Source organism: Microbacterium sp. LWH12-1.2 (assembly GCF_040675825.1).
Taxonomy (GTDB): domain Bacteria; phylum Actinomycetota; class Actinomycetes; order Actinomycetales; family Microbacteriaceae; genus Microbacterium.
The window spans coordinates 230,687-286,443 of the sequence record NZ_JBEGIJ010000001.1 but is presented as its reverse complement, the minus strand read 5'-3'; the positions used below and the strand labels follow the sequence as shown (position 1 = coordinate 286,443).

The following is a 55,757-nucleotide window of genomic DNA, read 5'->3' as shown; positions in this document are numbered from 1 at the left end:
TCTCCGAGTGCCGTCTCGAGGATCTCCTCCTTGGAGGAGAAGTGGTGGTACAGCGCCGCCTTCGACAGTCCCAGACGGGCGGCGAGAGCGGCGACCGACGTCGCGTCGTAGCCGGATTCGTTGAAAACGGTGACCGCGGCATCGAGCAGCCCGCGCCGGTCGTAGCCGGGGCGGCCGCGCTTCACGGCATCTGTCACGTCGACCAGTGTCCCACGGCGCCGATGGACACGCGCGGAGATCAGTTCCTCGAGAAGTCCTCGAAGATCAGCGTGGTGCGGGTGGAGCGAATCGAGGGGATCGCCTGGATGTCCTCCAGCACGATCCGGCGGAGGTCGCGGGCATCGCGGGCGCGCACCAGCAGGATGACATCGAAGTCGCCGCCGACGAGCGCCATGTGCTCCACCTCGGGGATCGCCTGCAGGCGATCGCGGACGTCCTGCCACGTCGCCTGCTCGATCGCGAGGGTCACGTACGCCGAGGCGTGATGCCCGAGCAGCACAGGATCGGTGCGCACCGTGTACCCGGTGATGATGCCGGCATCGGTGAGTCGCTTGATGCGCGCATGCGCCCCCGCACGTGAGACATGCACGGCGTCGGCGATGGCCGTCATCGACGCACGCGCGTCGCGCTGCAGCATCCGCAGGATCGAGTGATCGGTGTCATCAAGCTCAGTCATGGCCGCCCTTCGAAACGACATCGGATGCTGACAGTCTGCACCAGGTGCGCACTGTTATCGAGCAATCGTCCAGAACTAGCTCAACATGGCTGGACGACTGCATCCGTTCGGCGCATGCTGGGCGTATCACGTTCGGCAAGGAAGGCGACCGATGAACGACGAAGCCCTGCTCCCCCGGGACACCCCGGTGCAGCTCATCGATCCCGATGGCCGCCCCGTCGAGGATGCGCAGTACTCCGTGTCGAGCACGGACGTGCTGCTGCGCGCCTACCGCGGACTCGTCGAGGCGCGGCGCATCAACGACCAGTGCACGGCGCTGGTACGACAGGGCCGTCTCGCGGTGTATCCGTCGTCGCACGGCCAGGAGGCCTGCCAGGTCGGTGCGTCCCTCCTGCTCGGCGAGCACGACTGGCTCTTCCCGACGTATCGGGACTCCGTCGCGATCATCGCCCGCGGGGTGGAGCCCGCCGACGCCATGGTGCTCCTCAAGGGAGACTGGCACTCCGGCTACGACCCGCGGCAGTATCGGGTCGCTCCGCAGGCGACTCCCCTCGCCACCCAGCTCCTGCATGCTGTCGGATTCGCGCACGCGGCGAAGATGCGCGGTGAGGACACGGTCGTCATGGCCCTGTGCGGCGACGGCGCCACGAGCGAAGGCGATTTCCACGAGGCGATGAACTTCGCTGCCGTCTTCCAGGTGCCGGTGGTGTTCTTCGTGCAGAACAACGAGTTCGCGATCTCGGTGCCGCTCTCGCGCCAGACCGCCGCGCCCTCGCTCGCGCACAAGGCGATCGGCTACGGGATGCCGGGGCAACGCGTCGACGGCAACGACACGGCCGCCGTGCTCGCGGTGCTCGGCGAGGCGGTCTCCCGAGCGCGATCGGGTGGCGGGCCGTCGCTCGTCGAGGCGCACACCTATCGCATGCAGGCGCACACCAACGCCGACGATGACACCCGCTACCGGGAACGCGAGGAGGTGCAGGCGTGGGTCGCCCGCGATCCGCTGGTGCGGTTGCAGACATACCTGCGCGCGCAGGGAGTCCTCGACGAGGCCGCCGAAGACACACTCGCCGCCGGTGCCGAGGAGATCGCCGCCGAGCTTCGTCGTGTGATGAACGCCGACGCCGACCTCGACCCCGAAGACCTCTTCCGGTTCGTGCGAGCGGAACGCTCGCCGCAGCTCGACGAGCAGTGGAACCTGCTGAAGGGCGAGATCGACCGCGACCAGTTGACCGACGCCGGAGGTGCGCGATGACCATCACCCATGACGACACGCGCGTGGAGGATGCCGTGACGACCGCGACGACGCAGACGATGACGATGGCCGCCGCCCTGAATCAGGCGCTCGCCGACGCGCTGGCCGAGGATCCTTCTGTTCTGGTCTTCGGCGAAGACGTCGGCGCGCTCGGCGGAGTCTTCCGGATCACCGACGGACTCACCGCTCGCTTCGGCGAGGAACGCTGCTTCGACACCCCGCTCGCCGAGGCCGGCATCGTGGGCACCGCCGTCGGAATGGCGATGAACGGGATGCGCCCGGTCGTCGAGATGCAGTTCGACGCGTTCGCCTACCCCGCCTTCGAGCAGATCGTCAGCCACGTCGCCAAACTCGGCAACCGCACCAGGGGTGCGATCCGGATGCCGATGGTCATCCGCATCCCGTTCGGTGGCGGCATCGGCGGTGTGGAGCATCACTGCGACTCCTCCGAGGCGTACTACGCGCACACGCCCGGTCTCACCGTCGTCGCACCCTCGACTCCGCAGGACGCGTACTCGCTGCTGCGCGCCGCGATCGCCTCGGCCGATCCGGTCGTCTTCCTCGAGCCGAAGAAGCTGTACTGGTCCAAAGGCGAGGTGGACACCAGCATCCGCACCTCGCTCGACACGGCGCAGGTCGTGCGAGACGGCACCGACGTCACGCTTCTCGCCTACGGCGCGGCGGTCCCACTCGCGCTGGAGGCGGCCGCGGCGGCAGCCGAAGACGGACGCAGCGTGCAGGTCGTCGATGTGCGCTCGCTGTCACCCTTCGACGACGCGACGGTGACGGCGGCGGTGCGCTCGACCGGTCGCGCCGTCGTGATCGCCGAGGCCCCCGGGTACGTCTCGGTGGCATCCGAGATCCAGGCGCGGGTGTTCGAGCGCTGCTTCGAATACCTCGCGGCTCCCGTGCGCAAGGTCACCGGCTTCGACGTGCCGTTCGCGCCGCCGAAGCTCGAACACTGGTACCTGCCCGATGTCGATCGGGTGCTGGATGCCATCGACTCGCTGCACTGGGATGAGGACGCATGAGCACGCTCACGACGCACGTGTTCCGCCTGCCGGATCTCGGCGAAGGTCTCACCGAGGCCGGCCTCGTGCAGTGGCTCGTCGCCGTCGGCGACACGATCGCCACGGACCAGCCGATCGCCGAAGTGGAGACGGCCAAGAGCGTGGTGGAGTTGCCGTCCCCGTTCGCCGGTGTCGTGACCGCGCTGCACGGCGAGGCCGGCGACACGATCGACGTCGGTGCGCCGGTGCTGGAAGTGGCGGATGCCGCGCCCGCCGCCGCCTCCCGGTCGTTGAGCGAGCGAAGCGAGACGAAACGCGCCGATCCGGCGCATGAGCATGGCGAGCACGAGGCCTACCGCGAAGAGGAGCGCGCCGGCTCCGGCAACGTCCTCATCGGGTACGGGACCTCTGAACGCTCGGCGAAGGGCCGACGTCGTCGTGTCTCGGCCGCCGCTGCCGTACCCCCCGAGGTCGTCGAGCCGGCCGTCGTCGAGACCCAACAGGTCGATCCCGACGCATCCGCTCTCGATGCCCGCCGCCCGGTGGCCGTCCGTTCCCCCCTGGTCCGGCGCCTCGCCCGCGATCTCGGCCTCGACGTACACGCAATCGCTCCCACCGGCCCCGACGGGGCGATCACCCGTGCCGACGTTCTGCGCGCAGCCGTCGACCATGCTGTGGACGGCGTCGCCACGCACCACCGCGTCGCAGACCCCGCATCCCTCGGCGAAGTCGATGGCCTTCCGATCCGTTCCCGCGAGCGGATGTCGCCGCTGCGCAAGGCGGTGAGCGCCAAGCTCACCCGAAGCCGTTCGGAGATCCCGGAGGCGACCGTCTGGGTCGACGTCGACGCCACCGCTCTCTGGGAACTGCGCGCCCAGATGGCCCCCGAGGGCGGAAAGGCGCCGTCGATCACGGCGCTCATCGCCCGCTTCGTGCTGCTCGCGCTCGAGGATTACCCGGTGCTGGCATCTCGCCTGAGCGAAACCGGCGAAGAACTGATCTCCTTCGACGGCGTGAACCTCGGCGTCGCCGCCGACACCGAACGGGGCCTGATGGTTCCCGTCATCCCGCGGGCGCACGCCCTGAGCGTCGAACAGCTCGACGCGGCGCTGCGGGAACTCAGCGCGACCGCGCGCGCGGGTGCGATGCCGTCGGATCGCCTGCGCGGCTCGACGTTCACCCTGAACAACTACGGCGGTCTCGGCGTCGACGGTTCGGCCGCGATCATCAACCATCCCGACGTCGCGATCCTCGGGATCGGTCGGATCATGGAGCGGCCCTGGGTCGTCGAGGGACAGATCGTCGCCCGCCGCATCGCCCAGCTCTCGCTGGTGTTCGACCACCGCGTCTGCGACGGCGGTTACGCGGCCGGGTTCCTGCGCCGCGTCACCGAGCTCATCGAGCATCCGCTCCGCGCCTTCGGGAGGGTCTGATGCCCGGTCAGCGGGATGCGCCGACCGACGTGTTCCTGGTCGGCGGAGTGCGCACCCCGATCGGACGATACGGCGGAGCGCTGGCTGCGGTGCGGGCGGATGATCTGGCCGCGCTGGTCGTGCGGGAAGCCGTCGTCCGTGCGGGCATCCCCGACACCGCGATCGACGAGGTGATCCTCGGAGCCGCGAACCAGGCCGGCGAGGACAACCGCAACGTCGCCCGGATGGCCGTGCTGCTCGCGGGACTGCCGGACACGATCCCCGGGATCACCGTCAACCGCCTCTGCGCATCGGGAATGTCGGCGATCGCGATGGCTGCGCAGGCGATCCGTGCCGGCGATGCCGACATCATGGTCGCCGGCGGCGTCGAATCGATGACACGTGCGCCCTGGGTGCAGGCAAAGCCGGATCGCGCCTGGGCGAAACCCGGCGAGGCCTTCGACACATCCATCGGTTGGCGATTCACCAACCCGCGGCTCGCCGCGCGCGACAAGGCGACGTTCTCGATGCCGGAGACCGCCGAGGAAGTGGCTCGCCGCGACGGGATCAGTCGGGCGGATGCAGATGCCTTCGCCCTGCAGAGTCAGCAGCGCGCCGTCGCCGCGATCGATGCGGGCCGCTTCGAGGCCGAGATCGTCGCGGTCCCGACTCGCACCGGAGAGGTGCGAATCGATGAAGGCCCCCGCCGCGACACGAGCCTTGAGGCGCTGGCCGCGCTGCGCCCGGTGGTTGCGGGTGGCGAAGTCGTCACGGCCGGCAACTCGAGCTCCCTCAACGACGGCGCCTCGGCGATCGTCGTCGCCAGCGCGGACGCCGTCCGCCGCCACGGCCTCGTCCCGCGCGCCCGCATCGTGACCGCGACGTCCGCGGCTCTGGCACCGGAGATCATGGGGCTGGGACCGGTGCCAGCGACGGAGAAGGCATTGCGGCGCTCCGGCATTCAGATCGCTGACATCGGTGCCGTCGAACTCAATGAGGCCTTCGCGACGCAGTCGCTCGCCTCGATGCGCCGTCTCGGTCTGGACCCGGCGATCGTCAACCCCGATGGCGGCGCGATCGCGCTCGGTCACCCCCTCGGCTCGAGCGGATGCCGGATCGTCGTGACACTCCTCGGTCGGATGGAGCGCGAGGATGCCGGAATCGGACTCGCCACGATGTGCGTCGGCGTCGGCCAGGGCACCGCGATGATCGTGGAGCGCGTCCGATGAGCCTGCATATCGACGAGCGCGAAGACCGCGTCATCGCCACGCTGGATCGCCCGGAGAAGCGGAACGCGATCGATCAGGACATGATCGACGCACTGCACGCGCTGTGCGCGACTCTCGAGGAGAACCCGCGCACGCTGATCCTCACCGGGTCGAACGGTGTCTTCGCCGCCGGCGCCGATATCGCTCAACTCCGCGACCGCACCGCCGCCGACGCCCGGAAGGGCATCAACGCGATGGCGTTCATCCGCATCCGCGAACTGCCGATGCCGGTGATCGCGGCGATCGACGGCTACGCGCTCGGCGGCGGCGCCGAGCTCGCCTACGCCGCCGACATCCGCATCGCCACCCCCACACTGAAGATCGGCAACCCGGAGACCGGCCTCGGGATCATCGCCGCAGCCGGCGCGACGTGGCGACTGCCCGAGATCGTCGGCGAGGCCAGGGCGAGCGAGCTGCTGCTCACCGGCCGCACCCTCGGCGCGGATGAGGCACTGGCCTGGGGGCTCGTCTCGGCGGTCCACCCGGCAGACGAGATCCTCGACGCCGCGAACACCATCGCCGACCGCGTCGCCGCGAACGACCCCCTGGCCACGCAGCACACGAAGCGCGCGCTGCGCGCTGCGCCCGCCGAGCATCCGGCGATCGAGTTCGAACTGCAAGCCGAGCTGTTCGAGTCCGCGTCGAAGTACCAGCGGATGACCGACTTCCTGGAAAGGCGAGCACGACGATGACCACCGAAAAGCCGGCAGCCCCTTCCCACGTCGGCGTCCTCGGCGGCGGGCGGATGGGCGCGGGCATCGCCCACGCCTTCCTGCTCGCCGGCGCTCGTGTACGTGTCGTCGAGCGGGACGCGGCAAGCGCGGAAGCCGCCTCCGAGCGCATCGTCGAAAGCATCGGCCGCTCTGTGGAACGCGATAGCGCCCTCGACGCTTCGGAGATCCTCGGACGCCTGGAGTGCGGCGCGGACTACGCCGCATTCGGCGCCTGCGACCTCGTGGTCGAGGCGGTACCGGAGGACCGTGCGCTGAAGGAGGCGTCGCTGGCCAACGTCGAGGCGGCGATGCCCGAGACCGCGGTGCTCGCATCCAACACCTCCTCCATATCCATCGACGACCTCGCCGCAGGCCGCGGAAAGCCTGAGCGCTTTCTCGGGCTGCACTTCTTCAACCCCGTCCCGGCCTCGCGCCTGGTCGAGATCGTTCAGGGCGCGACGACGGATCCGGCCATCGTGGAAGCGGCCAGGGACTGGGTGCGCGCCCTCGGCAAGACGCCGATCGTGGTGCGGGACTCCCCCGGCTTCGCATCCTCCCGCCTGGGCGTGATGCTCGGACTGGAGGCGATCCGGATGCTCGAGGAGGGCGTCGCGAGCGCGGAGGACATCGATGCGGCGATGACGCTCGGGTACCGGCATCCGATGGGCCCGCTGCGCACGACCGACATCGTCGGGCTGGACGTGCGGCTCGGCATCGCCGAAGAGTTGGCCGCCACGCTGGGACCGCGCTTCGAGCCACCGCCCCTGCTGCGCACGATGGTCGCCGATGGCCGACTCGGCCGCAAGAGCGGTGAAGGCTTCTACACATGGACTTCTGCTCCGGCAGAGAATGGAAACGGACGATGAGCGACATCCTGCCCAGCTACGTCGAGGGAAGCTGGTGGACCCCCACCTCACCGCAGAAGACGACGGAGGTGCGCGACGCGTCGACCGGCGAGATCGTCACCCGCGTGAGCACCGAGGGCCTTGATCTCGGCGCCGCCCTGGAGCATGCTCGCACCGTCGGGCAGGCGAGTCTCGGAGCACTCACATTCCACCAGCGCGCCGTGCTGCTCAAGCAGTTCGCGCTGGCGCTGACCGAACGCAAGTCCGAGCTCTACGCGATCTCCGCGCGCACCGGAGCCACCAAGACCGACTCCTGGGTCGACATCGACGGCGGCATCGGTGTGCTCTTCTCCTACTCCGGAAAGGGGAGGCGCGAGCTGCCGAACGCCCAGGTCTACGTCGACGGACCGGTGGAGCCGCTGTCCAAGGACGGCTCATTCCTCGGTCGGCATATCTACACCCGGCTCACCGGCACGGCGGTGCAGATCAACGCCTTCAACTTCCCGGTGTGGGGGTCGCTGGAGAAGTTCGCCCCCGCCTTCCTCGCCGGCATGCCGACGCTCGTGAAGCCGGCGACGCCGACCGGCTACCTGGCCGAGGCGTTCGTGCGGATCCTCGTCGAGTCCGGCCTGCTGCCCGATGGTTCGCTGCAGCTCGTGAGCGGCAGCGTGCCCGATCTCTTCGACCACCTGCGCCTCGGCGACATCGTCGGCTTCACCGGCAGCGCCTCGACGGCCGAATCGCTGCGCGCGCACCGTGCGGTGCAGACCGGCGGCGTCCGGTTCACCGCCGAGACCGACTCGATCAACGCCTCGGTGCTCGGCACCGATGCCGTCGACGGCACACCCGAATTCGATGCCTATGTGCGCCAGCTCGTCACGGAGATGACGACGAAGGCCGGGCAGAAATGCACCGCGATCCGGCGGGCGATCGTCCCGACGGCATCGGCGGATGCGGTGATCGAAGCCGTACGCGCACGCATCGCCGAGAAGGTCGTGCTGGGCGACCCGCGCGCAGAGGGCGTCACGATGGGACCGCTGGCGTCGACGGCGCAGCGCGATGAAGTGCTGCGCCAGGTGCGGAAGCTGGCGGATGCCGGCGGACGCGTCGTGGTGGGCACCACGGAGGCTCCGGACGTGCGTCGCGAAGACGGCACCTCCGGTCCGGCCGCCGGCGGCGCCTTCGTCTCGCCCGTCCTGCTGCGGTTCGACGATGCATCTGCGGAGGCCGTGCACACGGTCGAGGCTTTCGGCCCGGTGTCGTCGCTGCTCACCTACGACACCACCGCCGAAGCCGCGGCTCTCGTCGCCCGCGGCGGTGGTTCGCTGGTGACCAGCATCGCGACGCACGACCCGCTGCAAGCGGTGCAACTCGCGAGCGCGATCGCGCCGTTCAACGGCCGGATGCTCCTGCTCGACCGCGATGACGCCCGCTCGTCCACCGGTCACGGATCCCCGCTGCCGAACCTCGTGCACGGCGGCCCAGGGCGGGCCGGCGGCGGCGAGGAGCTGGGCGGCATCCGCGCGGTGCTGCACCACATGCAGCGCACCGCCGTGCAGGGTTCCCCGGAGATGCTCACCGCGCTCACGGGGGTCTGGCATGCCGGCGCCGCCGCCCACAGCGAGGGACGGCATCCGTTCCGCAAGTCGCTCGCGGAACTCCGCATCGGCGACCAGATCGTCTCGGCATCGCGTGAGGTGACGCTCGACGACATCGAGACGTTCGCGCATTTCACCGGCGACACGTTCTACGCGCACATGGACGAAGAAGCGGCCGCGGCGAACCCCTTCTTCCCCGGACGGGTCGCGCACGGCTACCTGCTCGTGTCCTGGGCTGCGGGCCTCTTCGTCGATCCCGAACCCGGCCCGGTGCTCGCGAACTACGGCCTGGAGAATCTGCGCTTCCTCACTCCGGTGTCGCCGGGCGACAGCATCCGCGTCGATCTGACCGCCAAGCAGATCACCCCGCGCGAGACCGACGAATACGGCGAGGTGCGCTGGGATGCCGTCATCCGCAACCAGGAGGACGAGACCGTCGCGACGTACGACGTGCTGACGCTGGTATCGAAGGAGTAGCAGACCGAGCGGAGATCAACCGCGAAGCGCGAGGACGAACGGCAGGACCTCGGTCGCGCCGGCCTGCCGGAGGATGCGGGCGGCGACGGTCAACGTCCATCTGCTGTCGGCCTGGTCGTCCACGAGCAGCACCGGCCCCGGCGGTATGTCGAGCCCCTCCGCGGTGAAGCGATCCCAGAGTCCGGCGAGCCGGAACGCGCTGTTGCCTCCTGGCTGACCCGTCGGGCCGCCGGCCACCGGTTGGAGCGCGCCGATGAACGGAAGGCGCCCGACCTCGGCGAGCCCGCGAGCGAGGGAGTCGACCAGCAGCGGGCGCGACCTCGACGGCATGGCGACGACGGCGACCGGGCGCTCGGCCCAGCCCCACTCGGCGAGCACCCGCACGCACCCGGCGAGCACCTGCGGCGACACGGGCGCATCGGCGACTCCTGCCGCGAACAGCTCGCGCAGGGTGCCGCCCCAGCCGAGATCGGTGAGGCGCGCCAGCGCCCGGCCCTCGCCGGCCTGCTCGGCGGGGCCGATCCGCCCCTTGACCGGCGCTCCGAGCCGATCGGCGCCGGTCGGCCACTGACGACGCGGGTCGATGGCGACGCCGACCCGGTCGAGCGATTCGGCGGCCGTCGCGTTCGCCGTCGCCTCGATGTCGGTGGGGAACCAGGTTCCGGCGCAGTTGTCGCACCGCCCGCAGGGTACGGCAGTGTCATCGTCGAGGGAACGCTGGAGGAACTCCATGCGGCATCCGTTGGTCTGCTCGTAATCGATCATGTGCTGCTGCTCCGCCACGCGCTCGGCCGCGATGCGCGCGTAGCGTTCGGCGTCGTAGGCCCAGGGCTCACCGGTGGCCACCCAACCGCCCTGCACCCGGCGCACGGCACCATCGACATCGAGCACCTTCAGCAGCAGTTCCAGCGGCGTCCGCCGGATGTCGACCATCGCCTCGAGCGCCGGTGTCGAGACCGGAGCGTCGCCGAGCGCGGCGATCACTCGCTCGGCGCGCTCCTGGTCGGGCATCGACGCGGTCGCGAAGTAGTGCCAGATGTCGCGGTCCTCGGTGCCGGGAAGCAGGAGCACGTCGGCGCTGTCGCTCGCACGCCCGGCACGGCCGACCTGCTGGTAGTACGCGACAGGTGACGACGGGGCTCCGAGATGCAGCACGAACCCGAGGTCGGGCTTGTCGAAGCCCATGCCGAGCGCGCTCGTGGCGACGAGAGCCTTCACCTCGTTGCGCTTCAGCATCCCCTCGGACACCTCGCGCTCGTCGGTGTCGGTCTGCCCCGTGTAAGCGCGGACCTCGTGGCCGCGTTCGCGCAGAAGACGCGCGGTGTCGACGGCCGCCGCCACGGTGAGCGTGTAGATGATCCCGGAACCGGGCAGGTCATCGAGATGACTGAGCAGCCATGCCAGTCGGCTCGGAGAGTTCGGCAGGCGCAGCACCCCCAGGCGCAGGGATGCCCTGGCGAGCGGACCGCGGATGGTGAGCACGTCGGCGTCTTCTCCGGTGCCGGTACCGAGCTGCTCCGCGACATCGGCCACGACGCGGCTGTTCGCCGTCGCCGTGGTGGCGAGCACCGGCACCTCGGCCGGCATCTGCGCGATGAGGTCGCGGAGTCGCCGGTAGTCGGGACGGAAGTCGTGCCCCCAGTCGCTGATGCAGTGCGCCTCGTCGACGACGAGCATGCCGATGCGCCTCACGAGGGCGGGCAGCTGCTGCTCACGGAACGCGGGATTGTTGAGCCGCTCCGGCGACACCAGCAGCACGTCGACCTCGTCGCGGTCGAGCTGCGCGAGCACGTCGGCCCACTCATGGGCATTCGTCGAGTTGATCGCCACCGCTCGCACCCCGGCCCGCTCGGCGGCGGCGATCTGGTCGCGCATGAGCGCGAGCAGGGGCGAGACGAGCACGGTGGGGCCGGCCCCCTGCCGGCGCAGCAGCAGGGTCGCGACGAAGTACACCGCGGACTTGCCCCAGCCGGTGCGCTGCACGACGAGCGCACGGCGGCGTCCCTCGACCAGCGCCTCGATCGCCTCGTACTGCCCGTCGTGGAAGTCGGCGTCAGGGCGTCCGACGAGTTCACGCAGCGCGGCGAGAGCAGCGCTGCGTGTGTCAGCGGGAGGCAAGGGGGAGGTCATGTCCCCACTCTGCCTCACGCGACCGACATGTCCCTCCGGCTCGGAGTTGCGGAGATGCCCGGCTCAGCCCGCGAGGGGACGCAGATGGCCGCATCCGGCCCATCGAGGCGACAAACTGCGACCCCGCCCCACAGCGAGGGGTCGCAGTTGGTCGCATCCCGCGTATCGACGCGGCAAACTGCCTCCCCTCGTGCAGATGGCCCTCCATGAAGATCGCGTGCCGAGGCCAAGTTCCGCTCGCCGGGACCACCCCGAAGTCAGCCGCGCTGCGTCGCCTCGGCCAGCACTGCGGATGCGGCGGAGCGAGCATCCGCCGCCGAGGACGCCGCGAGAACGGCGTCGGCGGCCCTGCGGCAGGCCTCTTCCGTCGCATCGGCGAGTGCTGCGGCGACGCGACCCAGAGCCCGCGGGGTCATCGACAGGCTCGTCGCGCCGAGGCCGACCAGTACCGGTGCGAGTGCGGGGTCTCCCCCGGCCTCGCCGCACACGCCGACGGGCTTCCCGGCCGCGCGACCCGCGGCCCCCACGGCTCCGATGAGGCGCAGCACCGCCGGCTGCCACGGGTCGTTGAGATCGCCCAGATCGCTGAGCAGGCGATCGGCGGCCATCGTGTACTGGGCTAGATCATTGGTGCCGATGCTCACGAAGTCGACGACCTCGAAGAGCTCGGCCGCCAACAGCGCGGCCGAGGGCGTCTCGATCATGATGCCGACCCGTTCGAGGCCGGCTTCCCGGCACCGGGCGGCGAAGTCGCGCGCCTCGTCGACTGTCGACACCATCGGCGCCATCACCTCGACCTGCGCCGACTCCGACGATGCGGCGAGCGCCAGGGCACGCAGCTGATCGTCGAGCAGCGCCGGCGAACGGCGGGCGATGCGCAGCCCGCGAACGCCCAGCGCCGGGTTGTCCTCGTGGTCGGCGTTCGCGAACGGCAGCGGCTTGTCGCTGCCGGCGTCGAGCGTGCGCACGACGACCTTGCGCCCCCCGAACGCGGCGAGTACTCCACGATATGCGGCGACCTGCTCATCGACCGTCGGGGCATCGTTGCGGTCGAGGAAGCAGAACTCCGTGCGGAAGAGTCCGACGCCCTCGGCGTGCGCGGTGGCGGCCGCCTCGGCATCCGTCGCCCCTCCGACGTTGGCGAGCAGGGGGATCGCCCGGCCGTCGGCCAGCGCCCCGGCGCCGTCGAACGCGACGACCACGGACGCCGCTCTGGCATCTTCGATGCGCGATTCCGCGGGATCGATCTCGACGGTGCCGCGGTCTCCGTCGACGAGGACGGTCATCCCCGCCGGGATCCCGGCGGCTTCGGCCACCCCGACCACGGCCGGCAGTCCGAGGGAGCGCGCGATGATCGCGGTGTGCGAGGTCGGGCCGCCCTGCTCCGTCACCAGGGCGACGCAGCGACCACCCTCGAGCGCAGCGGTGTCGGCCGGCGCGAGGTCTGCGGCGACGAGCACGAAGGGCTCATCGCGCACGGGAATCCCTGGCATCTCGAGGTCGAGGATCTCGGCGACGATGCGGTCGCGCACGTCGCGGATGTCGGCCGCGCGCTCCGCCATCCGTCCGCCGAGCTCCGCGAGTCCGCGTTCGTGCGCAGCCGCGGTCTCCCAGACGGCTCGCGCGGCGGTCAGCCCCTTCGTGCGCACGAGTGCGGTCGCCTCCGAGACCAGCTCGGGATCGGATGCCAGCAGCCGGGACGCGTCGAGGATCGCCCGCGCTTCACCCGAGGCATCCGCGGTGCGAGAGCGCAGCTCGTCGGCGACGGCCACCGCCGCCCACTCGATGCTCATCGCCTCGGCGGCGCGCTCGGCGGCCGCGATGACGACACCGCTCTCGGGCTCGGGGATGGAGGGCGCAAGATGCACGACAGATGCCGCGACCACCCCCGCACTCACGCCGCGCCCGCGCAGCACCGTGCCAGAGACGATCGGGGCCGACTGCTTCGGCGCCGTCGGCGCCGATGGGGCCGACACGCGCTCCGGCATGTCTGTCCCCTCCCCGAAGCCATCGTCGAAGAGCGCGGCGAGGCGGTCGAGCGCCGCTTCACCCGCGGGGCCGGTCGCACGGAGCTCCAGGCGCTCGCCCTGCCTGGCGCCGAGCATGAGCAGCCGAGAGAGGCTCGCGGCAGATGCTTCCGGCCCGTCGGGCAGCCGGCGCAATCGCACCCGGGCCCCCGCGGTCGCCTCCGCGATGAGTGCAGCAGGACGCGCGTGGATGCCGAGAGGATTGCGCACCCTGACGATCCGCGACACCGCATCCGGCCCGGTGAAATTGTCAGAACCCGGGGGTTCGGCTGCCTCGATGGCTGGCGCGTCAGGAACCGGGTCCCCGAGCTGACCTGTTTTCGCTCCGAGCGCTGCTGTCGCCTCCTCGGCGACCGCGTCGAGCGCCGACCCGGCCGCAGCCGACACGACGGCCGCCAGCAGTCCTTCGACGAACGGTGCCGGCACGAGCCGCACCGGTACGTCGCTGGCTCGCAGCTCCAGGGCGAACTCGGCACTGAGCACCGCCGAACCGAGATCCATCAGCACCAGGACGCCGTCGCAATCGTCCGCGAGCTCGTCGATCGCCGCCGCCACCGCGACCGCGTCGGTCCCGAGGATCGGAGTGCCGTCGGCATCCATCCCCGCCCCCGCAGCGACCTGCACGCGCACGCCACCGCCCGGCACCATCTGCAGGGCGAGCTCGAGAGCCGCCTCTCCGAGCCGAGCACTGTGGGAGACGGCGACGATGCCGATCATCAGGACGCGATCGCCGCGGCGAGGGTCTCGAACAGGATCGCCGTGGATGCGGCGCCCGGGTCGAGGTGCCCGGTGCTGCGCTCTCCGAGATAGCTCGCCCTGCCCTTGCGGGCCACGAGCGGGAGGGTCGCATCACGGCCGGCGGCGGCCGCATCCGCCGCGGCACGCACGCCGTCGGCGAGACTCGCGCCACCTGCGATCGCCGCGTCGAGTGCATCGACCGCCGGGGCCATCGCGTCGAACATCGTCTTGTCGCCGGCTTCGGCCTTGCCGCGGGCGACGATGCCGTCGAGTCCGGCGCGCAGGGACGCGGCGAGCGCCGCAGCATCCAGCTCGGTCACCGGCCCTGCCGCCATGCCCATCCGCAGGAACAGCGTGCCGTAGAGCGGACCGCTGGCGCCGCCCACCGAGCTGACGAGGGTCATGCCGACGGTCTTGAGCAGCTCATCGACGGTGGCGGGCGCTCCGGCATCGAGCTTCTCCACCACCGCGTTCATGCCCCGCGTCATGTTCGCTCCGTGGTCGGCGTCGCCGATGGCAGAGTCGAGTTCGGTGAGCCATTCGCGCTTCTCGGTCACGGCCTCGCGGTAGCGCGAGATCCAGTCGAGAAGCGTCTTCGTGTCGATCGTGTCAGTCATGTTTTTCTTTCACAGGTCGTGCGGTCACGGCTCCCGTCGCAAGAACGCCCGGAATCCGACGCCCTTTCCGGGCTTTTCGCGACGGGAAAGGTTCGGTCAGATGCCCCAGCGGAGTCCTGGGGTGTTCACGGGCGCGTCCCAGAGGCGCAGCAGTTCGTCATCGACCTTCAGGACCGTGACCGAGCATCCGGCCATGTCGAGGGAGGTGATGTAGTTGCCGACCAGGTTGCGCACGATCTGCACCCCCGCCTCCTCGAGCAGAGCGGCGACCTCGGCGTACATCAGATACAGCTCGATCTGCGGCGTGCCGCCCAACCCGTTGAGCATCACGATCGCGGGTCCGGCGAAATCGAGATCGGCGAGGATCGGCTCGACGAGCTGGCGGGCGATGTCGGATGCCGGAGCCAGGGGCTCACGGTGACGACCGGGTTCGCCGTGGATGCCGATGCCGATCTCCATCTGATCCTCGGGCAGGTCGAAGGTGGGCTTGCCTGCGGCCGGCACGGTGCAGCTGGTGAGGGCCATCCCGATCGAGCGTCCCTGGCCGTTGATCCGCTTCGCGAGTTCCACGACGGATGCCAGGTCCTGCCCCTCTTCGGCGGCGGCACCCACGAGCTTCTCCAGCAGCACGGTGAGTCCGACCCCGCGGCGACCAGCCGTGTAGAGCGAGTCCTGTACGGCGACGTCGTCGTCGACGATGACCGTACCGACCTCGATGCCCTCCATCGAGGCGAGCTCGGCGGCCATCTCGAAGTTCAGCACGTCACCGGTGTAGTTCTTCACGATGTGCAGCACACCGGCTCCCCGGTCGACCGCCTTCGTGGCGGCCTGTACCTTGTCCGGTGTCGGAGAGGTGAACACCTCGCCGGCGACGGCGGCATCCAGCATCCCGACCCCGACGAAACCGCCATGCAGCGGCTCATGCCCGGAGCCGCCGCCGGAGAGCACCGCAACCTTGCCCTGGGCCTTGGGCGTCGCGCGCGTGATGACGTGGTTCTCGAAGTCGACCGCGAGTTCCGGGTGAGCCAGGCTCACGCCCCTCAGCGACTCGACGAGCACATCTTCCGGCGCGTTGATGAGCTTCTTCATCGTGCGATCTCCCTTGATCTCGATTCCGAAGAAATCGGAACGCTTTTCGTTAATGTCGAATATGCTCGGGCTGAGTCGGGTTGTCAAGACCATCCTGAGAACCGACGCGAATACCCGGTTCGATGACGAACCGGAGGGAGGATGGATCCGTGATCCAAGCCATCGACCGCGCCGCGAAGGTGCTCGAGCTGCTGCAGGGCGCCCGCCATCTCGGCATCACCGACCTCGCGACCGCATTGAAACTGCCGCCCTCCACCGTTCACGGCATCGTGAAGTCGCTCCGCGAGCACGGTCTCGTCGCCAAGGAGCGCGGCGGACAGCGATACATGCTCGGCCCGACGCTCCTCCGGCTGAGCAATGTGTACCTGGACACCCTCGATGTGCGTGCGCGGGCGATGCGATGGACGCAGGAGCTCGCCAGACGCACCAATCTGTCCGTACGCCTCGGCGCTCCGCACTTCCATGAGGTGCTCGTCATCCACCACAACCTGCGCCCCGACGACAGCCAGCAGATGCTCGAGACCGGCGTCGCCATCCCCGCACACGCTTCCGCGATGGGAAAGGTCCTGCTGGCCTACGACGTCGGCTTCCAGCACACGGTCTTCGAGCAGCCGCTGCGCAGCCTCACCGGCGACACGATCACCGACATCGCGCGATTGACCCTCGATCTGCCCGCGATCGCCGAGCGGGGCACGGCGACCGAAGTCGACGAGGCCGTGCTCGGCGAGTCATCCGTCGCCGCTCCGATCGCCGATGCGTCGAATGACATCGTCGCCGCCGTCGCCGTGGTGATGCCGTCGACCCAGCTGCCGGCACCGGATGCCGTGCTCGATGCGCTGCGCGAGACCGCCCGCAACATCTCGCGCGAGCTCGGGGCCACGACCTGGCCGCCGCGCATCGCACCGCCCGAGGATTCTTAGCGAAGGAACCGGCGGGAGCACCCGTCGCGTGACGCGAATCGGCAGGTGCCCGGACGATCGCGGCCCGCTATACTGCTCGCAATCTGTCCTGCCGACTCCCGTGTGCCATGGACAGCTGCCTTCACGAAAGGCACCGATGCCTTATGCCCGATCTGGTCACCGCGCGTCCGCGCCATGCCGTGGATGAAGACGGGAACATGCGGGTTTCCGCTGACATCGACGGCGCCGCCCCATTGTGGTTCTCGGTCGCGGCGGATGCCGAGGAATTGCTCGCCGACCGGGCAGACCATGTGGCCGTGGCTCTGCTGCTGCCGGCGATGCGTTACGGACGTGATCTCCGCGTCGGTGGCGTGGTGACAGACAGTCTGCTGCACAGGCTGAACCATGACCTCCAGGCGCTGGTGCGAGCCGTGCACTCGAATTACCAGACGATTGCCGTCACAGCTGACGAGACGATTCCCGCCGGCGAGGCCCCGACCGGAGTCGCGACGGGCTTTTCGGGCGGTGTCGACAGCTTCGCCACGCTGACGGAGTACGCATCCGCCGCAGGGGTGCCGGAAGCGTTGCGGGTGACGCATCTTCTGAACAACAACGTCGGGGCGCACGGCGAGGGGGGCGAGAGTCTGTGGCGAAGGCGATTCGAGGCGCTGCGGCCCGTCGCCGCGGAGCTCGGCCTGCCGTTCATTCGTGTCGACAGCAACATCGATGTCCACTATCCACGGATGGGCTTCATGCAGACAGCGACATTCCGCAATGCCGCGGTCATGCATCTTCTCGGGGGCGGCATCGGACGCTGCTACCACGCATCCGAAGGGGCGTACCGGAATCTGCGGATGCCACCACCGCACGGCGATATCGGCCTGGTGGGGGCGATGACGTTTCCACTGCTGTCGACGGCGGCGCTGACGGTGGAGTCCACGAGTTCGGGCATGTCCAGGATCGAACGAACGCTGGCGCTCGTCGGCAGCCCGTACGCGCGCTATCTGGATGTCTGCATCGACGCGGACCCGAATCGGACAACCAACTGCTCCCGATGCTGGAAATGCATGCGCACGATGCTCACGCTGGAGATCGCCGGACGTCTTGACGAGTTCGTTCCCGTGGTCTTCGTCCGTGCGCCGTATGAGCGACGGCGCTGGCAGTACTACGCCGAACTGTTGTCATCGAGTGAGCCGAACGATAGAGAACTCGTCGAGTACGGCGACAGAAACGGCTGGCGCTGGGGTGCGGCCGCCCGCGGCCGGGCTACAGCTCGCCGCGCCAAGCGCTGGGCACACGACCTGGCGCGGGCGACCCGATGACGTCGCCGAGGCGGCGATTCCCCGCCGCCTCTCCGACGTAGAGGCGCAGGTCGGCACCCGCGCGGCGTCTTCGGCGGCCGACCGCCACCACCACGACGATCTGCCGTACGGCGCCGAAGCCCTCCGCCGAACCGCGCCCCTGTGGCGCGACGCTCCGCCTCGACTAGCGTGGAAACGTGATCACCCGCGAACTGGCCAAGGCAGTGCGAGCGGAAGCAGACGCCCTGCTGCCCGAGCTGATCGCGCTCCGCCGCCGACTGCACGCGACGCCGGAGATCGGATTCCACCTTCCGCAGACGCAGACTGCCGTCCTGGAAGCGCTCGAACCCCTCGGCCTGGAGATCACGACGGGCACGGATCTGAGCTCGGTGACAGCCGTGCTGCACGGATCCTCGGCCGGCCCTTCCGTTCTGCTGCGCGCCGACATGGATGCCCTGTCGATCACGGAAGCGACCGGACTGCCGTATGCCTCGACCAACGGGGCCATGCACGCATGCGGTCACGACATGCACACCGCCGGACTCATCGGCGCCGCCCGACTCTTGACGGCGAGACGGGCTGAGATCGCCGGCTCGGTCGTCTTCATGTTCCAACCCGCCGAAGAAGCCGGCGGCGGAGCGCCCCTGATGATCCGAGACGGTGTGCTGCATGCCGCTGGAGTCCGCGTCGATGCCGCCTACGGCATGCATGTCGGACCCGGGGTTCGCGGACTCTTCCAGACGAGGCCGGGCCCGATCATGGCCGGCTCGAACGCGGTCAAGGTCCGCATCCGTGGCCGGGGCGGTCATGGCGCCCGCCCGCACCTCTCGGTGGATCCCGTGCCGGCGGTCGCCGAACTCGTCCTGGCGCTCCAGAATTGGGTGACCCGCCGCTTCGACGTCTTCGACCCCGTGGTGCTCACCGTGACGAAGCTGTTCGCCGGCGAAGTCCTCAACGTGATCCCAGACGAAGCCGGTTTCGCGGCGACCCTGCGCACCCTTTCGACCGCCTCGATCGAGACGGTCCGGAACGAGCTTCCCGCCTTCGTCGAGCGCATCGCCGCCGCCCACGGGTGCACGGCCGAGGTGGAGGTGATCGTCGGATACCCGGTGACGGTGAACAGCCACGCCGAAACCGCCTCCGCGATCGGGACTCTGCGAGGGATGTTCGGCGACGAACGCGTCGAGGAGCTCGCCTCGCCTTTCATGGCATCCGAGGACTTCTCTTACGTGCTCAACGAGGTTCCGGGAGCATTCATCTTCTTCCGAACGACACCGGCCGACCTCGACCCCGCCGAGGCGGAGGCGAATCACTCTCCGCGCGCGGTCTTCGACGATGGCCTGCTCGCGGATCAGGCTGCCGCGATGGCAGCGCTCGCCCTGAGCCATGTCGGCCGAGCGGCGGTGCCGGCATGATCACCCGTGACCTCGCCATCGCGCTGCGAGATGCCGGCCTGACCTGGCTTCCCGACAGCGGCGACCGTTTCCAGCTCGATCTCCCGGACGATGTCGAGCACGAAGCCGAGGCCGAGATCTTCACGGTCAGCGAGATGACGATCGAGGCGCGGCGGACGCCGAGCGGCACCGACCTCGCCTTCAACGGCACGACGGAGTGGGCACTGGACGCGGTCACGCTCGAGGATGCCGTGTGGCTGCCTCGCGAGGATCAGCTCCGCGAGCTCCTCCGCGGAACATTCCGCCGCCTCGTCCGCCTCGAAGACACTTTCCTCGTAGAGATCGAGATCGCCGGTGAGTCGCTGGAGTTCGAGCATCCGGACCCCTCGGAGGCCTACGGGAACGCGCTCCTAGAACTCATATCACGCTCACTATGAGCCGTTCTTCGTGAAAGACCGGCCGCGGACCTCGGCGACCGTCGCGCCGGTCTCGTCGACGACGGTGATGTCGTAGAGGCCCGTGCGCCCGCGCCGGACTCGGCGTTCCGCGGTCGCGGTCAGCCGCTGGCCTGGCCGCGTGGATGCGAGGAAGGAGATGTCGGCGCCCTGCGCCACCGTCGTGTTCTCGTCCTCATTGCAGGCGATCGCGAACGCCGTATCGGCGAGAGCGAAGACGAGACCGCCGTGCGTGATCCCGAATCCGTTCACCATGTCGGCGCGCACGATCATCGACACCACCGCACGCCCCGGCTCATCGAGGTGCACCACCATGCCGAGCGCCGCGGATGCGACATCCCGGCGCAGCATCGGGCGCAACGCCTCAGATGCCGTCCCGATTCCTGCCGGCAATTCGTCAGCCGCCATCGTGCACCTCCCGAAGGCTCGCATCTTGAAGGGCGAATCCTTCTATGCAAGAATAACCTAACGATCGGTCAGTAAAGAAGCACCGAAGCTCAGGAGTCGATGATGACCAGCCCCGCAGACCTCTCCGTCGTCGAAGACGAGACGTCGGAGCAGCAGCGCCTGTTCGACGACCTCATCGCGCACGAGCAGCGCATCGAGCCCCGCGACTGGATGCCGGACGCCTACCGCAAGACGCTGATCCGCCAGATCTCGCAGCACGCGCACTCCGAGATCATCGGCATGCAGCCGGAAGGCAACTGGATCACCCGCGCGCCGAGCCTGAAGCGCAAGGCGATCCTGATGGCAAAAGTCCAGGACGAGGCCGGCCACGGCCTCTACCTCTACTCCGCAGCGCAGACGCTCGGCATCACCCGCGACGAGATGATGGACCAGCTCATCTCCGGCAAGGCGAAGTACTCCTCGATCTTCAACTACCCCACCCCGACATGGGCGGATATGGGTGCGATCGGGTGGCTGGTCGACGGCGCGGCGATCTGCAACCAGGTGCCGCTGTGCCGCGCTTCGTACGGGCCGTACGGCCGAGCGATGGTGCGGGTCTGCAAGGAGGAGTCGTTCCACCAGCGCCAGGGCTTCGAGATTCTGCTGAGCCTCATGCAGGGCACCGACGAGCAGCGGCAGATGGCCCAGGATGCCGTGAACCGCTGGTACTGGCCGAGCCTGGCCATGTTCGGCCCGCCCGATGACCAGTCTCCGAACTCGGCGCAGTCGATGGCCTGGAAGATCAAGAGGTTCTCGAACGACGACCTGCGCCAGCGCTTCGTGTCGATGCTCGTGCCGCAGGCCGAGATCCTCGGGGTCACGCTGCCGGACCCGGAACTCCGTTTCGACGACAGCACAGGGCAGTACGAGATGGGTGAGATCGACTGGGACGAGTTCTTCGAAGTGCTCCGCGGCAACGGACCATGCAACGCCGAACGTCTCGAACGACGCCGCACGGCGCATGAAGACGGTGCATGGGTGCGCGAGGCCGCCGCCGAGTACGCCCGGAAGCAGGCTGTCCGCGACGAAGGGAAGGTCGCCTGATGACGACGCCAGGGGCTGTTCCGTCCGAGCCGTGGCCGCTGTGGGAGGTCTTCGTGCGCGCGAACCGCGGACTCAGCCACGTCCACACGGGCTCGCTGCACGCGCCGGATGCCGAGATGGCCATCCGCAACGCCCGCGATCTGTACACCCGACGCGGCGAAGGCGTCTCGATCTGGGTCGCGCCGGCGGATGCGATCACGACGAGCGACCCGGATGCCAAGGGCGCATACTTCGAGAGCCCGGCAGGAAAGAACTACCGGCACGCGGTGTACTACACGGCATCAGAGGGGGTGCCGCACCTATGAGCCTCCATGAGATCGACTCCCCCCACGGCGACGTGATGGTCGAGGAACTCCGCCTCGCACAGGAGCTCGCGGGGACCGGCGCGAAGGCCGCTTCCGCCGACGTCGCCGAGTACGCGCTGCGGCTCGGCGATGACGCGCTCATCCTCTCCCAGCAGCTCGGCGCGTGGATCTCGCGCGCCCCGGAGCTCGAGGAGGACGTCGCTCTCGGCAACATCGCCCTCGATCTGCTCGGCCACGCCCGCTCCTTCCTGCACTACGCCGGCTCCTTCGACGGACGCAGCGAAGACGACCTCGCTTATTTCCGCGACGAGCCGGAGTTCCGTTGCACGTGGATCGTGCAGCAGCCGAACGGCGACTTCGCCCAGACCATCGCCCGCCAGTTCGTCGTCGCGACGTACATGTTCGAGCTCTACTCCGCGCTGCGGACGAGCAGCGACGAGACATTCGCGGCGATCGCCGCGAAGGCCGTCAAAGAGGTCGACTACCACCGCGATCACGCGGTGCAGTGGGTGCTGCGCCTGGCCGGCGGCACTGCGGAGTCGCGCACCCGCATCATCCGGGCCATAGGCGATGTCTGGCCGTACGTCGAGGAGCTGTTCCGCGACGACGACCTGATCGACCGCCTCGACGAGGCAGCCGTGCGTCCGTCGACCCTGCGTGCCGGCTTCGACGCCGTCGTCGACATCGTGTTCGCCGACGCCGAGCTGTCGGTGCCCGCCGTCTCCGCTTCATCCGCCGGAGGACGGCAGGGCGCGCACTCGGCCCCGCTCGGGCACATCCTCGCCGAGATGCAGGTGCTCGCGCGACGGCATCCGGGGGCGACATGGTGACGCAGACGCACATCTCCCGGTCGTCGAGCGACGCCTCCACTCGTACGTTGAGCGAGCGGAGCGAGACGAAACGCGCCTATCCGACGCTCAACGACCGGGAAGCCTGGCGCATTGCCGCGGCCATCGCCGACCCGGAGGTCCCGGTGCTGACCATCGAAGATCTCGGCGTGCTGCGCGCCGTCGAGGCCGACGGCGACCACGTACGCGTGGACATCACGCCGACATACAGCGGCTGCCCGGCGATGGACACCATCCGCGACGACGTCATCCTCGCGCTCACCGCCGCCGGCTTCGGCGACGTCGAAGTGCGCCTGGTCCTCGCCCCCGCGTGGACGACCGACTGGATGTCGGATGCCGGCAGGCGCAAGCTCGCCGAGTACGGCATCGCCCCGCCCTCCGGCCGTGCGGCGGTCAGCACCGGGCCGATCCGACTCGCGATCAGCGTCCGCTGCCCGCGCTGCGGATCGCTCGACACCCACGAGGTCTCCCGCTTCGGCTCCACCTCATGCAAATCGCTCTTCGGGTGCCGCGCGTGCCTCGAGCCCTTCGACCACTTCAAGGTGCATTGAGATGTCGCTGTTCACCTCCGCCCCGGCGTCCGTCGGCACACCGCACCGCGAGCGGACCCCGCCACCGGCGAAGAAGCGCGCACGCTTCCACACCCTCGCCGTGCAGGACGTGCGCCCGCTCACCGACGACGCCGTCGAGGTCACCTTCACCGTCCCGGCAGCACTCGCCGACGAGTACGACTATCTCCCTGGCCAGTACGTCGCCCTGCGCACCACACTCGACGGCGCCGAGGTGCGCCGCTCCTATTCACTGTGCCGCGCGCCCGAGCACCGCACGCCCGAAGACCGCTCTGCCGCGATCGACACCCGCCTGAGCGTCGCCGTCAAGCGCGATGAGGGCGGCCTCTTCTCGACGTGGGCGCAGACGCAACTGCGCCCGGGCGACGAGATCGACGTGATGAGCCCGCAGGGCACTTTCACCTCGGCGCTCGGCGATCTCGATCATCGGCATGTCGTCGGCATCGCCGCCGGTTCCGGCATCACCCCCCTGATGTCGCTCGCCCACACCGTGCTCGCGGCGTCAGACACCGCCCGCTTCACGCTCGTGTACACGAACCGTTCGACGCTCGACGTGATGTTCCTCGAGGACCTCGCCGACCTCAAGGATCGCTACCCGACGCGGCTCACCCTGCACCACGTGCTCTCCCGTGAGCAGCGCGCGGCGCCGGTGCTGTCCGGGCGGATCGACGAGGAGAAGCTGCGCACGATCCTGGGCGCGCTCATTCCTCCGGCGACGGTGGACGAATGGTTCCTCTGCGGCCCGCTCGCCCTGGTCGACCTCTGCCGCGAGGTGCTCGCCGATGTCGGTGTCGCCAGGGAGCACATCCGCTTCGAGCTGTTCACCACCGGAGATGAGCCGGTGCGCGCAGCCCGCCCCGTGCAGGTGCGCGCCGGCGAGAAGACGGTGCGGATCGAGGTGACTCTCGACGGCGTCTCCTCCACCGTGGAAAGCCCGGTCGACGCGCACGAGTCGGTGCTCAATGCCGCGCTCCGCGTGCGCCCGGATGCTCCGTTCGCGTGCGCCGGAGGCGTCTGCGGCACCTGCCGCGCACGCGTGGTCGAGGGCAGCGTGACGATGACGGAGAACTACGCCCTGGAACCCGACGAGCTCGCCCGCGGTTTCGTGCTCACCTGCCAGTCCCATCCGACCAGCGACCGCCTGGTCGTCGACTACGACGTGTGACTCGGAGGAACCCATGATCGAACTCTCCATCGCCGACGACATCGCCACCATCGTGCTGAACGCACCCGAGCGGCTCAACGCCCTCGACGAGCAGGCACTGCACGGCCTCGGCGTGGCCTACGACGAGGCCAAGGCGGCAGGCGTCCGTGCGCTCGTGCTGCGAGGCAAGGGCCGCGCATTCTGCGCCGGCCGCGACATCTCCGACGTCGACCCGCGCAATGATGACGTCATGGGCTACCTCGGCGGCCTCGTCACACCGCTGCTGCAGCGCATGTCTCAGTTTCCCGCGCCGACGTTCGCCGTGGCGCACGGTGCGTGCCTCGGCGTCGGCCTCGGCCTACTCATCGCCACCGACGTCGTCTACGTCGCAGAGTCGGCGAAGATCGGCTCGCCGTTCGCCGCTCTCGGCGCGACGCTCGACTCCGGCGGGCACGCGCTGTTCCTCGATCGCCTCGGTGCGCACAAGACGCTCGATCTGATCTACACCGGCCGTCTGATGAGCGGCACCGAAGCGGTGGAGTCCGGCCTGTTCTCCCGCGTGCTGCCCGACGACGAGGTCGTGTCGGCGACGTCGGATGCGGCGACGAAAGCCGCCCGCGGCGCGACCGCGGCGTTCCTCGCCAGCAAGCGCCTCATCGCTCGCATCCGCGACGAGCGCCTCGCGCTCTGGGAGTCAGTCGACGTCGAGAATGCCGCCCAGGCCGCGCTCTGCGAGACTGCCGACTACCGCGAGGGGTTCGCGGCGTTCCAGGAGAAGCGCAAGCCGGAGTTCACCGGGCGGTGACGTCGATCACAGGTGCGGCACGCCTGGCGCGCCGACTGTCCTTCTCCTCCGGGAACAGCGCCCGCAGCACTCGGACCCAGCGGGTTCGGTTGCGCGGCCGTGGCACGGAGCGTCCGGCGAGAAGGTCTTCGACATTGTCGAGCAGCTCTTCGAGCACGGCGTCATGCAACGGGATGAGTGCGACGAGCAGAACCCGCGACGCCCGCTGGATCATGAGCTCGTGAACGAGTTCATCCCCCTCGCGGCGAAATTCGTGGAAGCCCTCGAGCTGCGGCATCGTGCAGGCGAAGCGGAAACGCGAGTCCTCAACCTCCGAGACGACGTAGCGCACGGCGCCATGCCCACCGGATGACCCCACTGTGATTCCTCGATCGAGCAGCATCGGGTCCCACCCGTCCGCCGGCCATACGCGGCTGCTCGGATCGGCGACGCGGAGCGCCAGCTCCCAGGCGGCGTCGATGTCGGAGTATCGGCGCCGATGCACGTTGCGGATGCCGGTCGCGGTTCGTGTGGTCCAGGTCATGCGAACACCGTAGCAGTAAACGAATCTGTATTCTAGAATTAATCCTCGCTACACATCCTCGACGCGGGATGATTGAATCGCCGTGTGCCTCGCCCCTCTCGCTTCACCACCGATGACGTGCTGGATGCTGCATTGCGGGCCGTGGTCGAGAACGGCCGCGACGCCACCATCTCGATGATCGCCGACCGCATGGGCGGTCCCGTCGGATCGATCTATCACCGATTCGGATCACGCGAAGAGATCCTGGTGCGGCTCTGGCTGCGCTGCATCCGACGTTTCCAAGCGGGCTTCATCCGCGCGGCGGAAGAACAGGACGACACGTTCGAGGCGCTCCTGGCGTGCGCGGTGTCCATTCCGCGCTTCTGCGCCGAGCATCCCGATGAAGCGGTCGGCCTGTCCCTCTACCGGCAGGAGCTGCTCCTGGCGACCCTCCCCTCCGGAGCCCTCCGCGACGAGGTCGCGGAGCTGAACATCGGCGTGATCGACCTGATGACCAGGCTCGCGCGGCGGCAGTACCCCGACGCACAGGACGCCGTGGAACGCGTCGATCTCGCCATTCGAGTGATCCCGTACGGCATCGTGCGCGGCCTGCTCGGCCGCCCGATCCCTGCCCTGATCGAACCGGCCGTGATCGCCGCGGCGAAAGCGGTTCTCTCCGACGAGACGGCCGCGACCGCCCGGTGGCATCCGGGAGCACCTGCGCCCACCGCCTGAGACCGGCGAGAAGGGAGCGCCGCGCGCGCGGTCTCGCTGCGCCGCCCCGGATGTCGGATGCCGGTGGCAGAATGCGGGGATGATGCTCGCCGATGCCGTCACCACGACCGAGGAGGTCGCGACGACCTCCTCGCGACTGGCGAAGATCGAGTCCGTCGCCGGGCTGCTCCGGCGCGCCGCTCCCGACGAGATCCTCCCGCTCACCGGGTTGTTGCTGGCAAGCCCTCGCCAGGGCCGGCTCGGCGTCGGCTGGCGCGGGATCTCCGCCCTCGATGTCACGCACGCGGATGCTCCGACACTGAGCATCACCGACGTCGATGCCGCCCTGACCGCTCTGGCGACGGTCCTCGGATCCGGATCCGCGGCCGCGCGGAGCAGGCATCTCTCCGAGCTCGCTGCCCGAGCGACGGCCGAGGAGTGGGATTTCCTCGCCCGCGCCATGCTCGGCGAGCTGCGCACAGGTGCACTCGGGGGCGTGCTGCTCGACGCCATCGCTCGCGCCGCCGACCGCGATCCGGCGACTGTCCGCCGTGCCGCGATGCTCTCCGGCGACCTGGGCGAGACCGCTCTTCTCGCCCTCACCGGAACTGCCGAGCAGCTCGACGCCGTCGGGCTCGTGGTCGGTCGTCCGGTACTGCCGATGCTCGCGGCCACCGCGGCGACTCCCACAGCCGCGTTGGAGATCACCGGCGACGCATCCGTCGAGTACAAGCTCGACGGCGCCCGGATCCAGGTCCACCGCCGCGGCGACGATGTCGGCGTCTTCACCCGCAGCCTCGCTGACATCACCCACCGCGTACCCGAGATCGTCGAGATCGTGCGCGGTCTTCCCGCGCGCGACCTCATCCTCGATGGCGAGACCCTGTCGCTCGATGAAGACGGCGGGCCACGACCGTTCCAGGAGACGATGTCGCGGTTCGGCGCCGATGTCTCCCGCGAGCTCGTCCTGCGCCCGTGGTTCTTCGACCTGCTGCACCTCGACGGACGGGATCTCATCGACGAGCCGCTCGCCGTTCGCCTCGCCGAGCTCGACCGCGTCGCGGGCGACTGGCGCATCCCCGGCATCATCACCGATGACCCCGATGCCGCCGAGCAGTTGTCCCGCGACGCCCTCGCGGCCGGGCACGAGGGCGTCGTCGTCAAGTCGACCGAATCGCCGTACATCGCAGGGCGCCGCGGCAAGTCCTGGGTCAAGGTCAAGCCGGTGCACACCTACGACCTCGTCGTGCTCGCCGCGGAGTGGGGCTCCGGCCGGCGGCGCGGCTGGCTGTCGAACATCCACCTCGGCGCCTACGACCCCGAGGGCGAGTTCGGTGAGCCGGGCGGATTCGTCATGGTCGGCAAGACCTTCAAGGGGCTCACCGACGAGTTGCTGCGGTGGCAGACCGAGACCTTCCCCGAGCGAGAGACCCACCGCACCGGAGCCGCAGTGTTCCTCCGCCCTGAGGTCGTCGTGGAGATCGCGATCGACGGTGTGCAGCGCTCACCGCGCTACCCCGGCGGCATCGCCCTGCGCTTCGCCCGCGTGAAGCACTACCGTCCGGACAAGGCGCCGGCAGACGCCGATACCATTCAGACGCTGCGCACCCTGCTTCGCGGATGAAGAACTGACGCGTTATGCCGAAGGCGGCAGGCCCAGGTCCTCTTCGCGCACCGTTCCCTGGAACGACCAGGGAAAGTTGATCCAGAGGTCGGTGTCCTTCCAGGCGAAGTCCGGCTGGATGATCGTCGACGGCTTGGTGTAGATCGTCACCGAACGGACATCCGCCCCCTTCTCCTTGAGCAGCTGCACCGCGAGAGCGAGCGTGCGACCGGAGTCGGCGACGTCGTCGACGAGCAGCACCCGGCGCCCGTCGAGGTAGGCCATGTCGAGCTCGGGTGGCAGCACCTCCGGTGCGTCGAGCACGGTGCCGATGCCGGTGTAGAACTCGACGTTGATGGCTCCGCAGTTCTTGGCTCCGAGACCGTAGGCGATGGCGCCGGCCGGGAGCAGACCCCCGCGCGCGATCGCCACGACGACCTCCGGCTCGAAGCCGGCCGCGAGGATGCTCCGCGCCAGATCGCGCGTCGCCGTGCCGAAGCCGTCCCAGGTGAGCGTCTCGCGCTCGTTCGATGCATCACTCACGGTGTCGCCCTCTTCTTCCGCCGTCGGTCTGTGAGTACAACTCTGGCATGCACGCGCACGGTGAGCGCGGAAACTCATTCCAGCCGGGTCAGCTCCACCGATACGAACAGTTCCGAGGCGCTGGGCCCCGCGTACACACCGCGAAGTGGAGCCACATCGGCATACTCGCGTCCGTGGCCGACGTAGACGTGGGATTCGCCGATCTCCGTGAGGTTCGTCGGATCGTATCCGCGCCACTCGCCGGAATACCATTCCACCCAGGCGTGGGATTCGCCGACGACCGGCTGCCCGATCGACGCGCTCAGATCAGGGTGCAGATAGCCCGAGACATAGCGTGCGGGGATGCCGGCCGCTCGCAGCACCCCCAGCGCGACATGCGCGATGTCCTGGCATACGCCGGAACGCGCAGCCCACGCGTCACGAGCGGTGGAGTTCACGCCGGTCACCCCGCTCCGGTACTCCATCGCCTCACCGACCGTGCGACAGATCTCGAGAGCCGTCTCATCGAGGCTGCCGCCCTCGGCCTCGATGCGCAGGGCGAGATCGAGCATGTCCGCGTCCGGGGCGGTCGCCGGTGTCTGTGCGACGCACTCCGCGAGCGACAACGAAAGCGGAATCCGCGCGGCGACCTCGTCCCAATCCAGGCGCAACCCAGAGGGCGGGACGGGCCGCACGTCCACGACACTTGTCGCCGTGACCGACAGCATCTGATGAGGGACGAGCACCTCGAAGGTCGATACTCGCGTGTCCCAGTAGTCCGCATACGAGTGCTGCGCTGCGGTGGGCGATATCTCCAGGCCCGCCTGCAGAACGAACTGTCCCTCCCTCGAATGGGGCAGCATCCGCGCCTCGTTGTAGGAAGCCGTCGCCGGCTGCTCGTAGCGAAATCCCGTCCGATGAACGATCCGCAGCCGGCTCACAGTGCCTCTCCGATCCACACCGGCATCGCGATCGACGGGAAATACCGTTCTCGGACCGCATCGCTCGCCATCGACACCCCTACCTGGACTTCTTCCATGCTCTCGGAGAGGCGGTAGACGATGTCGCCGATCGGCCGATACTCCAACTCCGAACGCATCCGACCGAGAACCCGATGTGCGCTGTGCGGTACCCCGAACGCGCTGGTCGGATCGATTCCGCGTAAGCACTCCTCCGCCTGCAGCACGCTCGACAGGACCGACCGCGGGAACAGTCGATCGACGAGCAGGAACTCCACTGCCGACGCTGCCGTCGGCACCGCTCGATGGCTTCGCAAGTGCGCCTCGTATGCCCCACAGCTGCGCAGCAGGGTGGTCCAACTCGGTCCGCTCGCGTCGGTGAGGGACCGCGTCGCGAGCAGCCGCGCGGTCATGTCGGCCCGCTCGATGGATCTCCCGAGCACGAAGAAGTGCCATGCCTCGTCCCGGCTGGTCGACGAGTCCACCACTCCGAATGCCAGCGCCGACCTGTCGCGCACCCAGCGGAAGAACGGATGCGTCTTGTCGGAGGCGATGCGCCGCGGCATCCGGGCGTGCGATTCGTTGAGCGTCTCCCAGAGATCGGTCGAGATGATCTCTCGTGCCCGTCGCGCGTTCTCCCTCGCCGCGACGATCGAGTGCCCGATCGACGCCGAATGCTCGCGGTCGAGTGCGAGCAGACGCATCACGTCGTCCCGATTGAGGGGCGTCTCATCGTCGACCGTGGTGCCCATGACGGACAGCAGCGCGCGACAGGCGGTGTCCTCATCCACCCACGGATCCTCCAGCAACAGCTGAAGATGCACGTCCAGAATGCGAGCGGTGCCATCGGCCCGCTCGATGTAGCGGCCGATCCAGAACAAGGCCTCGGCGATGCGGCTCAGCATGTCGGCTCCTCGCGCTGCTGCTGTTGCTGCTGCTGTTGCTGTTGCTGCCGGACCTCGACGTCTTCGTCCTGCGGCGAGGAGAGGAACGGTGTGTGCGGTTCGAGGCGCGCTGGCGCGACGACGGTGATCGCCCCTGTCGCGAGTGAGACTTCATCGGACGCCGGGTCCGGCTCACCCGCGACTGTCGCCGTCGGTCCCGTCAGCAGTGAGGGATCCAGCACCCAGGTGTCCTTCGAGCCTCCGCCCTGACTCGAATTCACGACGAGCTGCCCTTCCGGCAACGCCACCCGGGTCAACCCGCCGGGAAGCACCCAGACGTTCTCGCCGTCGTTCACGGCGAAAGGTCGCAGATCGACGTGCCGCGGACGGAAGCCGTCCTCCACCAGTGTCGGGATCGTCGACAACTGAACCACGGGCTGTGCGATCCAGCCGCGCGGATCGGCAAGGAGCGAACGGCGCAACTCGTCGAGAGTCTCTCGCGACGCATCCGGCCCGACGACGAGCCCCTTGCCGCCGGAGCCGTCGACGGGCTTCACGACGAGCTCGTCCAGCCGATCGAGCACTTCCTCCAGTGCTTCGGGTTCTTCCAGTCGCCATGTGTCGACGTTCGGAATGATCGGATCTTCACCCAGGTAGTACTTGATGAGCGCGGGAACGTAGGTGTAGACGAGCTTGTCGTCGGCCACCCCGTTGCCCACGGCGTTCGCAATGGTGACGTTACCGAGCCGAGAAGCGAGCATGAGCCCGGGCGCCCCCAGCACAGAATCCGGCCGGAAGTGCTGCGGATCGAGGAACTCGTCATCGACCCGTCGATAGATGACGTCGACCCGGGTGGGACCGGCCGTGGTGTGCATCCAGACACGTCCGCCTGAGCAGAAGAGGTCCCTGCCCTCGACGAGTTCGATGCCCATCATTCGCGCGAGCAGCGTGTGCTCGTAGTAGGCCGAGTTGTGCACGCCAGGTGTCAGCACGACGACCGTGGGGTGATCCACGCCCTGCGGTGCCGCCGCTCGCAGCGCCTGCAGCAGGCGGCTCGGGTAGTCGACGACGGGCCGGACACGGAGGCTGGTGAACAGTTCCGGAAGGGTCTGCGCCATCACTCGGCGATTCGCAAGCACATAGCTGACGCCGCTCGGGACCCGCACGTTGTCTTCGAGCACCCGCCACGCGCCGTTCTCGTCGCGGATGAGGTCGATGCCGGCGACGTGGATGCGCACACCGTTCGCACCCACGATTCCGGCCGCCTGGCGGTGAAAGTGCGTGGACGAGCTGATCAGGGAACCCGGAATCACACCGTCCTGCACAGCGAGCTGCGGACCATAGACGTCGGCGAGGAAGGCCTCCAGCGCACGGACCCGCTGCGCCACACCGGACTCCACATAGCGCCAGTCGTCTGCAGCGAGCACGCGAGGCACGACATCGAGCGGAAACGGTCGCTCTTCTCCGGCGAAGTCGAAGGTCACGCCCTGCGCAAGATAGGAGCTCGCCAGCGCGTCGGTGCGCGCGCGAAGCTCCGCGTCATCCATCGCGGCCAGCGCGGGGTACATGTCCCGATACGGGCCGCGCACCTCCGCGTCGCCGGGAAGCACCTCCGCCGGAAACATCTCGTCCCATGCGCGGGCCCCGGGCCCCGCCGGGCGGCGGCGGGTGGTGTATCCGTTGAACAGCGACTCCATGGCGGCATGCTCCCGCGCCGCGGTTTCGCACATGTTACGGCGTGAAGACGGTGCGGCGACAACGCCGACCACGGTAGAATTCGGGTGTCCGGTACGACGTTTGCCGGTGTCCGAAAAAGGGGCACGAAGCGCTTCGCGAAGATGCGAAGGCGAGACACATACGGATCCCATCGTTCTCCGTTCCGTCTCGAAAGGCTTTCGCATGCCCACCGTCTCCGCACATGTCGCGCTCACTCTCGCCCATCACACCGACGCCGTCTTCGGGGTGATGGGCAATGGCAACGCCTACTTCCTCGACGCGATCGAGAGGCAGACGGATGCGGTGTTCACGGCCGTCCGCCACGAGCAGGGCGCCGTCGTCGCCGCTGACGCGCACTTCCGCGCGTCCGGGCGGATCGCCGTAGCGACCTCGACCTACGGCGCCGGATTCACGAACACCATCACCGCTCTGGCCGAGGCCGTGCAGGCACACGTGCCGCTCGTGCTCGTCGTCGGAGATGAGCCGACGTCGGGGCCCCGCCCGTGGGACGTCGACCAGATCGCCCTCGCCTCGGCCGTCGGCGCCCGTACGTACACCGTGGGCCGCGCGGATGCCGCAGCCACCACCGTCATCGCGATCGAGCACGCCCTGACCTACCGGGTGCCCGTGGTGCTGGCGATTCCCTACGACGTCGCCGCGCTCGAGGCCGGCTGGGTGCCGGCAGCACCGGCGCCTCGCATCCCGGCTCCGCTCGCTCCGAAGGGTGAGTTCGCCGCAGGGATGCTGAAGGAGATCGCTGCTGCGCTGCGCGATGCCGAGCGCCCGTTCCTCCTCGCCGGTCGCGGCGCGTGGCTCGCCGGAGCCCGCGAGGCGCTGGGCGCGCTGGCCGACGCGACGGGCGCTCTCACCGCGTCGTCAGCCCTTGGCCGCGGTGTCTTTCCTGCCACCGAATACGACCTCGGCGTCACCGGCGGCTTCGGCGCCGACGGTGCAATGTCGCTCATCCGCGAGGCCGACGTTGCCGTCGTGTTCGGCGCATCACTGAACCAGTTCACGATGCGCTTCGGCGAGCTGTTCGCGCCGGGAACCCGCATCTTCCAGGTCGACATCGCGCCCGCCGCCACCCACCCGCACGTCGGCGGCTTCGTCCGCGGCGACGCCCGGATCGTCGCCGAGAGGCTCGTGCACCTCGTACGGAAAGTCGGACGCTCCGACGAACACCCCGGCGAGAACGCTTCGGGAACCGGTGGGTCGGACGCGGCATCCGACGTTTCGATCGCCAGCACCCCGTGGCGGGAGAGCGTCGACGTGGCGTCGGCTCGCGCCTATGCGCCGGGAGACGACCTCGCTCCGGACGGACGCCTCGACCCGCGTTCCGCCGCCCGCCGCATCGCCGAGCTGCTGCCGAAGGATCGCGTCGTCGTCTCCGACGGCGGACACTTCATCGGCTGGGCGAACATGTACTGGCCCGTCGAGTCCCCCGACCGGATGATGATGATCGGCACCGCGTTCCAGTCGATCGGGCAGGGCTGGCCCAGCGTCGTCGGAGCCGCGCTCGCCCGCCGCACGTCGACGGTGGTGCTGACGTCCGGCGACGGCGGCGGACTCATGGCGATCGCGGACCTCGAATCCGCGGTCCGTGCGGCCGGGGGCCGTGGAATCGCCGTGGTCTGGAACGACGCCGCCTATGGCGCCGAGGTCAATCTCTACGGCCTCAAGGGGCTGGCCGAAGGTCCGATGCGGATTCCGGAGGTGGATTTCGCCGCCTTCGGTGCAGCCGTCGGGGCCGAGGGCGTCGTGGTGCGGACGCTGGCGGATCTCGACCGGCTCGCGACCTGGGCAGAGGAGGATGCCGCATCCCGCCGCTTCCTGCTGCTCGACCTGCGCATTTCCGGTGACGTCGTCGCTCCGTACCAAGAGGAGATCATTCGCGTGAACTCCTGAGGAATCAGGGCCCCAGCCGCGACGGTCAGTTCAGCCGCTGCTGCAGGTGGACTGTGATGGTGTCGCCGACGTGCTTCTTGAGCATTCCGCGCAGCTTCGCGGCGACGGGGAGTTTGTGGGTGCCGTCGCCGAGCGCCATGAATGAGCTGGTGAACGGGATTCCGTCCATCGTTCCGGCGACCTTGACGAGGCCGCGAGTGCCGAAGTAGTCGGCGGAGTCGTCGAGTTTGACGTACGTCCAGCCGCCCTTCGCATCGCTCTGGAGCAGCTCTGCGCGGAAAGTGCGGTCGATCGGACCAGGACCGGTAGCAGTGGACATGACAGGTTCTCCTTCGTTTCGGTAGATGCCGGGTTCGTCGGACTTCGCGTCAGTGGATGAGCCCGAGGATGAGCGCCACGAGCAAAAGCTTGAGCAGCCAGTCTCCGGCGTGGATGGCGGCGGTCTGCCACGGCACCCGTTCCCAGATGATCGATCCGGTGAGCAGGACGAGCGGAAACGCGACCCAGAGCACGAGCGCGAGCAGCACCGAACCGGGCAGCGACAGCATCCCCGCTTGCGCGGCGATCCACGCGAACGCGCCGCCGACGACCGCCGTGCGCAGCAGTTCCGTGACGATCTTCCACGGGGCAGGTTTGCCACGATCCACCATCCGGTCACCGAGCGCACGCTGCTCGATCGGCGCGGTGACGATGTAGTAGACGGAGCTGAGGATGAAGGCCGCGACAGCGGCGACGGCGATGCCCAATACGATCATGATGACCCTCCTTTAGTACTACTCAGTACTGTAAGCCAGGATGCGGGTACTGTCCAGTACTATTTCGGATATGAGTACTGCAGCACCTCCGACCCGCGGCAGACCAGGCGGCAGCCGCGGCACGGACCTGCTTGCGGCCGCCCGCGACGTGTTCCTCGCGCACCAGTACGCCGGCGCGACGATGGACGCCGTCGCCGCACGTGCGCGCATCTCGAAGCAGACCCTCTACCGGCAGTACCCGTCAAAGGACGAGCTCTACGCTGCTGTCGTGCGGGATTGGGTCGACCGTGGGCGTGACGCGATGAGCCCGCATCTGCAGAAGCTGACGGTGACCACCGACATCCGAAACGGACTGCTGGAACTCGCGCGCACCCTCCACGCCGGCGTTCTGAGCGACCCGGTCCTCCGGATGCGGACGTTGATCACCGCCGAGGCCGAACGGTTCCCCGACGTGGCCGCCGACTACGTGCGACGCAGCTGGGACCGCAACCAGACGCTTCTGGCCGATGCGCTGGAGCACCTGTCGGAACGACGGCTTCTGCGTATCGAGAGCTCGCAGATGGCTGCTGAACAATTCACGTGGCTCGCACTCGCCGCGCCACTGAACCGCCTCACGCTCACCGCCGGAGCAGCGCGCTACACCCCCGATGAGCTGGAGACGCTCGTTCAGGAGGCCGTCACCACGTTCCTCGGCCGATACGAGATGCCGTGATGGCAGCCATCCGCAACATCAGCGTCGGCCTCCCGGTGAAAGACGGACACGTACTCGTCCTGGAAGGACGAGACGAGTCCGCCGGCCTCGCCTTCTGCCGCGCGATCGGCGGGGGCATCGAGTTCGGGGAGCGCGCGGCAGAGGCGCTCCGACGCGAGTTCCTGGAGGAGCTCGACATGCGCGTGGATGCCGCCGAACTGCTCGGCGTCCGCGAGAACCTCTTCTCGTACGAGGGCAGGCGCGGACACGAGATCGCGCACATCTTCGCCGTCGAATCCGCCGAGATCTCCGCGCTGCCGCTGGATGCCGAGCTGCGCGTCCTCGACGAGGGCAGCCCGGTGCGATGGGTGCCGATCGCGGAGATCCTCGCCGGCACGCGGCCGCTGTACCCGGCGGGCGCTCCGGAACTGCTCCGGCTCCGTTTCATGATCGCCTGACGCGTGATCTCATCGTCATTCGCTGAATGCGGCCAGCCCGATCAGTCGAAGTCCTCGATCCCCTGCAGCCGGACCTGCTCCAGATCGAGGCGCGCCGAGATGCGGCGCACGATGAGGTCATCGACGGTACCGGCCCGGCGAAGGCCGTGCAGAACTTCTCGTTTGTGCTCGAGCATCGCGAGCTTCAGCCGGGAGTACTCCTCGTGGCGCACGAGCGGCGACCGCTGCATCATGTCGACATCGGCCGACGTCGCGACCATCTGAAGCGTGCCGGCATCCGGCAGACGCACCGCTCCCCCGACGCCGCCGCTCGGCTCGTCCCCTGATGCGTCATCGGAAGACGACGCAAGCGGGTCCGGCGCATCCAGCATGTCCTCCATCGCGACCACTTCGGCATCGATCAGCGCGCGTTCCCTGGCCATCGCGCGCGCATTGGCCAACTCGAGCATCTCGTAACCCTCACGGCGGATCCGGTCCCGCATCTCCGAGCCGACCTCCTGCTCGGATGCAAGTCGATCGAGAACCGCGATGGCCGCACCGGAGATCGCGCGTTCCGCGAGTTCGTACTCCTCGTCCTCGCCGTGGTCGACCGGGAACCCCGCCCAGCGCACGACGGCCGGCAGCATCGGCCCCTGCACGAGCAGACTGAGCAGGATCACGCCGGCGGTGACGAAGACGACTTCATCGCGTCCGGCGAGCGCCGAACCGTCGTCTGTCACCAACGGCACGGACAACGCGATCGCAAGCGACACCGCACCGCGCATCCCCGCGACCGTGCTGACGATCTGCGCACGGGTGCGCAGGCCTCGAGGGTGGGTCGCGCCGCCCGCGATCCGCTGGAACGGCACGGAGAGCAGCTGGAAGAGGAAGCGCACCACGAGCAGCGTGACCCAGACGGCCACCGTCGTCAGCACGAGCCATCCGACCGTCTGCGCGGATGTCTGATGGATGACCCACTGGACCTCGAGTCCGATGAGCACGAAGAGCGCTCCGTTGAGCAGGAAGACCCCGAACGGCCAGACCGCCTCGGCCTGGCGGCGGGAGGCCGCTGTGGTGATCTGCGGCCGAACGAAGGCGACGACGAGGCCCGCGACGACGACGGCGAGCACTCCCGAGGCGTGCACCATCTCGGCGAGCAGGAACGCGGAGAAGGGAACGAGCAGCAGGGTGACGTTGATCGACATCGTCGAGCGCACCCGCCGCAGGAGCAGCCAGGCGGCTGCCGCGACGATCGCTCCCGCGGCGATTCCGCCGAGGTAGGACACGATTACGGACATCGTGACCGTGACCGGCGTGATCTGGCCGCCGACGGCCAGCGAGACCGCGATGGCGTACAGCACGAGGGCCGTGCCGTCGTTGGTGAGGCTCTCGGCCTTCAGCTTCATGAACCCGCGTCGGGGAAGCAGCCGGCCGAGGGCCGCGACGGCGGTCGCGTCGGGAGGCGCAACAGCGGCACCGAGGATGAGAGCGATCTCCCACGGCAGGCCGAAGAACGCCGCCACTCCCGCCACGGCGAAGGCCGACGCGACGACGAGCAGCGTGCTCATCGGAAGGATGTAGCGGAAGTCCCGGCGAATCGAGCGCAACGACGTCGTCAGGCTCTCCCAGAACAGCATCACGGGCAGGAAGAGCAGCAGCACGGTCTCCGGTGGCAGCTGGATGTCACGGAGCTCGGGCACGAAGCCCAGCAGCAGACCGAACACGACCAGCACCAGGGGAAGAGCCAAGCGCAACCGCGGCGCCAGCATGGTCCCCACCAGGATCGTGAGCCCGAGGAGGACCGTGATCTCGAGACCTTCCATACAACCACCCATCATCTGCCGCGCGCTGACGACGACGCACACGTGCTCAGAGCACAGCGTCCGCTGGTGACAACGTATTCCCGTCGGGTGATCTGCGGAAGGTTCTGACAGACCTCCCCTCAGCCGGGCGGCGCCTCAGCTCTGCGCGCCGTAGTCCGGCAGCTCCTGCAGCGTCCAGGTGTTCCCATCCGGATCGTCGAAGGTGACGAAGCGACCCCAGGCCTGCTCGTCGACCCCCTCCGCTTCCACATCGAGACCGCGCAGGTGCGCGAGCGCCTCATCGGCATCCGGGACCACGACCTGGATCGTGTTCTGCATTCCCGGTTCGAGACGGCTCTCCCCCAGACCTGTCCCGAACGCGATGGAGCACGCGGATCCGGGCGGCGTCATCTGCACGAACCGCAGCCCCTCCATCGGCGTCTGATCATGATCGGCATTGAAGCCGATCTTCATGTAGAAGTCCTTCGCCCGGTCGATATCCGACACCGGCACGAAGATGAGCTCGATCTTCCAGTCCACAGCACACACCCTCCTGGCGGGCGCGGTCGCCCGTCCGCGTCCAAACTACGACGCCGCACCGACACTGCGCCAGGGGTGCGTGCGGCGCGATCGACGACCCTCAGATCCACCCCTTGTCCAACGCGATCCGTACCGCCTGCGCCCGGTTCTCGGCCCCCGTCTTGCCGATCGTCGCCGAGAGGTGGTTGCGCACCGTCCCCGCCGACAGGAACACCTCGGCGGCGATCATCGCTACGGACCGCCCGTCCGCCGCCAGCCGCAGGATCTGCTGCTCCCGATCGCTGAGCGGATTCGCGCCTTCGAAGAGGCTCTCCGCCGCAAGTGCAGGATCCAGCACCCGCAATCCGGCGTGCACACGGCGCACCGCCTCGGCCAGCTCCTCCGCCGGGGTGTCCTTGACGATGAACCCGCTGGCTCCGGCATCCAGCGCCGACCGCAGGTAGCCGGGCCGCGCAAAGGTCGTGACGATCAGCACGCGCGTGCCCGGGCTCGCCTGCCGAATGCGTCGCGTCGCCTCGACGCCGTCCATGCCGGGCATCTGAATGTCCATCAGGCACACATCGGGCCCGAGCTCGCCCACGAGCCGCACCGCTTCCGCGCCGTCCGCTGCCGTGCCGCACACCTCGAGGTCCCCCTCGAGCTCCAGGAGAGCGGCCATCGCACCGCGCACGAGCGCCTGGTCATCCGCGATCACCAAGCGGATACCGCGCGTCTCCTCCGAATCGGTCACCACGTCACTTCCACTCGCGTTCCGGAATTCTCGGCGGAGCTCCATCGCAGAACCGCGCCCGCCGCCGCTGCACGCTCCCGCATCCCCCGGATGCCGTTTCCCTCCGGCGCCCTCGACCCGACGCCGTCGTCCTCCACGGCCAGCGAACCGGGAGCGATGAGCACCGTCACGGTTCGGGATCGGGAGTGTCGGAGCGCGTTCGTCGTCGCTTCTCGCAGAATCCAGCTCGCCGTCAGCGACTGCACGGGCGACAGCGCTCCGGGCGCTCCCTCGACCTGCACGTCGATCCCTGCGGACCCCAGGGCGTCCCGACTGGCAGCCAGCTGTTCGACGAGCGTGGCGCCGCGCGCCCCGGCCACAGACGCCCGCACCCCGGCGAGCGCCTCGGCGGTGAGCGCCTCGATGTCGGCGAGTTCCGCCTTCGCCCGCTCCGGATCGGACTCCATGAGGCGCCGCACCAGCTGGGCCTTCAGCCCGACCACGGTCAGCGAATGCCCGACCAGGTCGTGCACATCGCGGGCGACCGCCTCCCGCCCCTCGCTCGTCGCCAGCTCCAGCCCGAGACGTTCCGCCTGGACCGATCGGACGATGAGCCAGGTCGACACGGTGTTCACCACGCCGAGCAGGCCGACGATCGCGAGCAGCGAGAGGTACTCGATGCCTCCTGGAATGAGGAAGACGCACAGCGCTGTGACCGCGACGGCTCCGACGGTGGTGATCCAGTGCCAGGTGCGCGTCAGACCGTAGGAAGCGAACGACATGATGAACGGCAGGAAGCTCAGAGCGGAGCCGCCCTCCGCGGGCACCGAGAGCAGCGCGCATACGATCAGCGCCGCGAAAGTGATCCACTGCCGCGCGGACGGCGCCTTTCCGAGGCCGCCGCCCCCGCGCATCCCGTGCATGAAGCCGACGACGTACAGGACGATGAAGGCGACGAGCATCACCCAGCCGACGATGATCCACCCGACCGGGGCCGTCGATCGCAGCAGCGCCAGCACCGGGTAGATCAGGAAGACCAGCCAGATCACCGCCATCAGCCACCCGAACCGCGCCCAGGGATCTTTGGAGGCCGGCGAACGCGCTCCGATGGCGGACCAGGCTGCCGGTGGAGCGCCTGCGGCGGCGAACTGCGCGGCCGCTCGTGATGGACCGGCGGATGCCGCTCCATCACGCGGGGGTGGTCGCATCATCTATCCAACCTACTGGCGAGTCCGTGCGCGCTTCATGCCTGCCGCCACCAGCACCGCGAACACCGCGAGCCAGACGACGACGTTCAGGATCAGCATCCAGATCGGGTCGCTCTGCCCCGTGGTGAGCGTGCCCTCGGTGAGCGGCCACCGGCCCAGCGCGACGAAGCCGTACAGCGGGGTGAACCGGGCGATGTCGAGCATGACTCCGTCGAGAGGCATGAACACGTTCCCGAAGAAGGCGAAGAACGTCATCGAGATGGACGCGAGGGCTGCAGCGGAATCGGAGGTGAAGAACAGCCCGACACCGAGCCCGAACAGACCATAGATCAGGCCGAGGCCGAGGATGATCCCGGCCGTCGCCGCCCATCGCCAGATGTCGTCGGCGTGCGCCCCTGTCAGCGCTCCCGCGGTGAACACCGCCACGAGTGCCAGCGCCGCGAAGCTGACGGCCGTGAGCAGCTTCGTGACCGCATACCCGACGGTCGTCAGCGGTGTCATCGCCAGCTGGCGCCCCCAGCCCTGTTTCGCCTCTGTCGCCGCGAGCGAGGTCAGCGAACTCATGGCGACCGCCGTTCCGTACGCCGCCATCGAGGTCATCACGTAGAAAGAGACGTTCCCGTTGCCGGCCGAAAGGGCGCCGTATCCCATGCCGGCGCCGAACAGCAGGTACATCGCCACGGGCATGCCGAGGGTGAAGGCGAGGGTGTAGGGGTTGCGCAGCTGCCTGACGCCCTCGATACGCAGCATCGTCGATGAGATCAGCATGGGTCAGTCCTCCGTGAGTGCCGTGAAGGCGGTTTCGAGTGTCGGCGCGGCGATCTCCAGATCGTGCGCACCGGCGGCGAGCAGCGTACGGGCGATGGCGTCGGAGTCGGATGCCCGCAGGCTGAGTCGATCCGCATCCAGCCGGACGTCGACGACTCCGGACGTCGCCCGCAGCGAGGCGACGAGATCCGCCGAGCCGCCGACCGCGACCGTTGCCGAGATCGTACGCTCGCCCAGACCGACGCGCAGCCGCGCGGTCGGAGCATCGGCCACGATCGAGCCACGATGCATCACCACCGTGCGACGGGCGAACTGCTCCGCCTCTTCGAGGTAGTGGGTCGCAAAGATGATCGTGCGGCCGGCATCCGCATCCGCTCGCATGACGTCCCAGAAGTGGCGTCGTGCCGTGACATCCATGCCTGCCGTCGGCTCGTCGAGCACGAGGATGTCGGGATCGGAGACCATCGCGAGCGCGAACTTCACACGCTGCTGCTCGCCTCCTGAGCACTTCGACACGCGGCGCCGAGCGAGGTGCACGAGATCGGCCCGTGCCATGACCGTGGCGACCCTCGCCAGGGCCGCGGCGCCGTAGAGAGAAGCGATGAGCCGAACCGTCTCCTGCACCGTCAGATCCGACAGCAGACCGCCGGTCTGCAGGACAGCGGCGATCGATCCGCCCGCAGTCGCGCGCTCGGGTGTCGAGCCGAGCACGCGAACCGTGCCCTCGCTCGGCGCGGTGAGGCCGAGGAGCATGTCGAGCGTGGTCGTCTTACCGGCGCCGTTCGGTCCGAGCAGGGCGACGACCTCGCCACGACGCACGGTCAGGTCGACGCCGTCGACCGCCTGGACGCGGCGGTCGCCGCTTCCGAAATGACGGCGGACCCCCGTGAGCTCGATGACGATGGGGCTGCCTGTCGACGGATCCGTGGCCGGCCGCTCGGCGACCTGCGTCCCCGAGCCGTGCGCTGGTGTGGTGTTCATACCTCCAGCGTGGTCGCACGCCGGCCACGGCACCGGAGGTCGTTGTCACCTTCTCGGCATGACACGTGTCATGGGATTCACCCTGCCGGCAGCAGCGCTCCCCCGAGGAATTCCGCGAGCTCGCTCACATCGTCGAGCGGCAGCACGGCGGCGACGTACTGATCCGGACGCACCACGACCACGACACCGTCGCGCGACAACTCGCGCTCGGCGAAGATGTCCGCGCTCGCCCACACCGTGGGACCGGCCGCATAGACCTTCTCCCAGTCGGTCAGACCGAGCGGTCCGGTCTTCGGCAGGAACAGCTCCGGCACCGAGGTGATCTCGAACTCGTCATAGCGCTGCTGGTAGACGGCCTTGACGTCGAAGACGGCGTCGACGTCGGCACCGGCCGGCGTGAAACGCGCCAGCACGGGCGCCGCCCCGGTCGCCCAGGATGCCAAGGACGAAGCGTCGGTGTCGGCGAATGCGTAGATACGCCAGCGGCCGTCCGCCTTCGCGTGGTGGCCGAGGTGTACAGCGTTGCCGTCGCACACGCGAGTGACCTCGACCGACTTGAAGCGCTTGCCGAGCGGGAATCCTGCGGCGAGCGCCTGATGCGTCGCATCCGCGACGATCGCCGACGCGCCGTACTGCGTCATGAACCCGGAAGGGAACTCGGCCGTGGCGAGGTAGTGGGTCGCCAGGTCCTGCGGGTCGGAGATCTCCTCCGGCTTGCGCGCCATCAGCGCCGACCACTCCTTGTCGAAGTCGATGAGCTGCTGCGCCACCGGCATGCGCTCGGCGGAATACGTCGACAGCAGCGACTCCGGACTGCGCCCGGTGAGCACCGAACCCAGCTTCCAGCCCAGGTTGAAGCCGTCCTGCATCGAGACGTTCATGCCTTGCCCGGCCTTGGCGCTGTGCGTGTGGCAGGCATCGCCGGTGAGGAAGACACGCGGGATGCGACCGGAGCCGTCGATCACGTCGTCGAAGCCGTCGGTGACCCGATGGCCGACCTCGTAGACGCTGTGCCAGGCGACCTGCTTCACATCCAGGGTGTACGGATGCAGGATCGCATTGGCCTTGCGGATGATCTCGTCGATCGGCGTCTGCCGCACCTGATGGTTGTCGTCGTCGGCGACCTCGCCGAGGTCGATGTACATCCGGCTGAGGTAGCCGCCCTCGCGCGGGATGTGCAGGATGTTGCCTGCCTCGGAGTTGATCGCGCACTTGGTGCGCCAGTCCGGGAAGTCAGTGTTGACGACCACGTCCATGACACCCCAGGCGTGCGCCGAGAACGCGCCGACGTGGGTGCGGCCGATCGCGTCGCGCACGCCGCTGCGGGCGCCGTCGCAGCCGGCGACGTACTTCGCCCGCACGGTCCGCTCCTCGCCGGTCGAGTGCCGCAGACGCACCTCGACGGGGTACTCCCCCTGCTCGTGAACGGTGAGCCCGACGAACTCCACGCCGTAGTCCGGGACGATCCGCCCCGGTCCGTGGGCCGCGGCTTCGGCGAAGTAGTCCAGGACGCGCGCTTGGTTCACGATCAGGTGCGGGAACTCGCTGATCTTGAGCGCGTAGTCCTCGGTCCGCGACGTACGGATGATGTTCTGCCGATTCGCCGGATCCGGGCCCCAGAAGTTCATCCAGCCGATGTTGTAGGCCTCGGCGACGATCCGCTCCGCGAACCCGAACGCCTGGAACGTCTCGACGCTGCGGGGCTGGATGCCGTCGGCCTGGCCGAGAACGAGTCGCCCCTCGCGGCGCTCGACGATCCGGGTCGAGATGTCCGGGTACTGCGACATCTGCGCCGCGAGGAGCATGCCGGCGGGGCCGGAACCGACGATGAGCACGTCGATCTCGTCGGGGATGTCGGCCGGGCGATCGCTGCCGATGCCCGAGGCGTCCTGTACTCGCGGGTCTCCCGAGACGTAGCCGTGGTGGTGGAACTGCATCGTCGTCGATTCCTTCCGACTGCTTTGTCAGGTCTTGCTTCTCAGACTCGATTGTTCTATATTCGAACACACCGTTCTACTATTGAACACATCGTATGCGCGCGCACCTCAGAGCGCAAGAGAGCACAGGTCATGGCAGAGACTGGATCACCCGCATCGCAGACGCTCAGTCGCGGTATCCGGATCCTCGAGATCCTCGCCGACGCCCGCGGCCCTCTTGCCATCGACGAGATCGCGGCGCGCCTCGGGGTGCATCGTTCGATCGCGTACCGCCTGCTGCGCACCCTCGAAGATCATCGACTCGTGAGCCGCGATGCGGCCGGTGCCGTCAGCCTGGGGGCACGGATGGCGGCGCTCGCCGCCGGTGTCGCGCACGACCTCCAGGCCGAGGCGCTGCCCGAGCTCACGGCGGTCGCCAACGACCTCGGCATGACATGCTTCCTCGCGGTGCTCGACGGCGACGAGTGCATCACACTCGCGAGCGTCGAGCCGCGGCACGCCGTCGCGAGCGTCGCGCAACGCCCCGGCGCCCGGCATCCGGTCACCGTCGGCGCCCCCGGCAAGGCGATCCTCGCGCAGATCCCCGCATCGGAGTGGGGAACGGATGTCACCGCGCCGCTGCGTGCGGAGGTCGAAGCGACGATCCGACGCGGCTACGCCACCAGCCACGACGAAGTGATCCCCACGGTGCAGTCCGTCGCCGTGCCGCTGGTGCTCCGCGGGCATCGAGCGGCCGCGATCGCCGTCGTCCACGTCGCCACGACCCTCGATGACGCAGAGATCGCCGCACGGCTGCAGCACTCCGCATCCGTCATCCGCGAGGCGCTCGACGGCTGAGCCGTCACAGACTCCGGTCGTTGAGCGAGCTCCCTCGCTCAACGACCGGAAGGGCTCAGGCCCGCGACATCCCGTAGATCGGGCTGACCGCCTGCTCCTCCTCGTGGTCGGGACCGAGCGGGATGCCGGAGCGATCGCGCAACAGCAGCGTCGCCACGAGGCCCAGCACGGTCATCCCGGCGAGGTACCAGGTCACCGCGTCCGTCGAGCCGGTCGCCGACACGATGGCGGTGGCGATCGTGGGAGCGAAGGCACCACCCGCGATGGCACCGATCGCGTACGAGATCGAGACCCCGGAGAAGCGGATGGATGCCGGGAACAGCTCCGTGTACAGCGCCGCCTGCGGCCCGTACGTGAACCCCAGTCCGATGGTGAGGATCGCAAGGCCGGCGAACAGCGGCAGGAGCTCGCCGGTGTTCACCAGCGGGAACAGCGCGAATACGCCGCCGAGCTGCAGGATCCAGCCGATGATGTAGGTCGTGCGGCGTCCGATCCGATCGGAGATCCACCCGGCGAAGAGCGTCGAAAGCAGCCAGGTGACGGCGGAACCGGCGACCGCCCAGAGCACCGGCCCTCTCTCGAGCCCGATCGACCCCTCGGGGTTCGTGGCGTACCCCTGGATGTAGCCGCCCGTCGTCATGTACCCGACCGCGTTGTTGCCTGCGAACACGAGCGCGGCGATGACGACGAGGAGGGCATGCTTCGCGAACAGCTGCACGATCGGCATCCGCGCCTTCTCCTTGCGTTCTGCGAGTTCGGTGAACACGGGGCTCTCCTCGACCTTGCGGCGCACGTAGTAGCCGACCAGGATCAGGACCACGCTGAGCAGGAACGGAATACGCCAGCCCCACGCGAGGAACTGATCTCCCGGAGCGATGACCGTCATCAGCGCCATCACGCCCGAGGCGAGCAGCAGGCCGAGCGGCACGCCGATCTGCGGCGAAGCGCCGAACACACCGCGCTTCGATTTCGGCGCGTGCTCGACGGCCATCAGGACGGCGCCGCCCCACTCGCCGCCGGCAGAGATGCCCTGCAGGATGCGCAGGAGCACCAGCAGGATGGGGGCCGTCAGCCCGATGGCCTCATAGGTGGGCAGCACGCCGATCAGGGCGGTCGCAGCCCCCATCAGGATCAGCGTCCACATCAGCACGGTCTTGCGTCCGAGCTTGTCGCCGTAGTGGCCAGCGAGGAACGCACCGAGCGGACGGAAGAGGAAGCTGACACCGACGGTGGCGAATGCGATCAGGGCACTGTTCTGGCCCAGCGGGGCGAAGAAGAGCTGGCCGAACACCAGCCCGACGGCGGTGGCGTAGATGAAGAAGTCGTACCACTCGACAGTGGTGCCGACGACGGTGGCGAAGACGACGCGACGGCGGTCGGCCGCGGTCGCGATGGTGCCGGTGGGAGTGAACCCATCGTGTGACTGCCCGCTCATGGGGTGTCTCCTTTGGTTGTGACGGCATTGTCACGGCTCGCACTCACGCTGTCTTCAGTGCTTGCCGAGGGGTAACCCGATGATATATGATTTCGAATACGACGCACAAGGCGTTGCAAACAAGCGCGAGGAGGCGCCCCGTGACGGATCCCAGCACCCGCCCCGGCAAGATCATCGCGATCCATCTGAGTTACGCCTCCCGCGCTGACCAGCGCGGCCGTCGCCCGGCAGCTCCCTCCTATTTCTTCAAGCCGGCCAGCTCCGTCGGTGTCTCCGGCGGCACGGTCGAGCGCCCGGACGGCACCGAATTGCTCGCGTTCGAGGGTGAGATCGCGCTCATCATCGGCACCCCGGCACGGCGGGTCTCGCTCGCGGATGCCTGGGCGCACGTCGGCTGGGTGACCGCCTCGAACGATCTCGGCCTCTACGACCTCCGCGCGAACGACAAGGGATCGAACGTGCGCTCCAAGGGCGGTGACGGCTACACGCCGCTCGGCCCCGACCTCATCGACGCCCGCACGGTCGATCCGGAAACGCTGCGCGTGCGCACATGGGTGAACGGCGACCTCCGCCAGGACGACTCCAGCGCCGGCATGATCTTCCCGCTCGCGCAGCTGGTCGCTGATCTCTCCCAGCACTTCACGCTCGAGCCTGGCGACGTGATCCTCACCGGCACCCCCGCCGGGTCGTCCGTGATCGTCCCGGGCGACGTCGTAGAGGTCGAGGTGGATGCTCCGGACGCACCGGGCGCGCCGTCTTCGGGTCGCCTGATCACCACCGTCACGCAGGGCGATGTCGCCTTCGACGCCGAACTCGGCTCACTCCCCGCCGTCGACGACCTGCAGCGCACCGAGGCCTGGGGGTCTCGGGAAGAGGCGGGACTTGCCCCTGTTTCCGACGAATCAGCGCTCTCGCCCGAACTCCGGGCGAAGCTGATGGAGGCACCGACGGCCGGCCTTTCCTCCCAGCTGCGCAAGCGCGGCCATCACTCCTGCTTCATCGACGGCGTCGCGGCGAACATCGCCGGCAGCAAGATCGTCGGCACCGCGAAGACACTCCGCTTCGTCCCGTTCCGTGAAGACCTGTTCAAGACCCACGGCGGCGGCTACAACGCGCAGAAGCGCGCCTTCGACGCCGTGAAGAAGGGCGAGATCATCGTGATCGAGGCCCGCGGTGATGACAGCACCGGAACGCTCGGCGATATCCTCGCTCTGCGCGCCCTCGCCCGGGGTGCCGCCGGTGTCGTCACCGATGGGGGCGTGCGCGACTTCGACGCCGTCGCCGACATCGGACTGCCGGTGTTCTCCCGCGGCGCGCATCCGTCGGTCCTCGGACGCAAGCACGTCCCCTGGGACGTCGACGTCACCATCGCCTGCGGCGGCGCGAGCGTGCAGCCCGGCGACATCATCGTGGGCGACGGCGACGGCGTGATCGTCATCCCGCCGCATCTGGCCGAGCAGGTCGTCGATGACACGCTCGCGCAGGAGGTCGAGGATGCCTGGATCGCCGAGCAGGTCGCGGCGGGCCACCCGGTCGACGGCCTCTTCCCGATGAACGCCGAATGGCGCGCGCGCTACGAATCGGAGACGGGCTCGCGATGACCGCCGTCGACACACTCAGCAAGTCCGAGCAGGCATACGCCTGGATCCGCTCCCACATCTCCGCCCACACGTTCGGCCCCGGCTATCGTCTGGTGCTCGGTCCGATCGCCGAAGAGCTGGGAATGAGCGTCGTCCCCGTACGGGAAGCCATCCGACGACTGGAGGCCGAGGGACTCGTGACGTTCGAGCGGAACGTTGGCGCGCGGGTCACCCTCGTCGACGAGACCGAGTACGCACACACCATGGAGACGCTCGGTGTCGTCGAAGGAGTGGCCACGGCGCTCTCCGCGCCGTTCCTGGACGACGCGGCGCTCGACGCCGCCCAGGCCGTCAACGATCGGATGGCTCGACTGCTCGAGCACTTCGACGCCCACCTGTTCACCGAACTGAACAGGCAGTTCCATGCCCTGCTCTTCGAGCCGTGCCCGAACCCGCATCTTCTGGATCTGGTGCACCGCGGATGGTCGCGGCTCTCCGGCATCCGCGATTCCACGTTCGCCTCGGTTCCGGGCCGTGCCACGCATTCGGTCGAAGAGCACACGCAGATCCTCGACCTCATCCGATCCCGCGCCGACCCGCTCGAGATCGAACTCGCCGCCCGGAACCACCGCTGGCGCACCAAGGACGCGTTCCTCGACGCGCTGCACTCCCGTTCCCGTCATTCCACCGGAGGAGACTCATGACCGCTTCACGCATCCCTGCCGACCTGCCCGACCACATCCAGCACTACATCGACGGAGCCTTCGTCGACTCGATCGACGGAGACACCTTCGATGTGCTCGACCCGGTCACCAACCTGACGTACACGACGGCTGCAGCTGGCAAGAAGGCCGACATCGACCTCGCCGTCGCCGCGGCGAAGCGCGCCTTCGACGAAGGCCCCTGGCCTCGGATGCTGCCGCGCGAGCGTTCGCGGGTACTGCACCGCATCGCCGACATCGTCGAATCGCGCGATGCGCGCCTGGCCGAGCTCGAGTCCTACGACTCCGGCCTGCCGATCACGCAGGCCCTCGGCCAGGCCCGTCGCGCTGCCGAGAACTTCCGCTTCTTCGCCGACCTGATCGTCGCCCAGGCCGACGATGCGTTCAAGGTTCCGGGCAAGCAGATGAACTACGTCAACCGCAAGCCGATCGGCGTCGCCGGACTCATCACGCCGTGGAACACGCCGTTCATGCTCGAGTCCTGGAAGCTGGGTCCGGCGCTCGCGACCGGCAACACCGTCGTGCTCAAGCCGGCTGAGTTCACGCCGCTTTCGGCATCCCTGTGGGCCGGCATCTTCGAGGAGGCAGGGCTCCCCCAGGGTGTCTTCAACCTCGTCAACGGCCTCGGTGAAGACGCCGGAGACGCGCTCGTGAAGCACCCCGACGTGCCGCTCATCTCGTTCACGGGCGAGAGCCGCACCGGACAGATCATCTTCGGCAACGCCGCTCCCTTCCTCAAGGGGCTGTCGATGGAGCTCGGCGGCAAGTCGCCGGCCGTCGTCTTCGCGGATGCCGACATCGAAGCCGCAGTGGATGCGACGATCTTCGGCGTCTTCTCGCTGAACGGCGAGCGCTGCACGGCCGGTGCCCGCATCCTCGTCGAGCGCTCGATCTACGACGACTTCGTCGAGCGCTACGCCGCCCAGGCGAAGCGCGTGAAGGTCGGCTACCCGAACGACCCGGCCACCGAGGTCGGCGCTCTGGTGCACCCGGAGCACTACGAGAAGGTGATGAGCTACGTCGAGATCGGAAAGACCGAAGGACGCCTAGTGGCCGGCGGCGGACGCCCCGCGGATTTCCCGGAGGGCAACTTCGTGCAGCCGACCGTGTTCGCCGACGTCTCCCCGGATGCCCGGATCTTCCAGGAGGAGATCTTCGGCCCAGTCGTCGCGATCACGCCGTTCGACTCCGACGAGGAGGCGCTCGCACTCGCGAACAACACCCGGTACGGCCTCGCGGCGTACATCTGGACGAACGACCTCAAGCGGGCGCACAACTTCGCCGGAGCCGTCGAGGCCGGCATGGTGTGGCTGAACAGCAACAACGTGCGCGACCTTCGCACCCCGTTCGGCGGCGTGAAGGCATCCGGCCTCGGCCACGAGGGCGGCTACCGCTCGATCGACTTCTACACCGACCAGCAGAGCGTGCACATCACGCTCGGCGGCGCCCACAACCCGACCTTCGGCAAGAACTGAGGACGCTGACATGACCAACCGCGACGACATGACGCTGACCTCCTCCGGGTTCTACGTGAGCCAGGAGGCGCCGATCCACCCGGACGACCCCACTCCGACGCCGACGAGCACTCCGCCGGACATCCTGCGCTGCGCCTACATGGAGCTCGTCGTCACCGACCTCGCTGCATCCCGCGTGTTCTACGTCGACGTCCTGGGTCTGTACGTGACCGAGGAGAATGACGAGGCGATCTACCTGCGCTCCACCGAGGAGTTCATCCACCACAACCTCATCCTCCGCAAGGGCCCGATCGCCGCCGTCGCCGCCTTCTCCTATCGCGTGCGGACGCCAGAGGACCTCGACCGCGCCGTCGAGTTCTACTCCGAGCTCGGCTGCGAGGTGCGCCGCAACGAGAACGGCTTCGTGAAGGGCATCGGCGACTCGGTGCGCGTGATCGACCCGCTCGGCTTCCCGTACGAGTTCTTCCACGCGACCGATCACGTCGAGCGGATGTCGTGGCGCTACGACCTGCACATCCCCGGCGAGCTGGTGCGCCTCGACCACTTCAACCAGGTCACGCCCGACGTCCCTCGAGCGGTGAAGTTCATGCAGGACCTCGGCTTCCGTGTTACGGAGGACATCCAGGATGACGAGGGCACCGTCTACGCCGCCTGGATGCGTCGCAAGCCCACCGTGCACGACACCGCGATGACCGGCGGCGACGGCCCGCGGATGCACCACGTGTGCTTCGCCACGCACGAGAAGCACAACATCCTCGCGATCTGCGACAAGCTCGGCGCGCTCCGCCGCTCCGACGCGATCGAGCGCGGCCCTGGTCGCCACGGCGTGAGCAACGCCTTCTACCTCTACCTGCGCGACCCCGACGGCCACCGCGTCGAGGTCTACACGCAGGACTACTACACCGGCGACCCCGACAACCCGGTCATCACCTGGGACGTGCACGACAACCAGCGCCGTGACTGGTGGGGCAACCCTGTCGTGCCCTCGTGGTACACCGAGGCGTCTCTCGTGCTCGACCTCGACGGCAACCCGCAGCCGGTCGTCGCCCGTACAGACTCGAGCGAAATGGCGGTGACCATCGGCGCCGACGGATTCTCGTACACCCGCGAGGGCGAGGACTCCATGCCCGAGTACAAGCAGGGCGAGTACAAGCTGGGCCACCAGCTGTGACGCTGCCTGCAGACACCATCGCGCAGATCGCGGCCGAGTTGGCCGAGGCTGACCGCGCGCACAGCGTGATCCCCCGCATCACGGCCCGGTACCCCGAGGCGACGGTCGAGGACTCGTACGCGATCCAGGGCGTCTGGCGCGATACGCAGATCGCGGCCGGACGCCGGCTCGTCGGCCGCAAGATCGGCCTCACCTCCCGCGCGATGCAGCAGGCCACCGGCATCACCGAGCCCGACTACGGCGTGATGTTCGACGACACCGTGTACGAGTCGGGATCCGAGATCCCGGTCGACGATTTCTCGAACGTGCGCATCGAGGTGGAACTGGCGTTCGTGCTGAAGCATCCGCTCGAAGGTCCGGACTGCACCCTCGACGACGCTCTCGCCGCGATCGACTACGCCGTCCCGGCGCTCGAGGTGCTGAACTCGCACATCGAGCTGGAAGGCCGCACGATCGTCGACACGATCAGCGACAACGCCGCCTACGGAGCGATGGTTCTCGGCACGGTGCACAAGCGCCCCGACGAGATCGATCTGCGGTGGGTACCCGGGCTGCTCTTCAAGAACGGCGAGATCGAGGAGACCGGCGTCGCCGCCGGTGTGCTCAACCACCCGGCCACCGGCGTCGCGTGGCTCGCGAACAAGTTCCACCAGCACGGCGCGCGCCTGGAGGCCGGCGAGATAATCCTGGCAGGATCGTTCACGCGCCCGATGTGGGTGGCGCGCGGCGACGAGGTGCTGTGCGATTACGGACCGATGGGAACAATCGAATGCCGCTTCATCTAGCCCCCTCCTTCCGCGCGCAACTCGCGGGATCAGACCGCCCATTCGTGGGCATGTGGGTCTGCTCCGCCAGTCCGCTCCTCGCCGAGGTCGCCGCGGGCTCCGGTCTGGACTGGCTGCTGATCGACATGGAGCATTCCGCGACCACGCTGGAGAGCGTGCAGATGCAGCTCCAGGCGGTCGCGGCCTATCCGATCACCCCGCTCGTGCGGGTGCCGAGCAACGACACCGTCACGATCAAGCAGATCCTCGACCTCGGCGCCCAGAACCTCATCGTGCCGATGGTCTCCTCCGTCGATGAGGCGCGTGCCGCCGTCGCCGCCACGCGGTATCCCCCGCTCGGCGTACGCGGCGTCGGCAGCGCTCTCGCGCGCAGCGCACGCTGGAACCGCGTCGACGGCTACCTTCAGGATGCCTCCCAGTACACGTCCCTCACCGTGCAGATCGAGACGACAGCCGGGGTGGAAGCCGCCGCCGATATCGCCGCCGAAGACGGCGTCGACGCGATCTTCGTCGGCCCCTCCGACCTCGCCGCATCGATGGGTCTGCTCGGCCAGCAGACGCACCCCGACGTGGTCGCCGCGGTCGAGCGCGTCTTCGCTGCGGCGAAGGCGGCAGGCACGCCGGTCGGCGTGAACGCCTTCGACCCCACCGCTGCCGACGCCTATCTCGCCGCGGGGGCAGATTTCGTCGCCGTCGGTGCCGACGTGGCGCTTCTGGCCCGAGCATCCGAAGCCCTGGCCGCTCGATTCATCCGCCCGGCGGGTGCGCGCACCAGCTATTGAGCAGGGACAGCCAGGAAGTCCTCGATCGCCGCGCGCAGCGCGGGAATGTTGCTGATCATCGGATAGTGTCCGCCGGCGATCTCGACGATGCGCGGATCGCGCAGCCGCGCGGCGTAGCCACGCTGCAGCTGCGACGGGATCTCCTTGTCACCGGCGGTGACAACGTAGGTCGTCCTCGGCACCGCCGCGAGCGCGGCGTTCGACGCCACTCGACTCAGGAAGTAGCTGCGCGGCTCCGGCTCGAGATCATCGATGAAGCGCCGCACGGTTTCTTCGTCGACGCCGGCGCCGAGACCGTTACGGAGTGCCGACTCCGGCGGCCTGGTTCCCGCGAGCCGAAGGATCAACGGGAGGATCACCCGATTGGGGAACGGCAACGACGACGCGAACGAAGCGTCCGCCTTCGGGATGATGGCCGCGACCGCCAGAACGCCACGGACCCGCTCGGGGGCGAGGCGCGCCACCTCGCTCGCGACGACCCCTCCGGCGGAGTGAGCGATGAGGGTCAGGTCTCCCTCGGGGGCGGCGTCCAACGCGGCCCGCGCATAGTCGGTGACCGTCGCATTCTCGGCGGTCGGTCGCGGCGCCACCGTGGCGGAAGCGGATTGTCCTTCGATGACGGCGTCCCACGCCCATTCGGGGAGACCGGCACCGGAAAGCAGAAGCAGAGAAGTTGTCATGTGAGTGAACCTATCCAGAGAGACCGACTAGCAAACGTCGGCTTTAGAGTGAATGTCGTGGCATTCTCCAAATCGACCGATCCCCACCTGACCCTCAGGCGGATCGAACGGCAGCACGCACTCATCGAGGAGCTGCGACGCCGTCGAGGTGCGCCGCGATCGGCACTGTCCCTCGGCTCGGCTCTGGGTGTCACCGCACGCACCGTCGAACGAGACATCGCCCGGATGCGCGAGAGCGGCATCCCGATCCGCGTGCAGCGGGGCCCCGGCGGCGGCTATCTGTTCGACGTCCGTTCGGACATCGGCCCGATCCTGCTCGAGCCTGGCGAGATCGCCGCCCTTCTCGTCGCGCTGGTCGCGCTCGGACCGACCGCGACGGACTCCGCACGCACGAGCATGCACAAACTCACCCTCGCCCTGATGCCGCCCGGAGATTCATGAGTCCCGCAGACACGACCGTCAAGACCCGCGGCCTGGGCGCGATGCAGGACCGGAACTTCCGATGGTTCTTCCTCGCGCGGGCGATCACGCTGATCACCGGGTCGATGTCGTCGATCGCGCTCGCGTTCGCAGTGCTCGACATCGACAACGATGCCCGCTCGCTCTCGCTCGTGCTCGCCGCGTTCACGATCAGCAACATCGTGTTCGTGCTCTTCGGCGGAGTCATCGCCGATCGACTGCCGCGGGCGCTGATCATCCAGTCCTGCTACGTCGTCGACATCCTCTCCATCGGAACGATCGCCGCGCTCCTGTTCACCGGGACGGCCACGGTTCCGTTGATCGCGATCCTCGCCGCGATCAACGGAGCATCCACCGCCTTCGTGCTGCCGGCGATGCAGGGCCTCATCCCGCAGCTGACCACGCCGGAGCACTTGCAGCAGGCGAACGCGATGCTCTCTTTCGTGCGCTCTATGGTGACGATCGGCGGCCCGATCATCGCCGGCGTGCTCGTGGCGACGGCGGGCCCTGCCTGGGCGATGGTCGTCCAGGCGGCCGGCTGGGTCGCCGCGATCCCGATCCTGGCCCTCGTGAAGCTGCCTCCTCCCGCACACGGCGGAGGGACGACGATGTTCCACGATCTGCGCGTCGGGTGGCGGGAGTTCTGGAGTCGATCGTGGCTGTGGGCGATCGTGCTCGCGTTCATGGTGATGAACGCGATCCACGTCGGCGCCTGGGGCGTGGCCGGACCGTACATCGCGAAGAACAACGACCTGCTCGGCATCTCCGGCTGGGGCTGGGTGGTCAGCGCCGAGGGCGTCGGCGTCCTGCTGATGACGCTGATCCTGATGTGGTTCCCGCTGAAGAAGCCGCTCCGCTACGGAATGATCGGGATGGCCGCGTTCGCCATTCCGCTGACCGTGCTCGGCGTGCACCCGGCTGTCGTGCTGCTCGCGATCGCGGCGTTCATCGCGGGGGCCGGAGCCGAGGTCTTCAGCACGGGGTGGAATCTCGCGATGATGGAGAACATCCCTGGCGAGAAGCTCTCCCGGGTCTCCAGTTACGACATGCTGGGCAGCTTCGTCGTGATGCCGATCGGCACGCTGATCTACGGCTGGCTGATCACGCATGCGGATGCCGCGACCGTCCTCATCACGTCGGGCATCGTGTACGCGGCCGTGGCTCTGGCGACTCTGGTCGTGCCGAGCGTGTGGCGGATGGGGCGCCCGACGGATGCCCTGACCGCCGACGCGGGCTGACCGGGCGCCTGTCCTGCTGCGCCATCCGTTCCGGTCGCACTTCACGCGGGTGTCCGGCCGGAGAGAGAGCACGAACTGCGACCGGAGCGCTGCGAGCTGCGGACGCCGCGCACTGGCGCATTCATAGCGACCCGCGCCAGACTGTGGACATGACCTTCGCCGCACTCCAGCCGCTCGCCGATCGAGCGATCCTGTTCACCTCGCTCCGCCAGGATGCCCTCTCCGCGGCCGCCGACGCACTCGGCGAGCACCGATGGGACGCCGACATGCAGGCCGGAACGCTCACGTTCACGGCCAACGCCGACCCGAGCCGTCAGCTCGTCACGCGCGCGCACCTCGTCGCCACGATCGCTCCCGGCCCGCGCTCGCTGCTCTGGGCATGGGCGCACCCCCGCGGTGACGCGGCAGGACTCGCCTCTCAGCTGCAGGCGTACGGCGCCCAGCACGGCGTCGCCGAGCTCACCGCGCCGGAGCTCGCGTTCCCCGCAGACGCGGATGCGGATATCGACGGCTGGATCGCCCGTGCTGCCCACACCGTGGGCGGAGTCGCCGTCGAACTGACCGGCCGGGCCCCGTACTACTCGGCCCCCGTCGGCGGCGGCACCAGAGCAGTCTTCATTCTCGATGCGCCGCTCGCACCGCTGACGGTCGTCGACGCGATGATCGCGCTCCCCCGCATCCTGTCCGGACTCGCCCTCACGGACGCGCGGACCGCCGTCTGGGATCTCGCCCGCCTCGCGAACTGGACGCTGACCTGGACGGATCAGTCGTTCAGCGGGGCGACCGTCACCGATGCGACCGGATCTGCGACCTTCCGTTTCGATGAGCAGGCGCGCATCACCGGCATCGAGAGCACCGTCGGCCCTCAGGTTCTCTGAAGGCCGCACGTTCCAT

At 68.7% G+C, this 55,757-nt stretch carries 55 protein-coding genes and 1 pseudogene (1 of these 56 cut by a window edge); 32 read left to right on the top strand and 24 right to left on the bottom strand.

All coding sequences use genetic code 11. The features are described 5' to 3' along the window. Positions 1-197: the beginning of a TetR/AcrR family transcriptional regulator gene (locus tag MRBLWH12_RS01285; protein ID WP_363545246.1), read on the bottom strand. It extends 391 nt beyond the left edge of the window; the window shows 197 of its 588 coding nt (coding positions 1-197); it begins with the start codon at positions 195-197; the stop codon falls past the left edge of the window. A 41-nt stretch (positions 198-238) separates the two neighbouring features. After that, the gene (locus MRBLWH12_RS01280) at positions 239-676 is read right to left on the bottom strand and encodes an Lrp/AsnC family transcriptional regulator (RefSeq protein WP_363545240.1); all 438 of its coding nucleotides are present in this window, start codon (positions 674-676) and stop codon (positions 239-241) included. Between the two features lie 151 nt (positions 677-827). On the opposite strand from MRBLWH12_RS01280, the gene pdhA reads away from it, so the two are divergent. Genes pdhA through paaZ form a run of 7 tightly spaced genes read left to right on the top strand, consistent with a single transcriptional unit; the run spans position 828 to position 9,254 of the window. Beyond that, complete coding sequence (gene pdhA, locus MRBLWH12_RS01275) at positions 828-1,931, top strand: pyruvate dehydrogenase (acetyl-transferring) E1 component subunit alpha (protein ID WP_363545237.1); 1,104 nt, start codon at positions 828-830, stop codon at positions 1,929-1,931. Then, positions 1,928-2,962, top strand: a complete 1,035-nt coding sequence (locus tag MRBLWH12_RS01270; protein WP_363545234.1) for an alpha-ketoacid dehydrogenase subunit beta — start codon at positions 1,928-1,930, stop codon at positions 2,960-2,962. Before pdhA ends, MRBLWH12_RS01270 begins: the two co-directional genes overlap by 4 nt. Continuing rightward, positions 2,959-4,374 (top strand): dihydrolipoamide acetyltransferase family protein, encoded by a 1,416-nt coding sequence (locus MRBLWH12_RS01265; RefSeq protein ID WP_363545231.1) that lies wholly within the window; start codon positions 2,959-2,961, stop codon positions 4,372-4,374. Before MRBLWH12_RS01270 ends, MRBLWH12_RS01265 begins: the two co-directional genes overlap by 4 nt. After that, positions 4,374-5,582, top strand: coding sequence for a thiolase family protein (locus tag MRBLWH12_RS01260; protein ID WP_363545228.1), 1,209 nt, complete (start codon positions 4,374-4,376; stop codon positions 5,580-5,582). Before MRBLWH12_RS01265 ends, MRBLWH12_RS01260 begins: the two co-directional genes overlap by 1 nt. Then, positions 5,579-6,313, top strand: coding sequence for an enoyl-CoA hydratase/isomerase family protein (locus MRBLWH12_RS01255; protein WP_363545225.1), 735 nt, complete (start codon positions 5,579-5,581; stop codon positions 6,311-6,313). Before MRBLWH12_RS01260 ends, MRBLWH12_RS01255 begins: the two co-directional genes overlap by 4 nt. Continuing rightward, a complete protein-coding gene (locus MRBLWH12_RS01250; RefSeq protein WP_363545222.1) occupies positions 6,310-7,200 on the top strand; it encodes a 3-hydroxyacyl-CoA dehydrogenase family protein in 891 nt (296 codons plus the stop codon). Before MRBLWH12_RS01255 ends, MRBLWH12_RS01250 begins: the two co-directional genes overlap by 4 nt. After that, entirely contained in the window at positions 7,197-9,254 is a 2,058-nt protein-coding gene (gene paaZ / locus MRBLWH12_RS01245; protein WP_363545219.1) for a phenylacetic acid degradation bifunctional protein PaaZ, read from the top strand. Before MRBLWH12_RS01250 ends, paaZ begins: the two co-directional genes overlap by 4 nt. A 15-nt stretch (positions 9,255-9,269) precedes the next feature. Here paaZ and MRBLWH12_RS01240 read toward each other — a convergent pair whose 3' ends face one another. From MRBLWH12_RS01240 to dhaK, 5 genes and pseudogenes are all read right to left on the bottom strand, one after another. Continuing rightward, a complete protein-coding gene (locus MRBLWH12_RS01240; protein ID WP_363545216.1) occupies positions 9,270-11,384 on the bottom strand; it encodes a RecQ family ATP-dependent DNA helicase in 2,115 nt (704 codons plus the stop codon). A gap of 257 nt (positions 11,385-11,641) precedes the next feature. Continuing rightward, entirely contained in the window at positions 11,642-13,372 is a 1,731-nt protein-coding gene (ptsP, locus tag MRBLWH12_RS01235) for a phosphoenolpyruvate--protein phosphotransferase (RefSeq protein ID WP_414685030.1), read from the bottom strand. 36 nt (positions 13,373-13,408) lie between these two features. Next, a pseudogene (locus tag MRBLWH12_RS18810) lies at positions 13,409-14,128 on the bottom strand (HPr family phosphocarrier protein); the annotation flags it as partial. After that, positions 14,128-14,766, bottom strand: a complete 639-nt coding sequence (gene dhaL, locus MRBLWH12_RS01230) for a dihydroxyacetone kinase subunit DhaL (RefSeq protein WP_363545210.1) — start codon at positions 14,764-14,766, stop codon at positions 14,128-14,130. The gene dhaL and the pseudogene MRBLWH12_RS18810, both read right to left, overlap by 1 nt. Before the next feature lie 96 nt (positions 14,767-14,862). After that, the gene (dhaK, locus tag MRBLWH12_RS01225; RefSeq protein WP_363545207.1) at positions 14,863-15,855 is read right to left on the bottom strand and encodes a dihydroxyacetone kinase subunit DhaK; all 993 of its coding nucleotides are present in this window, start codon (positions 15,853-15,855) and stop codon (positions 14,863-14,865) included. A gap of 149 nt (positions 15,856-16,004) precedes the next feature. On the opposite strand from dhaK, the gene MRBLWH12_RS01220 reads away from it, so the two are divergent. The 4 genes from MRBLWH12_RS01220 (at position 16,005) to MRBLWH12_RS01205 (ending at position 19,886) form a co-directional block, all read left to right on the top strand. Next, positions 16,005-16,775 (top strand): IclR family transcriptional regulator, encoded by a 771-nt coding sequence (locus MRBLWH12_RS01220; RefSeq protein ID WP_341975541.1) that lies wholly within the window; start codon positions 16,005-16,007, stop codon positions 16,773-16,775. 143 nt (positions 16,776-16,918) lie between these two features. Then, positions 16,919-18,076, top strand: coding sequence for a hypothetical protein (locus MRBLWH12_RS01215; RefSeq protein ID WP_363545204.1), 1,158 nt, complete (start codon positions 16,919-16,921; stop codon positions 18,074-18,076). Positions 18,077-18,252: 176 nt separating this feature from the next. Beyond that, the gene (locus MRBLWH12_RS01210) at positions 18,253-19,470 is read left to right on the top strand and encodes a M20 metallopeptidase family protein (protein ID WP_363545201.1); all 1,218 of its coding nucleotides are present in this window, start codon (positions 18,253-18,255) and stop codon (positions 19,468-19,470) included. After that, positions 19,467-19,886: a pilus assembly protein CpaE gene (locus tag MRBLWH12_RS01205; protein ID WP_363545198.1), complete on the top strand. Its 420-nt coding sequence runs from the start codon at positions 19,467-19,469 to the stop codon at positions 19,884-19,886. The genes MRBLWH12_RS01210 and MRBLWH12_RS01205 overlap by 4 nt, the downstream gene beginning before the upstream one ends. On the opposite strand, the gene paaI is transcribed toward MRBLWH12_RS01205, so the two are convergent. After that, on the bottom strand, positions 19,881-20,312 hold the full coding sequence (gene paaI / locus MRBLWH12_RS01200; protein ID WP_363545196.1) for a hydroxyphenylacetyl-CoA thioesterase PaaI: 432 nt from the start codon (positions 20,310-20,312) through the stop codon (positions 19,881-19,883). The two genes, MRBLWH12_RS01205 and paaI, sit on opposite strands and share 6 nt — an antisense overlap. 102 nt (positions 20,313-20,414) lie before the next feature. On the opposite strand from paaI, the gene paaA reads away from it, so the two are divergent. Genes paaA through MRBLWH12_RS01170 form a run of 6 tightly spaced genes read left to right on the top strand, consistent with a single transcriptional unit; the run spans position 20,415 to position 25,066 of the window. After that, the gene (gene paaA / locus MRBLWH12_RS01195; protein ID WP_363545193.1) at positions 20,415-21,395 is read left to right on the top strand and encodes a 1,2-phenylacetyl-CoA epoxidase subunit PaaA; all 981 of its coding nucleotides are present in this window, start codon (positions 20,415-20,417) and stop codon (positions 21,393-21,395) included. Beyond that, positions 21,395-21,700: a 1,2-phenylacetyl-CoA epoxidase subunit PaaB gene (paaB, locus tag MRBLWH12_RS01190; RefSeq protein WP_341975547.1), complete on the top strand. Its 306-nt coding sequence runs from the start codon at positions 21,395-21,397 to the stop codon at positions 21,698-21,700. The genes paaA and paaB overlap by 1 nt, the downstream gene beginning before the upstream one ends. Then, a complete protein-coding gene (paaC, locus tag MRBLWH12_RS01185) occupies positions 21,697-22,530 on the top strand; it encodes a 1,2-phenylacetyl-CoA epoxidase subunit PaaC (protein WP_363545190.1) in 834 nt (277 codons plus the stop codon). The genes paaB and paaC overlap by 4 nt, the downstream gene beginning before the upstream one ends. After that, entirely contained in the window at positions 22,524-23,099 is a 576-nt protein-coding gene (paaD, locus tag MRBLWH12_RS01180; RefSeq protein ID WP_363545187.1) for a 1,2-phenylacetyl-CoA epoxidase subunit PaaD, read from the top strand. The genes paaC and paaD overlap by 7 nt, the downstream gene beginning before the upstream one ends. 1 nt (position 23,100) lies before the next feature. Beyond that, positions 23,101-24,282 carry a 1,2-phenylacetyl-CoA epoxidase subunit PaaE gene (gene paaE / locus MRBLWH12_RS01175; RefSeq protein WP_363545184.1) on the top strand — a complete coding sequence of 394 codons (1,182 nt, stop codon included), beginning with the start codon at positions 23,101-23,103 and terminating at the stop codon, positions 24,280-24,282. 13 nt (positions 24,283-24,295) lie between these two features. Continuing rightward, positions 24,296-25,066, top strand: a complete 771-nt coding sequence (locus tag MRBLWH12_RS01170; protein ID WP_363545181.1) for an enoyl-CoA hydratase/isomerase family protein — start codon at positions 24,296-24,298, stop codon at positions 25,064-25,066. Here the strand turns inward: MRBLWH12_RS01170 and MRBLWH12_RS01165 are convergent. Beyond that, positions 25,053-25,589, bottom strand: a complete 537-nt coding sequence (locus MRBLWH12_RS01165) for a hypothetical protein (RefSeq protein ID WP_363545179.1) — start codon at positions 25,587-25,589, stop codon at positions 25,053-25,055. The genes MRBLWH12_RS01170 and MRBLWH12_RS01165 overlap by 14 nt on opposite strands. Positions 25,590-25,673: 84 nt before the next feature. Here MRBLWH12_RS01165 and MRBLWH12_RS01160 point away from each other — a divergent pair, with 84 nt between their 5' ends. Then, positions 25,674-26,303, top strand: a complete 630-nt coding sequence (locus tag MRBLWH12_RS01160; protein ID WP_363545176.1) for a TetR/AcrR family transcriptional regulator — start codon at positions 25,674-25,676, stop codon at positions 26,301-26,303. A 79-nt stretch (positions 26,304-26,382) separates the two neighbouring features. Further along, positions 26,383-27,906 (top strand): ATP-dependent DNA ligase, encoded by a 1,524-nt coding sequence (locus tag MRBLWH12_RS01155; RefSeq protein WP_363545173.1) that lies wholly within the window; start codon positions 26,383-26,385, stop codon positions 27,904-27,906. 12 nt (positions 27,907-27,918) lie between these two features. On the opposite strand, the gene MRBLWH12_RS01150 is transcribed toward MRBLWH12_RS01155, so the two are convergent. From MRBLWH12_RS01150 to MRBLWH12_RS01135, 4 genes are all read right to left on the bottom strand, one after another. Next, positions 27,919-28,428 carry a phosphoribosyltransferase gene (locus MRBLWH12_RS01150; protein ID WP_341975555.1) on the bottom strand — a complete coding sequence of 170 codons (510 nt, stop codon included), beginning with the start codon at positions 28,426-28,428 and terminating at the stop codon, positions 27,919-27,921. 74 nt (positions 28,429-28,502) lie between these two features. Beyond that, the gene (locus tag MRBLWH12_RS01145; protein WP_363545171.1) at positions 28,503-29,348 is read right to left on the bottom strand and encodes a transglutaminase family protein; all 846 of its coding nucleotides are present in this window, start codon (positions 29,346-29,348) and stop codon (positions 28,503-28,505) included. Further along, the gene (locus tag MRBLWH12_RS01140) at positions 29,345-30,271 is read right to left on the bottom strand and encodes an alpha-E domain-containing protein (protein ID WP_341975557.1); all 927 of its coding nucleotides are present in this window, start codon (positions 30,269-30,271) and stop codon (positions 29,345-29,347) included. The genes MRBLWH12_RS01145 and MRBLWH12_RS01140 overlap by 4 nt, the downstream gene beginning before the upstream one ends. Continuing rightward, positions 30,265-31,947 (bottom strand): circularly permuted type 2 ATP-grasp protein, encoded by a 1,683-nt coding sequence (locus tag MRBLWH12_RS01135; RefSeq protein WP_363545169.1) that lies wholly within the window; start codon positions 31,945-31,947, stop codon positions 30,265-30,267. The genes MRBLWH12_RS01140 and MRBLWH12_RS01135 overlap by 7 nt, the downstream gene beginning before the upstream one ends. 202 nt (positions 31,948-32,149) lie before the next feature. Here MRBLWH12_RS01135 and MRBLWH12_RS01130 point away from each other — a divergent pair, with 202 nt between their 5' ends. Beyond that, on the top strand, positions 32,150-33,871 hold the full coding sequence (locus tag MRBLWH12_RS01130; RefSeq protein ID WP_363545166.1) for a thiamine pyrophosphate-binding protein: 1,722 nt from the start codon (positions 32,150-32,152) through the stop codon (positions 33,869-33,871). A gap of 25 nt (positions 33,872-33,896) precedes the next feature. Here MRBLWH12_RS01130 and MRBLWH12_RS01125 read toward each other — a convergent pair whose 3' ends face one another. Beyond that, positions 33,897-34,190: a DUF1905 domain-containing protein gene (locus tag MRBLWH12_RS01125; protein WP_363545164.1), complete on the bottom strand. Its 294-nt coding sequence runs from the start codon at positions 34,188-34,190 to the stop codon at positions 33,897-33,899. 49 nt (positions 34,191-34,239) lie between these two features. After that, complete coding sequence (locus MRBLWH12_RS01120; protein ID WP_363545161.1) at positions 34,240-34,626, bottom strand: DUF1761 domain-containing protein; 387 nt, start codon at positions 34,624-34,626, stop codon at positions 34,240-34,242. A gap of 70 nt (positions 34,627-34,696) precedes the next feature. On the opposite strand from MRBLWH12_RS01120, the gene MRBLWH12_RS01115 reads away from it, so the two are divergent. Continuing rightward, positions 34,697-35,338: a TetR/AcrR family transcriptional regulator gene (locus tag MRBLWH12_RS01115; RefSeq protein ID WP_363545158.1), complete on the top strand. Its 642-nt coding sequence runs from the start codon at positions 34,697-34,699 to the stop codon at positions 35,336-35,338. Beyond that, positions 35,338-35,775 carry an NUDIX domain-containing protein gene (locus MRBLWH12_RS01110; protein ID WP_363545156.1) on the top strand — a complete coding sequence of 146 codons (438 nt, stop codon included), beginning with the start codon at positions 35,338-35,340 and terminating at the stop codon, positions 35,773-35,775. The genes MRBLWH12_RS01115 and MRBLWH12_RS01110 overlap by 1 nt, the downstream gene beginning before the upstream one ends. Before the next feature lie 41 nt (positions 35,776-35,816). Here the strand turns inward: MRBLWH12_RS01110 and MRBLWH12_RS01105 are convergent, their stop codons facing one another. The 7 genes from MRBLWH12_RS01105 to MRBLWH12_RS01075 all read right to left on the bottom strand — a co-directional run bounded on the left by MRBLWH12_RS01105 (position 35,817) and on the right by MRBLWH12_RS01075 (position 43,699). Further along, a complete protein-coding gene (locus MRBLWH12_RS01105; protein WP_363545153.1) occupies positions 35,817-37,577 on the bottom strand; it encodes a Na+/H+ antiporter in 1,761 nt (586 codons plus the stop codon). 135 nt (positions 37,578-37,712) lie between these two features. Further along, positions 37,713-38,096 carry a VOC family protein gene (locus MRBLWH12_RS01100; RefSeq protein ID WP_341975565.1) on the bottom strand — a complete coding sequence of 128 codons (384 nt, stop codon included), beginning with the start codon at positions 38,094-38,096 and terminating at the stop codon, positions 37,713-37,715. A 100-nt stretch (positions 38,097-38,196) separates the two neighbouring features. After that, complete coding sequence (locus MRBLWH12_RS01095; protein ID WP_363545150.1) at positions 38,197-38,826, bottom strand: response regulator transcription factor; 630 nt, start codon at positions 38,824-38,826, stop codon at positions 38,197-38,199. Beyond that, positions 38,823-40,016, bottom strand: coding sequence for a sensor histidine kinase (locus MRBLWH12_RS01090; RefSeq protein ID WP_363545147.1), 1,194 nt, complete (start codon positions 40,014-40,016; stop codon positions 38,823-38,825). Before MRBLWH12_RS01090 ends, MRBLWH12_RS01095 begins: the two co-directional genes overlap by 4 nt. A 9-nt stretch (positions 40,017-40,025) precedes the next feature. Beyond that, a complete protein-coding gene (locus MRBLWH12_RS01085) occupies positions 40,026-40,781 on the bottom strand; it encodes an ABC transporter permease (protein WP_363545144.1) in 756 nt (251 codons plus the stop codon). A gap of 3 nt (positions 40,782-40,784) precedes the next feature. Further along, entirely contained in the window at positions 40,785-41,762 is a 978-nt protein-coding gene (locus MRBLWH12_RS01080) for an ABC transporter ATP-binding protein (protein WP_363545141.1), read from the bottom strand. Between the two features lie 77 nt (positions 41,763-41,839). Further along, positions 41,840-43,699: an FAD-dependent monooxygenase gene (locus tag MRBLWH12_RS01075; RefSeq protein WP_363545138.1), complete on the bottom strand. Its 1,860-nt coding sequence runs from the start codon at positions 43,697-43,699 to the stop codon at positions 41,840-41,842. A gap of 132 nt (positions 43,700-43,831) precedes the next feature. Here MRBLWH12_RS01075 and MRBLWH12_RS01070 point away from each other — a divergent pair, with 132 nt between their 5' ends. Next, entirely contained in the window at positions 43,832-44,536 is a 705-nt protein-coding gene (locus tag MRBLWH12_RS01070; RefSeq protein WP_363545136.1) for an IclR family transcriptional regulator, read from the top strand. A gap of 55 nt (positions 44,537-44,591) precedes the next feature. Here MRBLWH12_RS01070 and MRBLWH12_RS01065 read toward each other — a convergent pair whose 3' ends face one another. Next, the gene (locus MRBLWH12_RS01065; RefSeq protein WP_363545133.1) at positions 44,592-45,971 is read right to left on the bottom strand and encodes an MFS transporter; all 1,380 of its coding nucleotides are present in this window, start codon (positions 45,969-45,971) and stop codon (positions 44,592-44,594) included. Positions 45,972-46,111: 140 nt separating this feature from the next. Between MRBLWH12_RS01065 and MRBLWH12_RS01060 the strand changes: the two genes are divergently transcribed. From MRBLWH12_RS01060 to MRBLWH12_RS01035, 6 genes are read left to right on the top strand one after another with little or no spacing between them, the layout of a single operon-like run. Beyond that, positions 46,112-47,572 carry a fumarylacetoacetate hydrolase family protein gene (locus MRBLWH12_RS01060; protein ID WP_363545130.1) on the top strand — a complete coding sequence of 487 codons (1,461 nt, stop codon included), beginning with the start codon at positions 46,112-46,114 and terminating at the stop codon, positions 47,570-47,572. Next, entirely contained in the window at positions 47,569-48,255 is a 687-nt protein-coding gene (locus MRBLWH12_RS01055) for a GntR family transcriptional regulator (RefSeq protein ID WP_341975574.1), read from the top strand. The genes MRBLWH12_RS01060 and MRBLWH12_RS01055 overlap by 4 nt, the downstream gene beginning before the upstream one ends. Beyond that, positions 48,252-49,748 (top strand): 5-carboxymethyl-2-hydroxymuconate semialdehyde dehydrogenase, encoded by a 1,497-nt coding sequence (gene hpaE / locus MRBLWH12_RS01050; protein WP_341975575.1) that lies wholly within the window; start codon positions 48,252-48,254, stop codon positions 49,746-49,748. Before MRBLWH12_RS01055 ends, hpaE begins: the two co-directional genes overlap by 4 nt. 10 nt (positions 49,749-49,758) lie before the next feature. Next, a complete protein-coding gene (gene hpaD, locus MRBLWH12_RS01045; RefSeq protein WP_363545126.1) occupies positions 49,759-50,919 on the top strand; it encodes a 3,4-dihydroxyphenylacetate 2,3-dioxygenase in 1,161 nt (386 codons plus the stop codon). 2 nt (positions 50,920-50,921) lie between these two features. Beyond that, on the top strand, positions 50,922-51,704 hold the full coding sequence (locus tag MRBLWH12_RS01040) for a 2-keto-4-pentenoate hydratase (protein ID WP_341978499.1): 783 nt from the start codon (positions 50,922-50,924) through the stop codon (positions 51,702-51,704). Further along, positions 51,689-52,486 carry an HpcH/HpaI aldolase family protein gene (locus tag MRBLWH12_RS01035; protein WP_341975577.1) on the top strand — a complete coding sequence of 266 codons (798 nt, stop codon included), beginning with the start codon at positions 51,689-51,691 and terminating at the stop codon, positions 52,484-52,486. The genes MRBLWH12_RS01040 and MRBLWH12_RS01035 overlap by 16 nt, the downstream gene beginning before the upstream one ends. Here the strand turns inward: MRBLWH12_RS01035 and MRBLWH12_RS01030 are convergent. Then, a complete protein-coding gene (locus MRBLWH12_RS01030; RefSeq protein ID WP_363545123.1) occupies positions 52,480-53,166 on the bottom strand; it encodes an alpha/beta fold hydrolase in 687 nt (228 codons plus the stop codon). The genes MRBLWH12_RS01035 and MRBLWH12_RS01030 overlap by 7 nt on opposite strands. 57 nt (positions 53,167-53,223) lie before the next feature. On the opposite strand from MRBLWH12_RS01030, the gene MRBLWH12_RS01025 reads away from it, so the two are divergent. The 3 genes from MRBLWH12_RS01025 to MRBLWH12_RS01015 all read left to right on the top strand — a co-directional run bounded on the left by MRBLWH12_RS01025 (position 53,224) and on the right by MRBLWH12_RS01015 (position 55,741). After that, entirely contained in the window at positions 53,224-53,607 is a 384-nt protein-coding gene (locus MRBLWH12_RS01025; RefSeq protein WP_363545120.1) for a helix-turn-helix transcriptional regulator, read from the top strand. Continuing rightward, positions 53,604-54,863, top strand: coding sequence for an MFS transporter (locus tag MRBLWH12_RS01020; protein WP_363545117.1), 1,260 nt, complete (start codon positions 53,604-53,606; stop codon positions 54,861-54,863). The genes MRBLWH12_RS01025 and MRBLWH12_RS01020 overlap by 4 nt, the downstream gene beginning before the upstream one ends. Before the next feature lie 149 nt (positions 54,864-55,012). Next, a complete protein-coding gene (locus MRBLWH12_RS01015; protein WP_363545114.1) occupies positions 55,013-55,741 on the top strand; it encodes a DUF6882 domain-containing protein in 729 nt (242 codons plus the stop codon). Positions 55,742-55,757: the final 16 nt, after the last annotated feature.

Bases quoted from the DNA above. Each gene is read 5' to 3' on its own strand.
- MRBLWH12_RS01280 (WP_363545240.1), bottom strand. From the start codon at position 676: ATGACTGAGCTTGATGACACCGATCACTCGATCCTGCGGATGCTGCAG.
- pdhA (WP_363545237.1), top strand. From the start codon at position 828: ATGAACGACGAAGCCCTGCTCCCCCGGGACACCCCGGTGCAGCTCATC.
- MRBLWH12_RS01270 (WP_363545234.1), top strand. From the start codon at position 1,928: ATGACCATCACCCATGACGACACGCGCGTGGAGGATGCCGTGACGACC.
- MRBLWH12_RS01265 (WP_363545231.1), top strand. From the start codon at position 2,959: ATGAGCACGCTCACGACGCACGTGTTCCGCCTGCCGGATCTCGGCGAA.
- MRBLWH12_RS01260 (WP_363545228.1), top strand. From the start codon at position 4,374: ATGCCCGGTCAGCGGGATGCGCCGACCGACGTGTTCCTGGTCGGCGGA.
- MRBLWH12_RS01255 (WP_363545225.1), top strand. From the start codon at position 5,579: ATGAGCCTGCATATCGACGAGCGCGAAGACCGCGTCATCGCCACGCTG.
- MRBLWH12_RS01250 (WP_363545222.1), top strand. From the start codon at position 6,310: ATGACCACCGAAAAGCCGGCAGCCCCTTCCCACGTCGGCGTCCTCGGC.
- paaZ (WP_363545219.1), top strand. From the start codon at position 7,197: ATGAGCGACATCCTGCCCAGCTACGTCGAGGGAAGCTGGTGGACCCCC.
- MRBLWH12_RS01240 (WP_363545216.1), bottom strand. From the start codon at position 11,384: ATGACCTCCCCCTTGCCTCCCGCTGACACACGCAGCGCTGCTCTCGCC.
- ptsP (WP_414685030.1), bottom strand. From the start codon at position 13,372: ATGCCGGAGCGCGTGTCGGCCCCATCGGCGCCGACGGCGCCGAAGCAG.
- dhaL (WP_363545210.1), bottom strand. From the start codon at position 14,766: ATGACTGACACGATCGACACGAAGACGCTTCTCGACTGGATCTCGCGC.
- dhaK (WP_363545207.1), bottom strand. From the start codon at position 15,855: ATGAAGAAGCTCATCAACGCGCCGGAAGATGTGCTCGTCGAGTCGCTG.
- MRBLWH12_RS01215 (WP_363545204.1), top strand. From the start codon at position 16,919: ATGCCCGATCTGGTCACCGCGCGTCCGCGCCATGCCGTGGATGAAGAC.
- MRBLWH12_RS01205 (WP_363545198.1), top strand. From the start codon at position 19,467: ATGATCACCCGTGACCTCGCCATCGCGCTGCGAGATGCCGGCCTGACC.
- paaI (WP_363545196.1), bottom strand. From the start codon at position 20,312: ATGGCGGCTGACGAATTGCCGGCAGGAATCGGGACGGCATCTGAGGCG.
- paaA (WP_363545193.1), top strand. From the start codon at position 20,415: ATGACCAGCCCCGCAGACCTCTCCGTCGTCGAAGACGAGACGTCGGAG.
- paaB (WP_341975547.1), top strand. From the start codon at position 21,395: ATGACGACGCCAGGGGCTGTTCCGTCCGAGCCGTGGCCGCTGTGGGAG.
- paaC (WP_363545190.1), top strand. From the start codon at position 21,697: ATGAGCCTCCATGAGATCGACTCCCCCCACGGCGACGTGATGGTCGAG.
- paaD (WP_363545187.1), top strand. From the start codon at position 22,524: ATGGTGACGCAGACGCACATCTCCCGGTCGTCGAGCGACGCCTCCACT.
- paaE (WP_363545184.1), top strand. From the start codon at position 23,101: ATGTCGCTGTTCACCTCCGCCCCGGCGTCCGTCGGCACACCGCACCGC.
- MRBLWH12_RS01170 (WP_363545181.1), top strand. From the start codon at position 24,296: ATGATCGAACTCTCCATCGCCGACGACATCGCCACCATCGTGCTGAAC.
- MRBLWH12_RS01165 (WP_363545179.1), bottom strand. From the start codon at position 25,589: ATGACCTGGACCACACGAACCGCGACCGGCATCCGCAACGTGCATCGG.
- MRBLWH12_RS01155 (WP_363545173.1), top strand. From the start codon at position 26,383: ATGATGCTCGCCGATGCCGTCACCACGACCGAGGAGGTCGCGACGACC.
- MRBLWH12_RS01140 (WP_341975557.1), bottom strand. From the start codon at position 30,271: ATGCTGAGCCGCATCGCCGAGGCCTTGTTCTGGATCGGCCGCTACATC.
- MRBLWH12_RS01135 (WP_363545169.1), bottom strand. From the start codon at position 31,947: ATGGAGTCGCTGTTCAACGGATACACCACCCGCCGCCGCCCGGCGGGG.
- MRBLWH12_RS01130 (WP_363545166.1), top strand. From the start codon at position 32,150: ATGCCCACCGTCTCCGCACATGTCGCGCTCACTCTCGCCCATCACACC.
- MRBLWH12_RS01125 (WP_363545164.1), bottom strand. From the start codon at position 34,190: ATGTCCACTGCTACCGGTCCTGGTCCGATCGACCGCACTTTCCGCGCA.
- MRBLWH12_RS01120 (WP_363545161.1), bottom strand. From the start codon at position 34,626: ATGATCGTATTGGGCATCGCCGTCGCCGCTGTCGCGGCCTTCATCCTC.
- MRBLWH12_RS01115 (WP_363545158.1), top strand. From the start codon at position 34,697: ATGAGTACTGCAGCACCTCCGACCCGCGGCAGACCAGGCGGCAGCCGC.
- MRBLWH12_RS01110 (WP_363545156.1), top strand. From the start codon at position 35,338: ATGGCAGCCATCCGCAACATCAGCGTCGGCCTCCCGGTGAAAGACGGA.
- MRBLWH12_RS01105 (WP_363545153.1), bottom strand. From the start codon at position 37,577: ATGGAAGGTCTCGAGATCACGGTCCTCCTCGGGCTCACGATCCTGGTG.
- MRBLWH12_RS01090 (WP_363545147.1), bottom strand. From the start codon at position 40,016: ATGATGCGACCACCCCCGCGTGATGGAGCGGCATCCGCCGGTCCATCA.
- MRBLWH12_RS01085 (WP_363545144.1), bottom strand. From the start codon at position 40,781: ATGCTGATCTCATCGACGATGCTGCGTATCGAGGGCGTCAGGCAGCTG.
- MRBLWH12_RS01080 (WP_363545141.1), bottom strand. From the start codon at position 41,762: ATGAACACCACACCAGCGCACGGCTCGGGGACGCAGGTCGCCGAGCGG.
- MRBLWH12_RS01075 (WP_363545138.1), bottom strand. From the start codon at position 43,699: ATGCAGTTCCACCACCACGGCTACGTCTCGGGAGACCCGCGAGTACAG.
- MRBLWH12_RS01070 (WP_363545136.1), top strand. From the start codon at position 43,832: ATGGCAGAGACTGGATCACCCGCATCGCAGACGCTCAGTCGCGGTATC.
- MRBLWH12_RS01065 (WP_363545133.1), bottom strand. From the start codon at position 45,971: ATGAGCGGGCAGTCACACGATGGGTTCACTCCCACCGGCACCATCGCG.
- MRBLWH12_RS01055 (WP_341975574.1), top strand. From the start codon at position 47,569: ATGACCGCCGTCGACACACTCAGCAAGTCCGAGCAGGCATACGCCTGG.
- hpaE (WP_341975575.1), top strand. From the start codon at position 48,252: ATGACCGCTTCACGCATCCCTGCCGACCTGCCCGACCACATCCAGCAC.
- hpaD (WP_363545126.1), top strand. From the start codon at position 49,759: ATGACCAACCGCGACGACATGACGCTGACCTCCTCCGGGTTCTACGTG.
- MRBLWH12_RS01035 (WP_341975577.1), top strand. From the start codon at position 51,689: ATGCCGCTTCATCTAGCCCCCTCCTTCCGCGCGCAACTCGCGGGATCA.
- MRBLWH12_RS01030 (WP_363545123.1), bottom strand. From the start codon at position 53,166: ATGACAACTTCTCTGCTTCTGCTTTCCGGTGCCGGTCTCCCCGAATGG.
- MRBLWH12_RS01020 (WP_363545117.1), top strand. From the start codon at position 53,604: ATGAGTCCCGCAGACACGACCGTCAAGACCCGCGGCCTGGGCGCGATG.
- MRBLWH12_RS01015 (WP_363545114.1), top strand. From the start codon at position 55,013: ATGACCTTCGCCGCACTCCAGCCGCTCGCCGATCGAGCGATCCTGTTC.